Annotated in this window: 53 protein-coding genes (1 of these 53 running past the window's edge); 25 read left to right on the forward strand and 28 right to left on the reverse strand. The window is 72.2% G+C overall.

All coding sequences use genetic code 11. The features are described 5' to 3' along the window. Positions 1-546: 546 nt before the first annotated feature. Complete coding sequence (gene tyrS / locus AB0K03_RS26505) at positions 547-1,785, reverse strand: tyrosine--tRNA ligase (protein WP_364690018.1); 1,239 nt, start codon at positions 1,783-1,785, stop codon at positions 547-549. Positions 1,786-1,924: 139 nt separating this feature from the next. Here tyrS and AB0K03_RS26510 point away from each other — a divergent pair, with 139 nt between their 5' ends. Further along, positions 1,925-2,719, forward strand: a complete 795-nt coding sequence (locus AB0K03_RS26510; RefSeq protein ID WP_364689657.1) for a UDP-galactose-lipid carrier transferase — start codon at positions 1,925-1,927, stop codon at positions 2,717-2,719. 8 nt (positions 2,720-2,727) lie between these two features. Here AB0K03_RS26510 and AB0K03_RS26515 read toward each other — a convergent pair whose 3' ends face one another. The 6 genes from AB0K03_RS26515 to AB0K03_RS26540 form a co-directional block, all read right to left on the reverse strand. Continuing rightward, complete coding sequence (locus tag AB0K03_RS26515; protein WP_364689659.1) at positions 2,728-3,396, reverse strand: nucleoside monophosphate kinase; 669 nt, start codon at positions 3,394-3,396, stop codon at positions 2,728-2,730. 14 nt (positions 3,397-3,410) lie between these two features. Next, positions 3,411-4,139 carry a hypothetical protein gene (locus tag AB0K03_RS26520; RefSeq protein ID WP_364689661.1) on the reverse strand — a complete coding sequence of 243 codons (729 nt, stop codon included), beginning with the start codon at positions 4,137-4,139 and terminating at the stop codon, positions 3,411-3,413. Positions 4,140-4,335: 196 nt separating this feature from the next. Next, positions 4,336-4,935 carry a type II toxin-antitoxin system PemK/MazF family toxin gene (locus AB0K03_RS26525; RefSeq protein ID WP_364689663.1) on the reverse strand — a complete coding sequence of 200 codons (600 nt, stop codon included), beginning with the start codon at positions 4,933-4,935 and terminating at the stop codon, positions 4,336-4,338. Between the two features lie 321 nt (positions 4,936-5,256). After that, positions 5,257-6,450, reverse strand: a complete 1,194-nt coding sequence (locus tag AB0K03_RS26530) for a hypothetical protein (protein WP_364689665.1) — start codon at positions 6,448-6,450, stop codon at positions 5,257-5,259. A 9-nt stretch (positions 6,451-6,459) separates the two neighbouring features. Next, positions 6,460-6,651, reverse strand: a complete 192-nt coding sequence (locus AB0K03_RS26535; RefSeq protein ID WP_364689667.1) for a DUF397 domain-containing protein — start codon at positions 6,649-6,651, stop codon at positions 6,460-6,462. Further along, positions 6,644-7,522: a helix-turn-helix transcriptional regulator gene (locus tag AB0K03_RS26540; protein WP_364689669.1), complete on the reverse strand. Its 879-nt coding sequence runs from the start codon at positions 7,520-7,522 to the stop codon at positions 6,644-6,646. Before AB0K03_RS26540 ends, AB0K03_RS26535 begins: the two co-directional genes overlap by 8 nt. A gap of 529 nt (positions 7,523-8,051) precedes the next feature. On the opposite strand from AB0K03_RS26540, the gene AB0K03_RS26545 reads away from it, so the two are divergent. Then, positions 8,052-8,291 (forward strand): hypothetical protein, encoded by a 240-nt coding sequence (locus AB0K03_RS26545; RefSeq protein ID WP_364689670.1) that lies wholly within the window; start codon positions 8,052-8,054, stop codon positions 8,289-8,291. A gap of 4 nt (positions 8,292-8,295) precedes the next feature. Here the strand turns inward: AB0K03_RS26545 and AB0K03_RS26550 are convergent, their stop codons facing one another. The 3 genes from AB0K03_RS26550 to AB0K03_RS26560 are packed head-to-tail and all read right to left on the reverse strand — an operon-like array spanning position 8,296 to position 10,518. Continuing rightward, positions 8,296-8,724 (reverse strand): GNAT family N-acetyltransferase, encoded by a 429-nt coding sequence (locus AB0K03_RS26550; protein WP_364689672.1) that lies wholly within the window; start codon positions 8,722-8,724, stop codon positions 8,296-8,298. A gap of 1 nt (position 8,725) precedes the next feature. Next, entirely contained in the window at positions 8,726-9,397 is a 672-nt protein-coding gene (locus AB0K03_RS26555; protein WP_364689674.1) for a response regulator transcription factor, read from the reverse strand. Continuing rightward, on the reverse strand, positions 9,394-10,518 hold the full coding sequence (locus AB0K03_RS26560; RefSeq protein WP_364689676.1) for a histidine kinase: 1,125 nt from the start codon (positions 10,516-10,518) through the stop codon (positions 9,394-9,396). Before AB0K03_RS26560 ends, AB0K03_RS26555 begins: the two co-directional genes overlap by 4 nt. A gap of 239 nt (positions 10,519-10,757) precedes the next feature. Here AB0K03_RS26560 and AB0K03_RS26565 point away from each other — a divergent pair, with 239 nt between their 5' ends. The 4 genes from AB0K03_RS26565 (at position 10,758) to AB0K03_RS26580 (ending at position 16,123) form a co-directional block, all read left to right on the forward strand. Then, positions 10,758-11,573, forward strand: coding sequence for a CAP domain-containing protein (locus AB0K03_RS26565; RefSeq protein ID WP_364689678.1), 816 nt, complete (start codon positions 10,758-10,760; stop codon positions 11,571-11,573). Positions 11,574-11,809: 236 nt separating this feature from the next. After that, on the forward strand, positions 11,810-12,439 hold the full coding sequence (locus AB0K03_RS26570) for a DNA-3-methyladenine glycosylase (protein ID WP_364689679.1): 630 nt from the start codon (positions 11,810-11,812) through the stop codon (positions 12,437-12,439). A gap of 12 nt (positions 12,440-12,451) precedes the next feature. Next, positions 12,452-12,949 carry a hypothetical protein gene (locus AB0K03_RS26575; protein ID WP_364689681.1) on the forward strand — a complete coding sequence of 166 codons (498 nt, stop codon included), beginning with the start codon at positions 12,452-12,454 and terminating at the stop codon, positions 12,947-12,949. 75 nt (positions 12,950-13,024) lie between these two features. Then, positions 13,025-16,123 carry a GH92 family glycosyl hydrolase gene (locus tag AB0K03_RS26580; protein ID WP_364689683.1) on the forward strand — a complete coding sequence of 1,033 codons (3,099 nt, stop codon included), beginning with the start codon at positions 13,025-13,027 and terminating at the stop codon, positions 16,121-16,123. A 57-nt stretch (positions 16,124-16,180) separates the two neighbouring features. Here the strand turns inward: AB0K03_RS26580 and AB0K03_RS26585 are convergent, their stop codons facing one another. The 3 genes from AB0K03_RS26585 to AB0K03_RS26595 all read right to left on the reverse strand — a co-directional run bounded on the left by AB0K03_RS26585 (position 16,181) and on the right by AB0K03_RS26595 (position 19,503). Continuing rightward, entirely contained in the window at positions 16,181-17,824 is a 1,644-nt protein-coding gene (locus AB0K03_RS26585; protein ID WP_364689685.1) for an alkaline phosphatase D family protein, read from the reverse strand. 97 nt (positions 17,825-17,921) lie between these two features. After that, positions 17,922-18,791: an NAD(P)H-hydrate dehydratase gene (locus tag AB0K03_RS26590; RefSeq protein ID WP_364689687.1), complete on the reverse strand. Its 870-nt coding sequence runs from the start codon at positions 18,789-18,791 to the stop codon at positions 17,922-17,924. Further along, on the reverse strand, positions 18,775-19,503 hold the full coding sequence (locus AB0K03_RS26595) for a histidine phosphatase family protein (RefSeq protein ID WP_364689689.1): 729 nt from the start codon (positions 19,501-19,503) through the stop codon (positions 18,775-18,777). Before AB0K03_RS26595 ends, AB0K03_RS26590 begins: the two co-directional genes overlap by 17 nt. A 106-nt stretch (positions 19,504-19,609) precedes the next feature. Between AB0K03_RS26595 and AB0K03_RS26600 the strand changes: the two genes are divergently transcribed. The 5 genes from AB0K03_RS26600 (at position 19,610) to AB0K03_RS26620 (ending at position 26,561) form a co-directional block, all read left to right on the forward strand. Then, positions 19,610-21,904 carry a bifunctional diguanylate cyclase/phosphodiesterase gene (locus AB0K03_RS26600; protein ID WP_364689691.1) on the forward strand — a complete coding sequence of 765 codons (2,295 nt, stop codon included), beginning with the start codon at positions 19,610-19,612 and terminating at the stop codon, positions 21,902-21,904. Positions 21,905-21,989: 85 nt separating this feature from the next. After that, entirely contained in the window at positions 21,990-23,294 is a 1,305-nt protein-coding gene (locus AB0K03_RS26605; protein ID WP_364689694.1) for an extracellular solute-binding protein, read from the forward strand. A gap of 16 nt (positions 23,295-23,310) precedes the next feature. Further along, positions 23,311-24,246 carry a sugar ABC transporter permease gene (locus AB0K03_RS26610; RefSeq protein WP_364689697.1) on the forward strand — a complete coding sequence of 312 codons (936 nt, stop codon included), beginning with the start codon at positions 23,311-23,313 and terminating at the stop codon, positions 24,244-24,246. Between the two features lie 3 nt (positions 24,247-24,249). Further along, on the forward strand, positions 24,250-25,077 hold the full coding sequence (locus tag AB0K03_RS26615; protein WP_364689700.1) for a carbohydrate ABC transporter permease: 828 nt from the start codon (positions 24,250-24,252) through the stop codon (positions 25,075-25,077). A gap of 2 nt (positions 25,078-25,079) precedes the next feature. Then, positions 25,080-26,561, forward strand: a complete 1,482-nt coding sequence (locus AB0K03_RS26620) for an alpha-N-arabinofuranosidase (RefSeq protein WP_364689702.1) — start codon at positions 25,080-25,082, stop codon at positions 26,559-26,561. On the opposite strand, the gene AB0K03_RS26625 is transcribed toward AB0K03_RS26620, so the two are convergent. Continuing rightward, a complete protein-coding gene (locus tag AB0K03_RS26625) occupies positions 26,554-27,513 on the reverse strand; it encodes a LysR substrate-binding domain-containing protein (protein ID WP_364689705.1) in 960 nt (319 codons plus the stop codon). The two genes, AB0K03_RS26620 and AB0K03_RS26625, sit on opposite strands and share 8 nt — an antisense overlap. Before the next feature lie 233 nt (positions 27,514-27,746). Between AB0K03_RS26625 and AB0K03_RS26630 the strand changes: the two genes are divergently transcribed. Beyond that, positions 27,747-28,676, forward strand: a complete 930-nt coding sequence (locus AB0K03_RS26630; protein ID WP_364689708.1) for a sulfite exporter TauE/SafE family protein — start codon at positions 27,747-27,749, stop codon at positions 28,674-28,676. Positions 28,677-28,744: 68 nt separating this feature from the next. Continuing rightward, positions 28,745-30,160 (forward strand): ATP-binding protein, encoded by a 1,416-nt coding sequence (locus tag AB0K03_RS26635; protein ID WP_364689711.1) that lies wholly within the window; start codon positions 28,745-28,747, stop codon positions 30,158-30,160. A 198-nt stretch (positions 30,161-30,358) separates the two neighbouring features. Here AB0K03_RS26635 and AB0K03_RS26640 read toward each other — a convergent pair whose 3' ends face one another. After that, a complete protein-coding gene (locus AB0K03_RS26640; protein ID WP_364689714.1) occupies positions 30,359-30,847 on the reverse strand; it encodes a LuxR C-terminal-related transcriptional regulator in 489 nt (162 codons plus the stop codon). Between the two features lie 195 nt (positions 30,848-31,042). Next, positions 31,043-32,473, reverse strand: coding sequence for an argininosuccinate lyase (gene argH, locus AB0K03_RS26645; RefSeq protein ID WP_364689717.1), 1,431 nt, complete (start codon positions 32,471-32,473; stop codon positions 31,043-31,045). A gap of 50 nt (positions 32,474-32,523) precedes the next feature. Between argH and dapE the strand changes: the two genes are divergently transcribed. Next, positions 32,524-33,591, forward strand: a complete 1,068-nt coding sequence (gene dapE, locus AB0K03_RS26650; RefSeq protein WP_364689720.1) for a succinyl-diaminopimelate desuccinylase — start codon at positions 32,524-32,526, stop codon at positions 33,589-33,591. 156 nt (positions 33,592-33,747) lie between these two features. Here dapE and argG read toward each other — a convergent pair whose 3' ends face one another. Genes argG through argC form a run of 8 tightly spaced genes read right to left on the reverse strand, consistent with a single transcriptional unit; the run spans position 33,748 to position 41,495 of the window. Continuing rightward, entirely contained in the window at positions 33,748-34,980 is a 1,233-nt protein-coding gene (gene argG / locus AB0K03_RS26655) for an argininosuccinate synthase (protein ID WP_364689723.1), read from the reverse strand. Continuing rightward, positions 34,980-35,882, reverse strand: a complete 903-nt coding sequence (locus AB0K03_RS26660) for a hypothetical protein (RefSeq protein WP_364689726.1) — start codon at positions 35,880-35,882, stop codon at positions 34,980-34,982. The genes argG and AB0K03_RS26660 overlap by 1 nt, the downstream gene beginning before the upstream one ends. Then, a complete protein-coding gene (locus tag AB0K03_RS26665) occupies positions 35,879-36,382 on the reverse strand; it encodes an arginine repressor (protein WP_249612455.1) in 504 nt (167 codons plus the stop codon). Before AB0K03_RS26665 ends, AB0K03_RS26660 begins: the two co-directional genes overlap by 4 nt. Beyond that, positions 36,379-37,311 carry an ornithine carbamoyltransferase gene (gene argF, locus AB0K03_RS26670; RefSeq protein ID WP_364689729.1) on the reverse strand — a complete coding sequence of 311 codons (933 nt, stop codon included), beginning with the start codon at positions 37,309-37,311 and terminating at the stop codon, positions 36,379-36,381. The genes AB0K03_RS26665 and argF overlap by 4 nt, the downstream gene beginning before the upstream one ends. Next, the gene (locus AB0K03_RS26675; RefSeq protein ID WP_364689732.1) at positions 37,308-38,465 is read right to left on the reverse strand and encodes an acetylornithine transaminase; all 1,158 of its coding nucleotides are present in this window, start codon (positions 38,463-38,465) and stop codon (positions 37,308-37,310) included. The genes argF and AB0K03_RS26675 overlap by 4 nt, the downstream gene beginning before the upstream one ends. After that, positions 38,462-39,328, reverse strand: coding sequence for an acetylglutamate kinase (gene argB / locus AB0K03_RS26680; RefSeq protein WP_364689735.1), 867 nt, complete (start codon positions 39,326-39,328; stop codon positions 38,462-38,464). The genes AB0K03_RS26675 and argB overlap by 4 nt, the downstream gene beginning before the upstream one ends. Then, on the reverse strand, positions 39,325-40,497 hold the full coding sequence (gene argJ, locus AB0K03_RS26685; protein ID WP_364689738.1) for a bifunctional glutamate N-acetyltransferase/amino-acid acetyltransferase ArgJ: 1,173 nt from the start codon (positions 40,495-40,497) through the stop codon (positions 39,325-39,327). The genes argB and argJ overlap by 4 nt, the downstream gene beginning before the upstream one ends. After that, on the reverse strand, positions 40,494-41,495 hold the full coding sequence (gene argC, locus AB0K03_RS26690; protein WP_364689741.1) for an N-acetyl-gamma-glutamyl-phosphate reductase: 1,002 nt from the start codon (positions 41,493-41,495) through the stop codon (positions 40,494-40,496). The genes argJ and argC overlap by 4 nt, the downstream gene beginning before the upstream one ends. Positions 41,496-41,667: 172 nt before the next feature. On the opposite strand from argC, the gene AB0K03_RS26695 reads away from it, so the two are divergent. From AB0K03_RS26695 to AB0K03_RS26710, 4 genes are all read left to right on the forward strand, one after another. Further along, on the forward strand, positions 41,668-41,901 hold the full coding sequence (locus AB0K03_RS26695; RefSeq protein ID WP_364689744.1) for a hypothetical protein: 234 nt from the start codon (positions 41,668-41,670) through the stop codon (positions 41,899-41,901). Positions 41,902-42,134: 233 nt separating this feature from the next. Then, entirely contained in the window at positions 42,135-44,378 is a 2,244-nt protein-coding gene (locus AB0K03_RS26700; RefSeq protein WP_364689747.1) for a glycoside hydrolase family 3 N-terminal domain-containing protein, read from the forward strand. 12 nt (positions 44,379-44,390) lie between these two features. Further along, a complete protein-coding gene (locus AB0K03_RS26705) occupies positions 44,391-45,287 on the forward strand; it encodes an aminoglycoside phosphotransferase family protein (protein WP_364689750.1) in 897 nt (298 codons plus the stop codon). Next, a complete protein-coding gene (locus AB0K03_RS26710) occupies positions 45,284-46,120 on the forward strand; it encodes an NAD(P)-dependent oxidoreductase (protein WP_364689753.1) in 837 nt (278 codons plus the stop codon). The genes AB0K03_RS26705 and AB0K03_RS26710 overlap by 4 nt, the downstream gene beginning before the upstream one ends. Here the strand turns inward: AB0K03_RS26710 and AB0K03_RS26715 are convergent. Continuing rightward, entirely contained in the window at positions 46,090-46,851 is a 762-nt protein-coding gene (locus AB0K03_RS26715) for a GNAT family N-acetyltransferase (protein WP_364689756.1), read from the reverse strand. The two genes, AB0K03_RS26710 and AB0K03_RS26715, sit on opposite strands and share 31 nt — an antisense overlap. Before the next feature lie 90 nt (positions 46,852-46,941). Here AB0K03_RS26715 and AB0K03_RS26720 point away from each other — a divergent pair, with 90 nt between their 5' ends. From AB0K03_RS26720 to AB0K03_RS26745, 6 genes are all read left to right on the forward strand, one after another. Continuing rightward, positions 46,942-47,523, forward strand: a complete 582-nt coding sequence (locus tag AB0K03_RS26720; RefSeq protein WP_364690021.1) for an ElyC/SanA/YdcF family protein — start codon at positions 46,942-46,944, stop codon at positions 47,521-47,523. A gap of 155 nt (positions 47,524-47,678) precedes the next feature. Continuing rightward, complete coding sequence (locus AB0K03_RS26725) at positions 47,679-48,398, forward strand: ABC transporter ATP-binding protein (RefSeq protein ID WP_364689759.1); 720 nt, start codon at positions 47,679-47,681, stop codon at positions 48,396-48,398. Further along, positions 48,395-49,714, forward strand: a complete 1,320-nt coding sequence (locus tag AB0K03_RS26730) for an ABC transporter permease (protein ID WP_364689762.1) — start codon at positions 48,395-48,397, stop codon at positions 49,712-49,714. The genes AB0K03_RS26725 and AB0K03_RS26730 overlap by 4 nt, the downstream gene beginning before the upstream one ends. Further along, positions 49,711-50,931 carry a sensor domain-containing protein gene (locus AB0K03_RS26735; protein ID WP_364689765.1) on the forward strand — a complete coding sequence of 407 codons (1,221 nt, stop codon included), beginning with the start codon at positions 49,711-49,713 and terminating at the stop codon, positions 50,929-50,931. Before AB0K03_RS26730 ends, AB0K03_RS26735 begins: the two co-directional genes overlap by 4 nt. A 5-nt stretch (positions 50,932-50,936) precedes the next feature. Further along, on the forward strand, positions 50,937-51,581 hold the full coding sequence (locus AB0K03_RS26740; protein ID WP_364690024.1) for a response regulator transcription factor: 645 nt from the start codon (positions 50,937-50,939) through the stop codon (positions 51,579-51,581). An 88-nt stretch (positions 51,582-51,669) separates the two neighbouring features. Beyond that, complete coding sequence (locus AB0K03_RS26745; RefSeq protein ID WP_364689768.1) at positions 51,670-53,094, forward strand: M28 family metallopeptidase; 1,425 nt, start codon at positions 51,670-51,672, stop codon at positions 53,092-53,094. A 52-nt stretch (positions 53,095-53,146) separates the two neighbouring features. On the opposite strand, the gene AB0K03_RS26750 is transcribed toward AB0K03_RS26745, so the two are convergent. Together AB0K03_RS26750 and AB0K03_RS26755 are read right to left on the reverse strand one after the other, a co-directional pair. Further along, positions 53,147-53,554, reverse strand: coding sequence for a hypothetical protein (locus tag AB0K03_RS26750; RefSeq protein ID WP_364689771.1), 408 nt, complete (start codon positions 53,552-53,554; stop codon positions 53,147-53,149). Continuing rightward, on the reverse strand, positions 53,551-53,988 hold the full coding sequence (locus AB0K03_RS26755) for a hypothetical protein (RefSeq protein WP_364689774.1): 438 nt from the start codon (positions 53,986-53,988) through the stop codon (positions 53,551-53,553). The genes AB0K03_RS26750 and AB0K03_RS26755 overlap by 4 nt, the downstream gene beginning before the upstream one ends. 95 nt (positions 53,989-54,083) lie before the next feature. Here AB0K03_RS26755 and AB0K03_RS26760 point away from each other — a divergent pair, with 95 nt between their 5' ends. Further along, complete coding sequence (locus AB0K03_RS26760; protein WP_364689777.1) at positions 54,084-54,752, forward strand: transcriptional regulator; 669 nt, start codon at positions 54,084-54,086, stop codon at positions 54,750-54,752. Here AB0K03_RS26760 and AB0K03_RS26765 read toward each other — a convergent pair. Continuing rightward, positions 54,749-55,097, reverse strand: the final stretch of a protein-coding gene (locus tag AB0K03_RS26765; RefSeq protein ID WP_364689779.1) for a TerC/Alx family metal homeostasis membrane protein. 674 nt of this gene lie beyond the right edge of the window; only the last 349 of its 1,023 coding nucleotides appear in the window; its start codon lies beyond the right edge, outside the window; its stop codon occupies positions 54,749-54,751. The genes AB0K03_RS26760 and AB0K03_RS26765 overlap by 4 nt on opposite strands.

Below are 55,097 nucleotides of genomic sequence, written 5' to 3' on the forward strand. Positions count from 1 at the left end.
TCCAACCAGACAATCAAGCCCGGCCGGGGTAAATCATCAATTGGCACTGGCTTATCAAGCACCCTGTTGAGTTCTCAAAGAACAACCACACACCGTCTACCAACCGCAGTTCTTGCGGCCCGTTTCCGGGGCACTTGCTCAACTTTACTCGCGCTCTTTCCGGCCGTCAAATCCGGGGTTTTCCCGGTTTGGCGAAACGTATTTCGCGCAAGCTCCCCGTTCTTTCTCTTCAGATCGAGGCCGCACACGACCTTACCCGAAGCGATTTCCTGGGGTTTGGCAGGCCGTCCGCTTCTGCGTCCGTTTCCCTGCCGGCTCGAAGAACTTTACCCGGTCGGCCTCGCGGTTCCAAATCGGCCCCCCGGAAGGGGTCTGGCCCGCACCGCCCGGTCCAACCCCGCGGCGATCGTTCACCGTCAGAGCTGGGTTCTTCCCACCCGCGGAGGAGTCTCGAGCGATCCTCGATCGTCGTGATCCGTCCCGCGGGCAGGAAGAAAGTTACGTCGTAGGGCCGTGTGGCCGCAAATCCGCCGGAGTTGACCTGCGTCACACCCGTTCGATGCCGGCGAAAGTGCGCTTGCCCTTGCGGAGCACGAGGAACCGCCCCTGCAACAGCGCCGTCTCGGGGACGGTCGCCTCGGGGTCGGTGACGCGCTCGTTGTTCACGTACGCACCACCCTCGGCGATCGTCCGGCGGGCCTCTCCCCCGCTCTTCACCAGCCCTGCCTGCTGCAGCAGCGCGGTCACGGGCGGGAGCTCACCGCGTACCTCGATCAGGCCGGCCTCGGACAACGCGGCCCGCAGCGTGTCCGCCGAGAGCTCTGCCAGGGATCCTCGGCCGAACAACGCCTGGCTTGCCGTGACCGCCTGCTCGGCTTCTTCCTCGCCGTGCACGAGCGCGGTGATCTCGTAGGCGAGCTCGCGCTGGGCGAGCCGGGCCTGGGGCCGCTCCGCGGTGGCCTTCTCCAGCTCCTCGATCTCCTCGCGGGACTTGAAGCTGAAGTAGCGCAGGTAGTTGGAGACGTCACGGTCATCCGCGTTGACCCAGAACTGGTAGAACGCGTACGGCGAGGTCATGGTGGGGTCGAGCCAGGTGGCGCCGCCGGCGGTCTTGCCGAACTTCGTGCCGTCGGCCTTGAGGACCAGCGGAGTCGTGAAGGCGTGCACGGGGCCACCGCCGCGACGGCGCACGAAGTCGACACCGGCCGTGATGTTCCCCCATTGGTCGGATCCGCCGAACTGCAGTGAGCATGCGTGGCGCTGATGCAGCTCGTAGAAGTCGTTGGCCTGCAGCAGCTGGTAGCTGAACTCCGTGAAGCTGATGCCGCTCTCGAGACGGTTGCGCACGACGTCGCGGGCGAGCATCTTGTTGACCGGGAAGTGCTTGCCGACGTCTCGGAGGAAGTCGATCACGGACAGCTCGCCGGTCCAGTCGAGGTTGTTCACCAGGGTCGCACCGTTGGCGCCTTCGTAGTCGACGAACGGCGCGAGCTGGTCGCGGATGCGCAGCACCCAGCCCGCCGTCACCTCTCGGGGGTTGAGCTGCCGCTCGGACGACCGGCCGCCCGGGTCACCGATCTGCCCCGTGGCGCCACCCACCAGCAGCAACGGCTTGTGGCCGGCGAGCTGGAGGCGACGGGCGGTGACGACCTGCATCAGGTTGCCGACGTGCAGCGACGGCGCGGTCGGGTCGAAGCCCACGTAGAACGTGATCGAACCGCCGTCGAGATGCTTTCGCAGCTCATCGGGGTCGGTCGAGTCCTGGATCAGTCCGCGCCACTGCATGTCGTCAACGAGAGTCACGCACCGATTGTCCTGCATACCGAGGGCCGGGACACACCGGGATTCCGACGATCTGCTTACGGTCCGTCTCCGGGGCCAGGTTCGGGGTGCTTTCGTCGTACGCAAGTGCCAGGCTGGCCCCATGAGTCGCCTGGGATCCGCCGAACCCCCCGTCGAGCTGTCGAAGAAGAAGGCCGCCGCCAAGCTGGAAGAAGCCCAGCAACGGCTGCTCAGGCTACGTCTGCTCCTGGGTGGTCAGATCGGCGAGAAGAAGATCGGTCCGCCGTTGTGCGTGGTCTTCGAGGGCTGGGACGCCTCCGGCAAGGGCGGCGCGATCAAGCGCCTGGTCAGCCCGCTCGACCCCCGCCACGTGCGGGTCTCCCAGTTCGCCGCGCCCACCTATGACGAGAAGAGACACCACTTCCTGTGGCGCTTCTGGCCCAAGCTGCCGGGCTGGGGCGGCATGGCGGTCTTCGACCGGTCCTGGTACGGCCGGGTGCTGGTCGAGCGGGTGGAGGAGTTCGCGACCAAGGAGCAGTGGCGCCGGGCGTACGAGGAGATCGTGGAATTCGAACGCACCCTGACGGCCGAGGGCATGGTCATGGTCAAGTTCTGGATGCACGTCTCGCCGGAGGAGCAGTTGCGGCGCTTCGAGAGCCGTGCCAACGACCCGCTCCGGACGTGGAAGCTGACGGAGGAGGACTGGCGCAACCGGGAGAAGCGGCCGGCGTACGAGGCAGCGGTCGAGGAGATGCTCAAACGGACCAGCCATGAACGGGCGCCATGGCATGTCGTGCCGAGCGACAGCAAGCACTACGCGCGGCTCGCGGTCGTCGAGACCGTGTGCGACTCGATCGAGGCGGAGCTGCAACGGCGCGGCTGGGACCTGGACGCGCCGACGGAGACGGCCACCGGGCTGCAGACCGCCCACGAGTAGTCGGACGGTCAGCGGGAGGTCGAGTCGGCGCTGGGGACGTACGGCGGAAGGTTGAGGGCTTTGCGGATCTGTTGCTGGACCTCGTCCGGGCCCGGGCGGGCGTCGATGTCGTGGACGACCTCTTTGCGGCCGAAGAGCTCGAGCACCGGGCGGGTCTTCTCGTGATAGTCGCGCAGGCGTGCGGTGAGGGCCTCGGGTGTGTCGTCCTCGCGGACGACGAGTTCGGTGCCGCAGATCTCGCACCGGCCCTCGACCTCGGGACGGTCCGCGATGAGGTTGTAGTCCATGCCGCAGCCGGGGCAGAGCCGCCGGGCGAGCACGCGCCGGCGTACCTCGTCGTCGGGGAGTTCGAGGTGGATGACGCCGTCGATGTCGAAGCTCTCCATGAAGAACTCCGCCTGGCGGCCGTTGCGCGGGAAGCCGTCGATGATGAAGCCGAAGTTCCAGTCGTGATCATCGAGGCGGTTGCGGACCACGGATTCGACCAGGTCGTCGCTGATCAGCTCGCCGGCGCTCATGGCGCGGCGAACCTGGGCGCCGAGTTTGGTGTGGTTCTGCACGTGCGAGCGGAAGATGTCGCCGACGCTGATGTGGACGAGGTCGAGGTCGGCGGCGAGCAGCTGGCTCTGCGTACCCTTTCCGCTGCCCTGCACGCCCATGATCACGTACTTGCGCATGGTGTCGTCCCCTCTCAGGCCGCGGCGCCGATGCGCAGCGGGCCCGGCGCCTGGCGTCCGTCGAGCCTTGTCGGGTCGATGCTCCACCCTTGCGCCACGCGAAGCACGTCTTGTTCGGAGACGAGCACCGCGGGGGCATCCTCGCCGATGCCACCTTCCCCGCCGTCATCGAGGAGCCGGGTCAACTCGTCGTCGAGCGACGCGAGCATCGACTCGTCGAGAGGCGCCGCAAGATCGGCATTCTCCTCGTCGAGGGGTGCCCCGGCATCGGTGTCGTCATCGTCGATCCGGTACGTCGCCGGCAGGCCGGTGGCGAGCTCGACCTCGTCCGGGTCGCCGTACCAGGAGGTGACGTCGCCCGTCTGTCCTACGTATCCGAAGGCGCGGAGGAGGGTGCCGTCGGCGGCGCGTTGCCAGCGGTGCGTCTCGGTCACCCGGTGGGTGACGAAGAACTGGACCTCGGTCTGCAGCCGCTTCGACAGGTCGGTCAGGTCGACGCTCGTGTCCGGGCGCAGGAGGAAACGACCTACGGCGAGGACCCATGTCGAGCCGTTCGCCCCGGGGAGGGGCGGGGTGACAGCGACCCGGTCGTCGGTCAGATGCGCGAGGTCTATGCCGTCCCGCCAAGGCACGTCGCCGAGGTCGCGCAGGCCGAGTACGGCCAGGACCTCGGCGGGGTCACCGTCGCGTACGGCCAGCCATGCCTGCTTGCCGCCGAAACCGACCATTACGTCCCTGTCCATGGTGCCCACGGTAGTGCCCAACCTTTGCGCGGCGCTCGTTATGCCCTGCCGGTTGCGGGCCAGGGCTCGTCGGCTCGGCTTTCGAGGAGGTGAGCGACCGGGAGGTGAGCGACCGGGAGGTGAGCGACCGGGAGGTGAGCGACCGGGAGGTGAGTGACCGGCCGATACGCGCCGGGGACGTCGTCGAGCGAGCGCCTCATGCCCAGCCGTAGTCGCGGCGCAGCGCGTCCGCCACCTGGTCGAAGCGGCCGCGGTCCAGGACTGCTCCTTCGCGGCGGATGCCGTCCTCGTCGACCTCCAGGACGCGGTCGAGGCGGATCCAGCTGGGGCGGGACTCGCGGTCCCAGGCGCCCGGGCCGAGGGCCAGCCAGTTGCGTTGGCCGTCGCGTTCGCTCTGGCTGGAGAGCATCAGGCCGAGGAGCGTACGGCCGTCGCGGCCCACGACGAGCACGGGGCGGTCCTTGCCCTGGGTGGGGTCGTCCTCGTACTCGACCCAGGTCCAGACGACTTCGCCCGGGTCGGCGTCGCCGTCGAGGTTGGGGCTGTACTCCAGGCGGCGGCCGCGGCGGGCGGTGGGAACGTGGCGCGGGGCCGGGTGGGTGGTGGCGCCGCTCGGGCCCGAGCGGGTGGTGGTGCCGTGCGGGCCGGGGTGGGTGGTGGCGCCGCGCGAGGCCGTGCCGTCGGCGGCGGTCTCGCGCGAGGCGGTGCCGAGGGACGCTGTGCCCTGCGGAGTGCGGGTGCGGCCGCCGCCGAGGCGGCGGAGCGTGTCGGCGATGCCGTTGAGGAGTCTGCTCACGCCCGGCACTGTAACCAGTTCCGTTTCAGGCCGCGCGGGGCGCGGGGCGCGGCACCCGGGGCGCGGGCCGCGGGGCGCGGGCCGCGGGCCGCGGGCCGCGGGGCGCGGGAAGGGCGAGGCGGGTGCGGAGCGCACACGCGCCGGCGTCAGCAGCGCGAACGGCGCGAGCCGCAGGAGCGGGCGAGGAAAAGCGAGCCACAGGAGCGGGAGAAAAGCGAGCCACAGGAGCGGGCGAGGAAATGCGCGGCACGTGCAGGATGGACGCGGGCCGACGGCAGCGGCCGTGTTCTGTTCCAGCTGCTCGATCCCGGGCGGGATGCGTCACTCCACCGGGCGGTACGCGACCTCCGGCAGCAGCAGCTTCGCCCACGACGGCTGCCATTCCGCCGATCGCTCGTCGATCTCCGCCCTCAGGTTGGTCCGCCACGGGCCTGATCGTCCGTTGTCCTCCCACCACGGCGGCCAGGAGTCGTAGCGGCGTTCCACCTCCGCGCCCGTTGCCGTTGTTTCGACTCGGAGGAAGAGCCAGCGGCCGTGGGTGGTGTCTGCTTCTGCTTCTCTGAGCCGGCGGATCAGGGTGCTCAGGTGGCGGAAGGCTTCGAAGTTTCCTTCCTCCGGGTTCTCGGCCGGTGGGTGGTCGCCGTCGCGGGCGGACACGCTGGTGCCGTCGGCGTACGCCAGGAGGGAGCAGCGGCCGTCGCCTGCTGGGGAGCGGCCTCGGAGCCATGTGATGAGCGCGCCCAGTTCACCGGTGGGGATCGGGGTGGGGCGGTCGCGTTCGGGTTCGTCGTGCATCGCCGACCAGATGAGGCGGTCGTGTTCTGTTTCGCTGAGCTTGCGGACCGTACGGCGGGGTGGGCGGGTGCCTTGCGGTGCTTGCGGTGCGGTGGTGCCGGGGAGCAGGCCCGCGCGTTTCGCGACTGCGAGGCCGGCGTACGCGTCGAAGGTCGGTAGCGGTTCCAGAAGTTCGTTCAGGGCTTCGGGGGTGAAGTCGTGGAGGAGGCGCTCCGCGGCCGCCGCTACGCGGGTGCGTTCGGCGGGCGTGTCCACCGCGTGGTGGCCCCATTCGAAGACGATGTCGATGAGTTCGGCGTGGGCTGCCTGATCGGTCAGGACCGGGCCTGCCGTCTGGGTCAGGCCGTCGTCGACGCCTTCGGGGTACGCGGCTCGGGTCCAGCGGCCGTCGGCGTACCAGAGGGCGTAGCCGAGCTGGTCCTGAGCGGCGTGGTCGACGAGGGTTTCCCACGGCAGCCAGGCGGGCGCGTCGGCGAGCAGGTCGATCGGGGGCTCCGCCTCGAGGGTGGCGCTGTATTCGTGGTCGAAGCCGTACAGGACCGCTCGGCCGCCCTCGACGAGCGTGAGGTGCGCCCAGTTGCCGCCGCCGTCGTCGTGGTGGGCTCCCGGCTCACCCACCGTCCAGGTGTCGTCGACGCCGATGGCGGTGAGCGCGGCGGACAGGGTGGCCCAGCGTTGCCACATCCGGCCGGGTGGGGGTAGGTCTGGTGCGACAGTCACCCGGGCAGGCTATTGCCTCTTGAGGTCGGCGATGAACGCCTGCCACGTGTCGCGGGGGAAGATCAGGACCGGACCGCCCGGGTCCTTGCTGTCGCGGACCGCCACGATGCCGGGCAGGTTGTCGGCGACCTCGACGCAGTCGCCGCCGTTGCTGCCGCTGCGGGTGCTCTTGTGCCATCGGGCACCGGTCAGGTCAGCCATCGCTCTCCTTGATGATCGTGCCGATGAGGTCGTCGGAGGCCCGCCGGTCGAGGGCGGCTCGGTCGAGCTCTTGCCAGATGCCGCTGTAAGTCTCCACTTCACCGGGCTTGTCGAGGTAGAGGGCGCCGGTCAGATTCTCGCTGTAGATGGTCGTCGGTTCGGGCGCCGCCGTCCCGACTGTCGGGAAGTCGAGGATGGTGAACGAACCGGCGCTGGACGCGCTGTGCGGGCCCGCCGAGAACGGGAGGACCCGCACGCTGACGCCGGGGCGCTGCGAGATGTTGACCAGGTGCGCGAGCTGTTTCTGCATGCCGAGCGTGTCGGCGATCGTACGGCGCAGGACGCCCTCGTCGACGATGACGTCGAGGATCGGCGGCCGGGGGCTGTGCCGGCGGAGCAGTTCCTGGCGTTCCAGGCGTACGGTCACCGCGTTCTGCACGCCCGCCTCGTCGAGGTCGGTGCGTTTACGGAAGACCCATTCGGCGTACTCGCGGTTCTGCAGCAGGCCGGGAATGACGCTGGGGGCGTAGTGCCGCAGGCGCTGCGCCGCCGTCTCCATGCCGACGTACAGCTCGAACCAGCCGGGGACGACGTCGCCGTACGCGTGCCACCAGCCCTTGGACTTGGATTCGCGGGCGAGGCCGACGAGCACCTCGGTGATCTGGGCGTCGGCGCCGTACACCGAGCACATGGCCAGGACGTCGTGTTTGCGCAGCGACACCTCGCCGTTCTCGATGCGGTACATCCGCGCGCGGGAGAACTCGAGTTCCTCGGCGGCGGCCATCAGCGAGATGCCGGCGCGCTCGCGCAGTTGCCGCATGAGCCGGCCCACCTGCCGCCGTGGGACGGTGGAGCCTGTCTCCGTGGTCACGACCTGCGCCTCCAGGTGTCGGGAACATTGCAGTTGTGCCGAACGAGACAGTGAGATGCGTGAATCCGGGATTCTCGCTTCCAGCCATTGATGCCTGAGATTAGGTCAAGCACGCTCCTGTGTGTATCCCCTTCATTGCTGAACGTGATGACAAACCGGGGCGGAGAGGACGCGTGATGGCGGAGATCCCGCATGCGGACGAGCCGACGCCGATGGCGCCGGTGCATCAGCGGGTGCGGCGCGCCTTCTGGCGTACCCGATGCTCCTGCGGGTTGAGCTGGCCCTGCCCCGACCGGGAGTGGGACGAGCGGCCCATCCCCGACGGCGACGCCGTCCCCGCGCGGACCGCCGCAGGAAAGCCGGCCGGCCCCGCCGCAACGCAGGCCGGCCCCGCCGCAACGCAGGCCGGCCCCGCCGCAACGCCAGCCGGCCCAGCCCCAACGCCAGCCGGCCCAGCCGCAACGCCGGCCGCGCAGGCCGCAACGCCGGCGGGCGTCGCCGGGGTCCCGGCGCCCCGGGGCGGCCGCTGATGCTCGTTCCGCGGACCGACCATCTGCCGGCCCGCCCGTCCTGGGACTGCGTGGTGTGTGAGCGCTCGTGGCCGTGCGCGAACGCCAAGGAGGACCTGATGGCGCAGTACTGCCGCTTCCCCTCCGGCCTGGCCATCTACATGGCCTCGACGATGTACGACGCGGTGGAGGACCTCACCGCGCTGGGCGAATCCGCCCCGGCCGACCTGTACGAGCGATTCCTGGCGTGGGTGGAGTGAGCGGTCAGGGCAGGGTCAACGCCATGCCGGCCGAGGGCGGCGCGGTCTCGGTGAAGCCGTGGCGGGCGTACAGGGCGCTGCCGGGCCGGCCGGCGACGAGGTGCACCGACGCGCCCGGCGGGGCCTTGCGGCGGATGCGCTCCAGCAGCACCGTGAGGATCGCGTCGCCGAGGCCGCGGCGGCGGTGGTCCGCGAGCACGGCGAGATCCACGACGGCGAAGTACCAGCCGCCGTCGCCGACGACCCGGCCCATGCCCGCCGTGAGGCCGCTCGATTCGTGCAGGACGTGGCAGGCGTACCAGCTGCCGGCCAGGGCGGCGACCGCCTGCGCGCGCGACTTCGGCGCCAGGCCGGCCTCGCGGCGCAGCGCCAGGTACTCGTCGGCGGGCGGTGGCCCGTCGAGCAGGCGGTAACCCTCCGGCAGGTCGGCCACGTCAGCTCCTCGGTGAGATCAGCCCCGTCTCGTACGCGAGTATGACGAGTTGCGCCCGGTCGCGCGCCTGCAGTTTGCTCAGCAGCCGGCCGATGTGGGTCTTCACCGTCCCGGGGCTGACGTGCAGCTCGGCCGCGAGCTCGGCGTTGGAGCGGCCACGGGCGATGAGGGTGAGCACCTCGCGTTCGCGCTCCGTGAGGGCGGCCGGGAGTCCGCCGGGTGCGGTGGCCGGGGACCCGGGCCGCGCGACGAACTCGGTGATGAGGCGGCGGGTGACGGTCGGTGACAGCAGCGCCTCGCCGGCCGCCACGACGCGGATGGCGCCGAGCAGGTCGGCGGCGCTGGTGTCCTTGACGAGGAAGCCGCTGGCCCCGGCGCGCAGCGCGGCGTACACGTACTCGTCGAGGTCGAATGTGGTCAGGATGAGCACGCGGACGCCCGCCGTGGCGGGATCCCGGCAGATGCGGCGGGTCGCCTCGATGCCGTCGGTGTGCGGCATGCGGACGTCCATGAGCACCACGTCGGGGCGCTCGCGACGGCACAGGTCGACGGCGGCGGCGCCGGTCGCCGCCTCGCCCGCGACGGCGAAGCCCGGGCTGTTCTGCAGCAGCAGCCGGAAGCTGTCGCGCAACAGGGCGTGGTCGTCGGCCAGGGCGACGCGGATGACGCTCACGGGTACGGGATCCTCGCCTCGACCGCGAAGCCGCCGCCCGGGCGGGGACCGGCGAGCGTGCTGCCGCCGTACAGCTGGACCCGCTCGCGGATGCCCGCCAGGCCGAGCCCGCCGCCGGAGGGTGTGCCACCGCGCCCGTCGTCGGTGACGGCCACGCGCAGCTCACCGTCCGCGGCCTCGACCACCACCCGGCAGTGCCCGGCGCCGGAGTGCCGGAGCACGTTCGTCAGCGCCTCCTGCACGATGCGGTACACCCCCAGGCCCAGGGCCGGGGGCAGCTCGCCGACACCGTCGACGGTCAGGCTCGTCTCGACGCCGGCGGCCCGGGCCTCGGTCACGAGCTGCGGCACCTCTGCGAGGCCGGCCGCGGGCGCGAGTTCGGCCGGGACGTCCTCCGGGGTCCGCAGCGCCCCGAGGGAGCGCCGGATGTCGGCCATCGCCGTCCGGCTGGTCCGCTCGATGACCGTGAGCGCCTCGCGTGCCTCCTCCGGCCGCGAGCCGGCGAGGTGGTTGGCGACCGTGGCCTTGACCGAGATGACGCTCATGCTGTGGCCGATGATGTCGTGCAGCTCGCGCGCGATGCGCAGCCGCTCGTCGAGGACCGCCGCGCGGGCCAGGTCGGCGGAGATCCCCCGCCGCCACCGCACCAGCACGCCGGTCGTCCAGCAGGCGACCAGCACGATGAGGGCGGCGGCCAGCTCGCCGGGGAACCACAGCGGGACCTCCGCCGCCGTGACCGGCGGCGGCTCCGGCAGGCGTACGGCGTAGAAGAGCCGGATGGCGCCCGCCACCACGAGCAGCGTGAGCGCGAGGGCGGGGACCGACCGGGCCGGCCGTTCGCGGGAGCCGACCGTGTAGAGGGCGAGCGCCGCGGGGGTGAAGGTGGCCGCCAGCACGCCGGCGCCGGCGACGCCCAGCACCATCGCGCCCGCTCCGGCGGCCGCGACCCAGGCCAGCGCGGCGAGCGGCCACCGGCGGCGGACGATCACGGGTACGGCGACCAGCACCGCGGCCAGCCACACGGCCCACACCGGGCCCGGATAGGGCGGGCCGGGCGGGTCGCTCGTCGCGTACGCCACGAACAGCAGCAGCGCCACGGCCCACGCCGCATCGAGAAACACTCCTGCACGGTATCGGCGTACCGCGCCGCCGTCGTCGGACCAAGGTCGTACGCCGCGCCGCGAGAAGCGGCCCACGTGGAGGGTTGAACGGGCAACGGATCTTAGGTCTTCGTGTGTCGATCCTTAAGGGCTCCTGAGGTACGGCCCGCGGCGCCCGCCCGGCGGCCATAGTCGGTGGGCGCCGCACCCGCGGCCGCCGTGCCGTGCCTGTGCCGCGGCCGTCCGGCGAGTGTTCCGAGGTGACCGAGTCCGTGTCCAAGTCCGCTGCTAACCAGGTCCGGTACACGCTGGCGGCGGGAGCCACCGCCGTCGTGATCGGCATCGGGTTCACGGTCGTCGGGCTCGACCGGCACTCCTCCTCCGGCGCCCCGGCGAACCGGGCCGCCGCCGACGCGGCGCTGGTCACCCAGCCGCCCGCCGACCTCGGCGCCACGGGAACCGGGGCGGACCTGCTGCTCGACGACGCCGCCACCGCCTCCACGCCGCCGTCGGCCACACCCTCGGCGACGAGCCCTTCGCCGGCGGCCATCCCGTCGCCGAGCAGGACGACCTCGAAGCCCAAGCCGAAGCCGACGAAGCGCCGGACCACCGCGCCGGCGATCCCGACGAGGCCGAAGAACCCGCCCGCCACCAGTGGCTCGATCATCGACCAGGTGCTCGGCCACATCAACGCCGCCCGCGCGGACAAGGGGCTGGCGGCGTACTCGCTCGACTCCTCGCTGTCGAAGGCGTCGGCGCTGCACAACCAGCTGATGATCGGCGGCTGCGGGCTGTCGCACCAGTGCTCCGGTGAGGGCGGCATCGGCGACCGGTTCAGCGCGCAAGACGTGCGCTGGAGCTCGGCCGGCGAGAACATCGGCTACGGCTCGGCCGGCGGCAGCGACGCGGAGATCATCAAGGCCGCGAACGGCCTGACCGACAGCATGCTCGCCGAGGTGCCGCCGAACGACGGGCACCGCAAGAACCTGCTCAGCGACGGGTTCAAGCGCATCGGCCTGAGCGTGGTCCGCGACGGCAAGGGCATCGTGTGGATGACCCAGGACTTCGTCGGATGAGGCCCAGCGTGGGGACCGGCCGGTGACCGGGCCCAGCGGCCCCGCGCGGCGGCGACGGCGCAAGCGGCCGGAGTTCGGGCCGACCCGGCCCTTCGGCCCCAGCCGTCCGGGCGGCTGCTGCGGGCCGGTGAAGCGCCGGCGTCCGAGCGGCCCCACGCGGCCCACCAGCTGAGCCCGTCCAACCACCCCGCCACCACCCACAGAAGGACTGAAGGCCCTGTGCTTAGCTTGGTGCGGTGACGGAATCCTGGCTCGATCTGCCCGCCGACCGTGTCGACGAGGCCGCGCGGCAGCTCCTCGGGTGGCGGCTCAGCGCCAACGGCGTGACCGTACGGCTCACCGAGGTGGAGGCGTACAGCGGCCTCGGCAAGGACCCCGCCAGCCATGCGCACCGCGGGATGACCGGCCGCAACGAGGTCATGTTCGGCCCCGCCGGGAGGCTGTACGTCTACCAGATCTACGGCATGCACTTCTGCGCGAACGTCGTGTGCGGCGAGGCCGGCGTGGCCTCGGCGGTTCTGCTGCGCGCCGGTGAGGTCGTGGACGGCGTCGAGCTCGCGCGTACCCGCCGGCCCGCCGGCAAGGACCGCGACCTGGCTGCCGGACCGGCGAAGCTGATGCAGGTCCTGGCGATCGACCGCGGCGCCAACGGCACCTCGGTGATCGACGGTACGGGCCCCGCGACGCTGAGCGAGCCCGACGGCTCGGTCGGGCTGATCGAGGCGGGTCCCAGGGTGGGGGTCACCGCCGCGCACGACGTGCCGTGGCGGTTCTGGATCGCCGGGGACCCGACGGTGAGCGCGTACCGGCGGCACGTGCCGAGGAAAAAGGCGGAAGCGACCGTGCGGGGACGTACCGGCCGCTAGCGTCGGTGAGCGGTGATCTCACGACGGGTGCTCCTGCTGCTGGACGTGCTGTGCCTGGCCGGCGTCCTGTGGTGCGGCGTGCTCATCGCCGGGCTGCTGCGCGGGCAGACGCTCGTGCCGACCGGTACGGCCACCGCCGTCGCCGCCGCGCTCGTGCTGCCGGGCTTCACCGCGGGCATCGTCACGAACCGGCGGGCGCTGCGCGGTCGGCGGCCGCAGAGCTGGTTCATCCGCGAGGTGTGGGCGCCGCCGGTCGACCTGCCGCGGTGGGGCCTGGCCGCGGCCGCGGTGGTGTTCCTCGCGTTCTGGGTGGCGGGGCTCAGCGCGATCGCCGGCATCAGCCAGAACCTGCGGCCCGGCGATCCGGTCGCCCACGATCGTCAGGTACGCCACGAGCAGCGTTTCGCGCTCGGCGTGCTGGGCGGTGTGGGAACGGGCGGCACGGCGATGGCCGCGGCGACCCTGGTCCGCCGCCGTCGCACGGAAACCGTTCACCTTATTGACAAGTAGCAATATTGGCGTGCTTCTATTACTTCCATCTTGACAACGTTGTCACGTTGTCCTCATGGAAGGGACGGCACCCCCATGCTCCGTACCCTCGCCGCGTCGGTCGTCCTCGCCGCCGCAGCCTTGTCCGTACCCCAGGCGGCAGCTGCCGCCGCGGACCTGAACCTGACCCCGTACGTCAACCCGTTCATCGGCACCGACGACAGCAACTCCCCGAACCCCGTCGGCGGCGGCGCCGGCGGCAGCACCTTCCCCGGCGCCACCGTGCCGTTCGGCATGGTGCAGTTCAGCCCGGACACGCCCACCGCGTCCCCGTCGGGCTACCGCGACCGCGACCGCACCATCGAGTCGTTCAGCCTCACCCACTTCAACGGCGCCGGCTGCCCGAACAACGAGGACATCCCGATCCTGCCGGTGACCGGCGCGCTCGGCTCCTCCCCCGGCTCGGCGTGGACCAGCTACGCGTCGGCGTACACGAAGGCCAACGAGACCGCCTCCCCCGGCTACTACAAGAACCGGCTCGACAAGTACGGCGTGGACGCCGAACTGAGCGCCACCACGCGGACCGGCGCGCTGCGGCTGACGTACCCGGCGTCGACCACCGCGCGGGTGCTGATCAACGCCAGCCGCTCGGCCACCGGCGACCGCGACGGCACCGTCACGATCAGCGGCAACCGCGTCTCCGGCGAGCACACCGCCGGCGGCTTCTGCGGCGGCAGGACGTTCAAGATGTACTACTCGATCCTGTTCGACCGCACTCCCACCGGCGTCGGCACGTTCAAGGGCGGCACGGTCAGCGCCGGCTCGACGTCCACGAGCGGGACGCAGACCGGTGCGTACGTCACCTTCGACACCACGTCCAACGCGGTCGTGAACGCCACGATCGGCATCTCGTTCGTCAGCGTGGCCAACGCGCAGAACAACGCAACCGCCGAGGCCGCAGCCTTCTCGACCGTACGCACGAACGCGAACAGCGCCTGGAACACCGCGCTCAACCGGATCCAGGTCAGCGGTGGCAGCGCGACGGACCTGCAGAAGTTCTACACGGCGCTCTACCACGTGCTGCAGAACCCGAACATCGCCAGCGACACCAACGGCGAGTACCGCGGCTTCGACAACGCCGTGCACAGCGCCTCGCACCCGGTCTATCAGAACTACTCCGGCTGGGACATCTACCGTTCGTGGGCGTCGCTGGTGGCCCTGATCGCGCCGGATGTCATGAGCGACATCGTCAAGTCCATGGTGCTCGACGGCCAGCAGGGCGGGCTGCTGCCGAAGTGGTCGCACCAGAGCGTCGAGGACTTCGTGATGCCCGGTGACCCCGGCCCGATCATCGTGGGCAGCGCGTACGCGTTCGGCGTCCGCGGCTTCGACACCGCCGCCGCGCTGGCGCTGATGAAGAAGAGCGCGACCGGCGGCAGCACCCAGGGCGTCGTGCTGCGCGGCAACCAGGGCGTCTACGGCAGCAACCAGTTCATCCCCGGCAACCCGTCGGAGACCTTGGAGTACGCGTCATCCGACTTCGCCATCGCGCAGTTCGCCAAGGCGGTCGGCGACTCGGGCGCGTACGACACGTACAGCGCGCGGTCGCAGTACTGGCGCAGCCTGTTCAACGGCGAGTCGTCGTACATCCACACCCGCGACAGCGGCGGGGCGTTCAGGTGGCCGCTGAACCCGGCGCAGGAGAGCCCGTACGTCGAAGGCAACGCGGCCCAGTACACGTGGATGGTCCCGCACAACCTGGGGGCCCTGATCACGCTCATGGGCGGCCCGGAGACCGCGGTGCAGCGCCTCGACCACCACTTCACCGAGCTCAACGGCGGGCTCGTGCGGCCGTACTTCTACATCGGCAACGAGCCCGAGCACAACGTGCCGTGGACGTACAACGCGGCGCGCAAGCCGGCCGGGGCGAGCGACGCGGTCCGCCGGGTCATGGCGGAGTCCTTCACCACCGGCGCCGGCGGCCTGCCCGGCAACGACGACCTCGGCGCCACCTCCGCCTGGTACGTCTGGTCGGCGCTGGGCTTCTACCCGGTGACCCCGGGGGCGGACACCCTGGCGGTGCACGGCGGCATGTTCTCCAGCGCGCTGATCCAGCGGGGCCCGGGCGACATCACGATCACCGGCGGCAGCGCGACGAACCGCTACGTGCAGTCGCTGTCGGTCGGCGGGTCCACCACGAGCCGCAGCTGGCTCCGGTACGGCGACATCGCCGACGGCGGCACGGTGGCGTTCACGATGGGGTCGAGCCCGTCGTCCTGGGGCACCGGGGCCGGCGACGTACCGCCGAGCTTCGGTGACGGACGCGCCCAGCCGGCGCCGGAGCCCGGCCTCGGGGCGAACCTGGCCCTGGGCCGCACGGCGACCGGCTCGGCGGCCTGCAACAGCGCCGAGGCCCCGGCCAAGGCGGTGGACGCGACGATCGCGGGCAACAGCAAGTTCTGCTCGGGTACGGCCCCGCAGCAGCTGCAGGTCGATCTCGGCTCGGCGCGTACGGTCAGCTCGTTCGTCGTCAAGCACGCCGGGCTGGGCGGGGAGCAGACCGGCTGGAACACCGGCGCGTACACGATCTCGACCAGCACCGACGGCGGCAGCTGGAGCAACGCCGTCACGGTGACCGGCTCGCGGGCCAGCCGGACGTACACCCCGATCCCGGCGCGCAGCGCCCGCTACGTACGCCTGGACATCACCCAGCCGGCCAACGACGGCAACAACGCCGCCCGGATCTACGAGCTCGAGGTGTACGGCAGCAGCAGCGCCCCCACCGACCTCGCCCTGCGCCGGCCGGCCGCGGCCGACTCGTCGTGCGGGGCGGCCGAGGGCGCGGACAAGGCCTTCAACGGCAGCTGGCTCGCCGGCTGGACCGACAAGTGGTGCTCGCAGGGCGCCACGAAGTGGGTGCAGACCGACCTGGGCAGCAAGCAGCGGGTGTCCACCGTGGTGATCCGACACGCCGGCGCGGGTGGCGAATATCCGGCGTGGAACACGCGGGACTTCGACGTCCAGACCTCGGACGACGGGTCGTCCTGGACCACCCGCGCGCAGGTTCGCGGCAACACGGCGGACTCGACGTCCACGACGGTGAACGTCGATGCCCGCTATGTTCGTATAGCCGTACTGACGCCCGCTTCTGACGGCAACACGGCGGCGCGTATCTACGAGGTGCTCGTGAACTAGGGGGGCCATGGTCCCCGGGGTGGGGGTCGGGTCCCGCGACTCCCACCCCGGGCCGTTCTACGCCGGCGCCGGCTCCTTGCGGATGCGCGAGGAGCCGGTGCCGACGGACCAGCCGGTGACCCACCGGGCCGCGGTGTCCGGCTTCGTCCGGTCGGCCAGGAAGTACCAGTCCATGCGGCAGCGGTCGCGGGTCACGTCCAGCACGCCGAAGCCGTGCCCGTCCGTCTCCACCCACTTCACGTGCGGATTCGTCGCCCGGATGAGGTCGGCGGCGAGCCGGCTGAGCGGGCCACCGGGCGAGGTGTGCAGGAAGTCGTCGAGGTTGTCGCTGGTCACCGACGGCACGACGAACTCGGCCGCGGCCGGGTGGCGCGGCCCGGTGTCGCGGGTGGTCAGCTCGGTGGCCCACGAGGTGTGGATGTCGCCGGTCAGGAACACGACGTCCTTGGTCCCCGCCGCGCGCAGCGCGTCCACGAGCCGTTCCCGGTCGGCGTTGTAGCCGTCCCACTGGTCGGGGTTGACCACCACGCCGTTGTCCGGGAGCCCGAGCAGGTCACCGAGCGGCCCGAGCAGCCAGGCCGGCAGGGTGGCCAGGTCGACCCGCGAGATCATCACCGGGTTGCCGACCAGCTTCCACCGCGCGGTGCTCTCCACCAGCCCGTCGGTCAGCCACCGCAGCTGGTCGGCGCCGGCGATCGTCCGGTCCGGGTCGTCGACGTCGTCGCCGGTACGGCCCACCTGCTCCGAGCGGTACGAGCGCAGGTCCAGCATGGACAGCTCGATCAGGGTGCCGTAGCGCAGGCGGCGGTAGATGTGGCCGTCGGCGCCGAGGCGTACGGGCATCCACTCCGCGTACGCCTGCCGCGACGCCGCCACCCGCGCGCCGAAGTCGCCCTCCGTGCCCGGGGTGTGGTTCTCGGCCCCGCCGCTCCACATGTCGTTGGCGACCTCGTGGTCGTCCCAGGTGATGATCCACGGCACCGAGGCGTGCAGCGCCTGCAGATCCGGGTCGGTCTTGTAGAGCGCGTGGCGGATCCGGTAGTCCTGCAGCGTCAGGGTCTCGTGCTCGGGCTTCGTGGGGCGTACCACCACGTCCCCGGCCGCGAAGTCGCCGGTGGCGTACTCGTAGACGTAGTCGCCGAGGTGCACCACCAGGTTGAGGTCACCCCGCTCGGCCAGGTGCCGGTACGCGGCGAAGTAGCCGGCCTCCCAGTTGGCGCACGACACCACGCCCATCCGCAATCGCGAGATCGCGGCGTCCGCGGCGGGGGCGGTCATGGTCCGCCCGGCCGGCGACCACGCGCCGTCGTAGCCGAAGCGGAACCAGTACGTCGTCGCCGGGGTCAGCCCGGACACGTCGACCTTGACGGTGTGGTCGCGGGCCGGGCCGGTGCGGACCTCACCGGCCTGCACCACCGTGGTGAACCCGGCGTCGGCGGCGATCTGCCACGCGACGGTGACGTCCGGGCCGGCGCCCGAGCCGGGAACCGACTCCGCGGTGGGCGTGACGCGGGTCCAGAGCAGGATGCCGCCGGGCAGCGGATCGCCGGAGGCGACGCCGTGCCGGAACGGTCCGGCGGCGGCGTGGGCCTCGGCGGGCCGGGTCGCGGCGGCGACGAGGCCGGCGCCGGCGGAGATGCCGGCGAGACGCAGAAGGGTGCGGCGATCGACCGCACCCTTCGCGTAGGAATCGACAGTCATGAAGCTCTCTGTATCAGAGCCGCACGCCGTCAAGGCCCGTTTCTGACGGATGTTCGACGACGGTTCACCGCCGCTTACGTCGCAGACGGCCCGCCGCTCAGACCGTGGCAATCGTGTAGGCCACCTCGTCCACGAGCTCGCGGGCGAGGAAGCCCGTACGCCCGAACCGGGGCGCCAGCCGCTGGCCGCTGACCGCGTGGGCGAACGCGCCCCAGCACGCCGCCTGGGCCGGTTCGGCGCCGCGGCCGAGCAGCCCGGCGACGATGCCGGCGCGCACGTCGCCACTGCCCGAGGTGCCGAGGCCGGCGTCGCCGCTCTCCTCGCGCCAGGCCCGGCCGTCCGGGTCGGCGATGTGGCCGTACAGCGAGACCGTGGCTTCGTAGCGGTGGGCGAGCTCCATCGCCTCGGCGGCGAGGTCGTCCCCGGTCCTGCGGCCCAGCAGGTGCTCGGCCTCCGTGACGTTCGGGGTCAGCACCGCGGCCTGCGGGCGCCGGGAGAGCAGATCGGGCTCCTTGCTGAGGGCGCCCAGGGCGTACGCGTCCAGCACGACGGAAGCGTCCTTGCCGGCGGCGTCCAGCACCCTGTGCAGCAGCCGTTGCGTCTCCTCGATGTCGTCGAGCCCGCAGCCGATCGCCAGCACGTCCGCGGCGGCCGCCAGCTCCAGCAGCTGATCCGGCACGTCACCGGCGACCGACCCGGCGTCGGTCTCGGGCAGCCCGACGACCTTGGCCTCCGGCACGGCGATGCTCAGCGCGGCCGCGGTGGACCCGGTGACGGCCAGCTGCAGCCGGCCGGCCCCGGCGCGCAGGGCGGCCACCCCGGCGAGCAGAACGGCCCCCGGGGTGTACCGGGACCCGCCGATCACCAGCACCGTGCCGCGGGACTCCTTGTCGCCCTGCGGATCGGGCAGCGGCCAGCCCCGCAGCAGCTGCGGGGTGATGACCTGTTCCTCAGACCGGCTCGGCATCGACGTCCTCCTGCCGGGTGGGCGGCGTCCCCACGTCGTGCAGATGGGAGACGTCGTTGAACAGCTCCGGCTCCAGCTCGCCGCCGTGGCGCCGCCACGTGCTGATCGAGCAGTTGGCCATGGTGGTGGCGTGCGCTATCTCCATCAGCCGCGCCTCGCTGAGCTCCTCGGCGAGGTAGCGCACGAGGAAGACCGTGGCCTCGTGGCCGAAGCACAGCACCCTGCCGCCGGGGTGGTCCTCGCGCAGCTCGCGCAGGAGGGCTCTCAGGCGCAGCAGCACGTCGGCCCACGACTCGCCGCCGGGTGGCCGGTAGTAGAACTTGCCGAGGCGGGCGCGGCGGGCGTACTCCTCGGGTAGCCGGGCCTGCACGCCGCGGCCGGTCAGCAGGTCCAGGACGCCGAGCTCACGGTCGCGCAGCCGCTCGTCGACGACCATCGGCACGCCGCTGCCGGCCAGCGCCAGCTCCGCGGTCTGCCGGGTCCGCAGGTACGGCGACACCACCGCCAGCTGCGGCCGGACGTCCTCGCCGAGCCCCGCGAGCCACTTGCCGACCGCGCGGGCCTGCTCACGGCCCAGCTCCGACAGGGGTACGTCCGCGTCGCGCTCCGGGATGTCGATGGCCTCCAGCCCGCCGGTCTCCGCGTCCTGCGCGATGACGTTGCCGGTGCTCTGGCCGTGCCGGACCACTCCCAGCCACTGCAGTTGCTCCATGGCCGGCTCATTACCCCGCCGGGCCGCCCGTACGCAGCCTGTCTGTGCCCGGGATCTCCACGACAAATCTCTTCAGGTCCGTACGCGCCCCACCGATGGTCCGGCCATGCCCGTACGCGACCGCCTGCCCGTGATCACGGGTGCCGTGCTGCTCGCGTTCAGCCTCATCCGGTTCGTCGTCGGCTTCTTCGTCGAGTTCCGGCTGCCCGTGCTGGGCTGGGCGCCGCTGCCGGTGATGTCGCTGCTGGCCGGGTACGCCTGCTTGCGGGCCTCGCGCCGCACCGACCTGGACGTGGCGACGCGCCGGTTCTGGCGGCACGCGACGTACTGCTGCACCGTGCTCGCCGTGGCGGTCGTGATCAGCACGAACGACGCTCTCGGGCCCGGCGGCGGCAACCGGCGCGTCAGCACCCTCGCCGCCTGCCTGTACGTCGCCATCCTCGGCTTCGCGGTCCTGGCGCTGCTGCGCCTGCCCGCCTGGGAGCGGACCCGGTCCGAGTGGGTGCGCTTCGGCCTCGACACCGGCATCATCCTCATCACCACCGGCGTGCTGCTCTGGCACTTCTCGCTCAGCCGGACGGCGGCGTGGGCCTCGCAGACCGGGACGGCGCTGCCCGTGCTGGGCATCGCGATGGTCGCCTCGGTGTCGATGATCGCCTTCACCAAGGTCGCGTTCGCGGGCGCCGGCGAGCTGGACCGCCGGGCCATGCACCTGCTGTCGTTCGGCACGGGTGCGGCGGCCGCCTCGGCGTCGCTGATGCCGTTCCTGGAGTCCCGGCCGCAGCTCAATGCCGCCTTTCTCGCCGTGCCGATCGCCACGTTCTGCGCTCAGCTGTCCGCCCTGCGGCAGGCGCGGAGCCCGAGTGACGCGCCGGCGGCCCGGCCGGTGCCGCGGCGCTTCAGCGTGGTGCCGTACCTGGCCGTGGCCGGGATGGACGCGATGCTGCTCGGCACCGACATCGCGCGCTCCGCCGAGGGCCGGATCATCGCCGCCGCCACCGTCGCGATCACGGCGCTGGTGGTGGTCCGCCAGATCACCACGCTGCGGGAGAACACCCGCCTGCTGGAGACGGTCGACGCCAACCTGCGCCAGCTGCGCGACTACCAGGTTCAGCTGGCCCACCAGGTCCGGCACGACACGCTCACCGAGATCGCCAACCGGGCCAGCTTCGAGGAGCAGGTCACCCGGCAGCTCGCCGCCGGCGAGGAGTTCCTCGTCGCCCTGCTCGACCTGGACGACTTCAAGGTCGTCAACGACCGGCTCGGGCACGGCACCGGGGACGCGCTGCTCAAGGCGGTGAGCCGGCGGCTGCACGAGCGGCTGGGTGAGGCCGACACGGTCGCGCGCCTCGGCGGGGACGAGTTCACGCTGCTGTTGCCCGGGCTGACCGGCGACGAGGCCGCCACCATGCTGCGGCGGCTGGTCCACGCGGTGCAGGAACCGCTGATCATCGACGGGCACGAGATGGTGCCGCGGATCAGCATCGGCGTCACCGCCAGCGCGCCCGGCGACACCCCCGGCGAGCTGCTGCGCCGCGCCGACGTCGCCATGTACGCGGCCAAGAACGCCGGCGGCGCGCGCTGGGCCTGGTTCGACCCGGCGATGGACCGGCTCGCCGACCAGGACGCGCGGCTCGGCGCCGACCTGCGCCAGGCCCTGGCCCGCGGCGAGCTGCGGGTGCTCTACCAGCCGATCGTCGAACTGCCCGGCGGCGGCATCGTCGGCGTCGAGGCGCTGCTGCGCTGGCGGCACGACCAGCACGGCGACGTCTCCCCCGCGGTGTTCATCCCGCTGGCCGAACGCAACGGCGCGATCATCGAGCTGGGCCGCTGGGTCTTCGAGCAGGTCGTCGCGCAGGCGGCCGCCTGGCAGCGGGAGTACGGCCCGGCCGCACCCGGCCGGGTCAGCGTCAACGTGTCCGCCCGGCAGCTGCGCGAACCCGGCTTCGTCGAGGAGATCGCCGCGGCCGTCCGCAGCGCCGGCGTGGACCCGGGCGTGATCGTCGCCGAGGTCACCGAGACCGCGGTGCTGGGCACCGGCGTCGCGCTCGAGGCCGTCCGCGGGCTCAGCGCGCTGGGCATCCGGGTCGCGCTCGACGACTTCGGCACCGGCCAGTCGTCGCTGAGCCTGCTCGTGGACTGCCCGGTGCACGTGCTGAAGGTCGACAAGTCGTTCGTCGACGGGGTCACCACCAGCAGCCCGCAGGCCGTGATCGTGGACAACCTCATCGGCATCACCACCGGGCTGCGCATCCAGGCCGTCGCCGAGGGCGTGGAGACCGCCGACCAGGCCCGCCGCCTGCACCAGGCCGGCTACCGGTACGCCCAGGGCTTCCACTTCGCGCGCCCGATGAGCGGCGAGGACGTCGGACTGCTGCTCGACCGCGCCGTGGCGGGCTGATCGTTCTCGGTTCGCGTCCGGGCCTTCTCGTCTTGCGAAGGCCGATCCCTGGACCGCGCCCGCGCCGCGGCGGCAGGCTCCGTGCATGACATTGACCCGACGCGCACTGCTCAGCGGCGCCGCCGCCGGGGCGGCCCTCGGGCTGAGCGGGTGCAGTGGGCTCACCCCGGGACGCCGCAGCGGCGGCTCGCTGGACTACTGGAACCTCTTCGGCGGCGGCGACGGGGTCCGGATGACCCAGATGCTCGACGCGTTCCGCGCCGCGAACCCCGGCACCGACCTCAGCGCGGTCACGCTGGCCTGGGGCAACCCGTACTACACGAAGCTGTCGCTGGCCACGCTCGGGGAGAAGCCGCCGGACGTCGCGGTCGCGCACCTGACCCGGATGAAGACGATGGTGCAGGCCGGCCTCGTCGAGGAGCTGCACCCCGACGACCTCGCCCGGCACGGGCTGACCGCCGGCAAGTTCGCCCCGCGGCCGTGGCAGGCGGGGCTGGTCGACGGCCGGACGTACGCGATCCCGCTCGACACCCACCCGTTCGTGATGTTCTACAACACCGACGTCTGCGAGAAGGCCGGGCTGCTCGACTCCTCCGGCGCGCTGAGCCCGCTGGACAGCCCGGAGAAGTTCACCGACGCGCTGCGCAGGGCCAAGGAGGTCACCAAGGCGTACGGCGGCGTCGTCGCGGTCACCAACGAGACGGCCACCCCGTGGCGCATCTACCAGTCGCTCTACAGCCAGCTCGGCGGCGAGATGCTGGCCGGCCAGGGCCGCAAGGTGGTCATCGACGACGACCGCGCCGGCCGGGTGCTCGGGTTCCTGCAGGGGCTCACCCGCTCCGGCGTGGCGCCGTCGAGCATCGACTACCAGGGCGCGATCGCGACCTTCGCCAACGGCCAGGCCGGCTTCTACTTCCAGGGCGAGTGGGAGATCTCGACGTTCCAGACGGCGAAGACGCCGTTCTCGATGACGCTGTTCCCCGACGTCTTCGGCGGCGGCCAGTACGCGGTACAGGCCGACTCGCACACGCTGATCATCCCCCGCCAGCCCGGCCGGGACCCGGAGCGCGTCGACCGTGCGCTGCTGTTCATCCGCTCGATGCTGGACCAGAGCAAGACCTGGGCCGAGGGTGGCCACGTGCCGGCGTGGCTGCCGTTCCGCGACAGCGCCGAGTACAAGGCGATGACGCCGCAGTCGAACTACGCGACCGCCGCGGACGCCGCCGTCTACGACCCCGAGGGCTGGTACTCCGGCTCCGGCTCCAACTTCGAGATCGTCACCGGCTCGATCATCGCGTCGGTCATGGCCGGGCAGCAGGCGCCGGCCTCCGCGATCGCACAGATGCGCGACAAGCTCACGAACCTCGCCGAGACCGCGCCGCCGGTCTGAGAAAGGGGGTGCCCGGGTGACCGCAGAGACCGCCGTACGCCCTGACCGTTCGGCCGGCGAGGACGTCCGGCCCGAACGCGCCCGCGGGGCCGGCCTGCCCGCGGCCGGCTTCCTCACGCCGTTCCTGCTGCTCTACCTGCTCTTCATCATCGGCCCCGCGCTGTACGGCCTGCTGATGAGCTTCTTCGACACCAGCGCCGTGAAACCCGGGCTGTCGAGCTTCGCGGGCTTCGGCAACTACGCCGAGGCGCTGCGGAGCGGCGACTTCTGGTCGTCGCTGTGGCACACGATCTGGTTCACGATCCTCACCACGCCACCGTTGATCATCATCGCGTTCGTGCTGGCGCTGCTCGCCGACCGGGTGAAACGGGGGCGCTGGTTCTTCCGGCTGGCGTTCTTCGCGCCGTACATCCTGCCGTCGGCGGTCGTGGCGCTGATCTGGATCTGGCTCTACACCCCCGGGCTGGGCCTCATCGAGACCGCGCTCGGCAAGATCGGCATCACCGCGCCGGTCTGGCTCGGCGACCCGGACTGGGCGATGCCCTCGCTCGCGCTGACCACGCTGTGGTGGACGCTCGGCTTCAACTTCGTGCTCTACCTCGCCGGCCTGCAGGAGATCAACCGCGACCTGTACGAGGCCGCCGCGATGGACGGCGCGAGCCCGTGGCAGCAGATCCGCTCGATCACCATCCCGATGCTGGGCCGCACCACCACGCTGGTGGCCGTGCTGCAGGTGATCGCCTCGCTCAAGGTCTTCGACCAGATGTACCTCATGACCTCCGGCGGCCCGAACTTCGCCACCCGCTCGATCCTGCAGTACGTCTACGACGAGGGCTTCACGAACTTCCGCATCGGCTACGCCTCGGCCGTGTCGATGCTCTTCTTCCTCGTCGTGCTCGGGGTCTCCGCCGTGTGGTTCGCATTGATCCGCCGCCAGGAGAAGGAGGTCTGAGCCGTGAGCGTCGAGACTCGCGTGAAGCTCTTCAACCGCATCTGCGCCGGCGTGCTGATCGCCTTCGCGCTGCTGTGGCTCGTACCGCTGCTCTGGGCCCTGGACACCGCGCTCAAGCCGAACGCCGAGACCACCCGGACCACCTGGCTCATCGACGACCCGACGCTGGGCGCGTTCAGCCGGACGATCCGCGACACCGACATCCTCAAGTGGTTCGGCTCGAGCCTGTTCATCGCGACGCTGACCGCGGTCGGCGCGGTGCTGACCGGCAGCCTGGCCGCGTACGCCCTGTCCCGGATGCGGTTCCGCCACCGCAATTTGGTGTTCTGGTTCGTGCTGGCCGGCATCATGATCCCCAGCCAGGTGCTGATCGTGCCGCAGTTCCGGGAGATGGACTCGTTCGGCCTGCTCAACACGTTCTGGGCGGTCAGCCTCCCGCAGATCCCCACCGCGATCGCCGTGTTCATCTTCAAGCAGTTCTTCGACGGCCTGCCCCGCGAGCTGGAGGAGGTCGCCCGGATGGACGGCGCCGGCTTCCTGCGCATCTACCGGCGCATCATCATGCCGCTGGCCCGTCCGGCGGTCGCCGCGGTCGCGATCTTCACGTTCGTCGGGTCGTGGAACGACCTGCTGTGGCCGCTGCTCGTGCTCAGCAACCCGGACATCATGACGGTCCCGGTCGGCCTCGCCACGGTGCAGGGTTCGTTCGGCATCCGGTACGCGGACACGATGGCGTCCGCGATCCTCGGCGCGATCCCCCTCGTCGCCGTCTTCCTGCTGTTCCAGCGTCATATCGTCGAAGGCATCGCCGGCACCGGCCTGAAAGGGTGACCATGCACGTCGCTTCCCTGACCGTGGATCCCGCCTACCGGATCGGCGAGGTGGACCCGCGGCTCTACGGCTCGTTCGTCGAGCACATGGGCCGCTGCGTCTACACCGGCATCTACGAGCCGGGCCACCCGCACGCCGACGAGCACGGGTTCCGGCGCGACACGGCCGAGTTGGTCCGCGAGCTCGGCGTGCCGATCGTGCGCTATCCCGGCGGCAACTTCGTCTCCGGCTACCGCTGGGAGGACGGCATCGGCCCGGTCTCGGAGCGGCCGACCCGGCTCGACCTGGCCTGGCGGTCGCTGGAGACCAACCAGGTCGGCGTGAACGAGTTCGTGGCCTGGGCCCGGACGGTCGGCGTCGAGCCGCTGATGGCCGTCAACCTGGGCACGCGGGGCATCGACGCGGCCCGTTCCCTCGTCGAGTACTGCAACCTGCCGGGCGGCACGTACTGGTCGGATCTGCGCGGCGGGGCGCCGTACGGGATCAAGACCTGGTGTCTGGGCAACGAGATGGACGGCCCCTGGCAGATCGGGCACAAGACCGCCCAGGAGTACGCCCGCCTGGCGCTGGAGACCGCGAAGGCGATGCGCCAGGTCGATCCCACGATCGAGCTGGTAGCGTGCGGCAGCTCCGGCCGGCAGATGCCCACGTTCGGCAGCTGGGAGGCGACGGTGCTCGGCGAGGCGTACGACGCGGTCGACTACGTCTCGGCGCACGCGTACTACCAGCAGCACGGCGACGACCGGGACAGCTTCCTGGCGTCCGCCACCGACATGGACGCCTTCATCGACGAGCTGGTGGCCACCGCCGACCACGTCCGCGCCGTGGGCCGGCACAAGAAGCGGATCAACGTCTCCTTCGACGAGTGGAACGTCTGGTACCTGAGCCGCTTCGCGGGCGAGACCAACCTGGAGATCCAGCAGGCGCCGCGGCTCATCGAGGACGTCTACTCGGTCACCGACGCGGTGGTGGTCGGCAACCTGCTGATCAGCCTGCTACGGCACGCCGACCGGGTCCGGATCGGCTGCCTCGCCCAGCTCGTCAACGTGATCGCCCCGATCATGACCGAGCCGGGCGGCGCGGCGTGGCGGCAGGCGTCGTTCCACCCGTTCGCGCTGACCGCGGCGCACGGGCAGGGCACGTCGCTGCAGCTCGCCCTGGAGTCGCCGGTGCACGAGACCGCCCGGCACGGCGAGGTGCCGCTGCTCGACGCCGCGGCCGTCCGCTCCGGCGACGGGGTCGTGATCTTCGCGGTGAACCGGTCGCAGACGGAGCCGATGAGCGTGGATGTGGACGTACGCTCGCTGCCGTCGCTGTCGGCGGCCACCCACACGGCGCTCTTCGACGACGACCCGGACGCGGTGAACACCGCCGCCGAGCCCGACCGGGTGAAGCCGCGGGCCCTGGACGACCCGAAGCTCGACGGAGGCCGCCTGCAGGCGGTGCTTCCGCCGCTGTCCTGGAACATGCTCCGGCTCAGCTAGCTTTCTCCGTGGCGGTCTGCCGCCGCCAGCCGTGTTCCGCGGCCAGGCGGCGGGCCGTCGCGACCACGGCGAGCGCCTGGCGCGACGGCTCGTGCGCGCGCCAGAGGATCGACCACGGGTAGCGGGGCACCGACGGCCCGAGCGGCCGCCAGACCACCTCCGGCGACCACGCCACGGTCGACGCGGGGGTGCACAGCACGCACCGGCCCTGCGCGACCAGGTCCACCGCCGCGCGCAGCGTCTGGACGCTGCCCGGGAACAGCGACGGGAAGAAGCCGGCCGACCGGCACACCTCCGCCACGAACGCGTTGAACTCCGGCGCCAGCTCCTCGTCGGCCAGCAGCAGCGGCTCGCCGCCGAGCCGGGTGACCGGGACGTGCGGGAGATCCGCGTACGGATGCTGCGCCGCGACCAGCACCCCGAGCGGCTCCAGCCGGAACATCTCCGCGGCGATCCCGGGCGAGCCGCCGGGCAGCCGCCCGACGCCGATGTCCAGCCGCCCGTCGGCCAGCAGCCGGCACTGCTCCGGCACCCCGGCCTGCACCTGGTGGATCTCCAGCTCGGGGTGGCGGGCCTGCACCGCGCGCAGCACCGGGCGTACGGCGTCGTACCCCTCGTCCAGCACCCCGACCCGCAGCGTCGGCGCGGCGGGCACCATGCCCTGGGCCAGGACGGCGGCGCGGTCGACGTGCTCGAGGATCTGCCGGGCCTCGACGACCAGCCGCGTGCCCGCCTCGGTGAGTGCCACGGCACGGCTCGTACGGTCCACCAGCAGCACCCCCACCGCCCGCTCGAGCCGCTGCACCTGGGCGCTGAGCGCCGAGGGCGCGATGTGCTCGCGCGCGGCGGCGCGGCCGAAGTGCAGTTCCTCGGCGAGCGTCACGAGGTAGCGGAGCTGGCGCAGCTCGATGCGGCCCCGGTGGGCGGGATCGGGCACGGGCCGGACCGCCATGGACCCTCCCGAGGATCATCGCCGATCGATGCGTCCCTGCAGTGTTATCGCTAACATTTCTGTCGTCAAGGCGTCACGCAGCCGTAACCCGGAGTCTGCGGAGGGCGACACGGCCGGGGCATTTCACCCCGACGCGCCGCGCCGCGTTTCACAGCCTGAGACGACACCGTTAAAACTCCATAAACTCGACCCAGTTAGTAGACAAGGAAGGGATTCTCGCCGAGACTCGACCGATGGATCTCACCCTGGCGCTCGCCGGACTCGGCGTCGGCATCGTGGTCGGCCTCACCGGCATGGGCGGGGGCGCGCTGATGACCCCCATCCTCGTCCTCGTCTTCGGCGTGCCGCCGGTGGCCGCGGTCTCCAGCGACCTCGCCGCCAGCGCGGTCATGAAGCCGTTCGGCGGCTTCGTGCACGCCCGCCGCGGCACGGTGAACTGGCGGCTCGTCGCCTGGCTCTGCGCCGGCAGCGTGCCCAGCGCGTTCCTCGGGGTGCTCCTGCTGCGCCTGCTCGGCGACGACGAAGCCGTCCAGCACACGATCAAGGTCTCGCTCGGCGTGGCGCTCCTGCTCGCCGCGGGCGGCCTGCTCCTCAAGGCCTGGGTGAGCCGCCGCAAGCGCGGCGACGGGCCACCCGCCGCGATCACGGTACGCCCGGTGCCGACCCTGCTGCTCGGTGCGGGCGGCGGGCTGATCGTGGGCCTGACCAGCGTCGGCTCCGGCTCTCTGATCATCGTCGCGCTGCTCGCCCTGTACCCCAAGCTGCGCGTCAACGACCTGGTCGGCACGGACCTCGTCCAGGCCATCCCGCTGGTCATGTCGGCGGCGGTGGGCCACGCCCTCTTCGGCGACCTCCAGCTCGACCTGGCCGGGGCCGTCCTGCTGGGCTCGATCCCCGGCGTCCTCATCGGCGCCCGCATCTCGTCCCGCGCCCCGGGCGGCATCATCCGCACGGCCCTGGTGATCGTCCTGCTGGCGAGCGCGCTCAAGCTGCTCGACGTGCCTACCGCCACGGTCGGCGTCGTGACGGGGGCGGCGGTCCTGGCGGCGATCGCCCTGCCGGCGATCCGGCGCTTTCGCACCCCTTCGGCAGAGGTGGTCGCAGTGCCGGACCAGCGCGAAACCAAGCAGGACGCCCCGGCCACACTGATCAGCCCTCGATAGTTACATCATAGATACTATCTCTTGCGATAGTATCTCTGATGTAACCATTCAGCCGGGAGCGGGTACCGATGGTCGAATTCGTCGGCAGGCAGCGGGAGCTGGCATCGCTGGGAAATCTGCTCGCCAAGGTGCGCCGGGCCACCGACGGCGAGCGCCCCGGTCGGTGCCTGCTGATGCGCGGCCGGCGGCGGATCGGGAAGTCGAGCCTGGTCGAAGCGTTCGTGGATCAGGCTGCCGGCCCGGCGATGTTCTTCACCGCGTCCGGCGCCTCGACGGACATCGAGCTGGAGTCGTTCACCGAGGCGGTGTCCGCCTCGACGCTGCCGGACCGGGACGTGTTCGCGGAGGCGCAGCCCGGAAACTGGAGCGCTGCGCTTCGTCAGCTCGCCGGCATCCTGCCCGACGACCGGCCGAGCATCGTCGTCATCGACGAGGTGCCGTATCTCGCCGAGCGGGTGGACGCCTTCGAGGGCATCCTGCAACGCGCGTGGGACCGCGAACTGAGCCGCAAGCCGGTGCTGCTCATCCTGATCGGTTCGGACCTGTCGATGATGGAGGCGTTGAGCAGCTACGGGCGGCCGTTCCATCAACGCGGCACGGAGATGGTCCTCGGGCCGCTCACCCCCGCCGAAGTCGGCCTGATGCTCGGCCTCGAACCGGCAGCGGCGTTCGACGCCGCCCTGGTCACCGGCGGCCTGCCGCTGATCTGCGCAGCCTGGGAGCCGGGCAGCGACGTCGACACGTTCCTGGAACGGGAGCTCGCCGATCCGGTGTCCCCGCTGCTGGTCTCGGCCGAGCGTTCCCTGGCCGCCGAGTTCCCCGAGTCCGCGATGGCGGCCGCGGTGCTGTCCGCCATCGGCAGCGGGGAGCGGACGTTCACCAACATCGCCAGGGCCGCCGGCGGCATCTCCCACACGACGCTGACCCGAGCGCTCGACGTCCTCATCGAGAAACGGCTCGTGGCCGCGGAGCTGCCACTGTCCACCACGCCCTCGAAGGAGCGGCGGTACCGGGTCACCGATCCCTACCTGCGCTTCTGGCTGACGTTCGTGAAGCCGTACCTGCCCGAGATCGAACGCCTCCGCGGCGACATCACCGTCGGCCGGGTCAAGGCCGGCTGGACCAGCTGGCGCGGCCGGACGATCGAGCCGCTGCTGCGTGACTCCCTCGCACGGCTGCTGCCCGACGACACGCTCCCCTCCGCACCGGTCGTGGGCTCCTACTGGACCCGCTCCAACAGCATCGAGATCGATGTGGTCGGCGCCGACCGCGCACCCGTGGCACGAGAACTGTTCTTCCTCGGTTCCATCAAATGGCTGGAACGGTCCCCGTTCGACGACCACGACATGCTGGCGCTCCAACGGCACCGCGCCGCTGTCACCCAGGAGCCGCTCCCGCTGCTGGCCCTCAGCCGCAGCGGCGTGACCGCCAAGGGCCTGGCTGCGGCGTACGGGCCGGACGACCTCATCCGGGCATGGAGCTGACGAGCTCAGCGGTCCGACCGAAGACCCGGTATCGCCCGGGGCACGGCCGGCGGTGCCGGCCGCGCCCCTCCCCCGCCCATGGGGTGACCCGCTCCGCCGGACACATGGCTGTCCCCGCTCCCGGGGGTGGCCCGAACCGGGCCGGTGCTCCGCTCCGGCGGAATGCTGGGGCATGCGGCGCGCGATGTCCCGTCGTTCTCAGGGAACCGTGCCGGGCAGCGGTGCGGCAGTCGCGTCTTCGCGGGAGACCGGAATGTGCGTCGCTCGAACGCGCGTCGGCTCTTCGGCGGGGGCGGGCCGCCGATCGTCCGGCGGCGCCTCGCCGCCGGCGTTCAGGATGCGGGCGACCATCGCCGCGCGGGAGTTGACGCCGAGTTTGCCGAAGATGCGGCGCAGGTGGGTGGAGACCGTCCAGGCGCTGATGCCGAGGAGGTCGGCGATGGCCTGGTTGGTATGCCCGCCGGCGACCATGCGGGCGACCTCGCGTTCCCGCGGGCTCAGCGCGACGCAGGTGTCTCCCTCGGACGCCGCCGCGTCCACCAGCGTGCAGCGGCAGCGGACGCCGTCTACTTCGATGTCGAGCAGCTGGGCGCCGCCGGGCAGCGCGGCGGCCGCGCGGCGCGGATCCGTCAGGGCCGCCGCGAGCCGGCGCACCAGGGCGCGGATCTCGGCGTCGTCGTGGAGCATCGTCGGCCTCCCGGACGCAGGGGTCGTCAGCCGCACGGCCGGGCCGGGTGGGCGGCACCGATCCCGCGGCCACGCTGCCGCCGGTCCTCAGCCGGCCTACAAGGTAGACCGGCCCACGTCGTCACGGAAGGTATATGACGTCATCACGTCGCGGCGGGGGCGGTTCGGTACACGCCCCCCGCCGCGGGGCGCGGATCAGCGCGGGACGACCCGTTCGATCGCCCACTCGCGCCAGCCGTCGAGCTTGTCCGACGCGGTCTGCAGCTGGTCGGCGACCGGGCCCGGGCCGGTCGATCCCGGCGTCGTGCGACCGGCGAGCGCGCTGCGGACCGAGAGGACCTGGCGTACGGACGGGTCGAGGTGCTCGCTGACCGTCTTCAGGTCGCCGTCGGTGACGTCCTCGAGCTCGCATTCGCGGGCGGCGCACAGGGCGACGAGGCGGCCGGTGATCTCGTGCGCGTCACGGAACGGCACGCCCTTGCGGACCAGCCAGTCGGCGACCTCCGTGGCCAGGGAGAAGCCGACCGGCGCCGCCGCCGCGAGCTTGTCGACCCGTACGGTCATCGTGGAGATCATGCCGGCCAGCGCGGGCAGCAGCAGTTGCAGCGTGTCCACCGCGTCGAAGACCGGCTCCTTGTCCTCCTGCATGTCGCGGTCGTACGTCAGCGGCAGCCCCTTGAGCATGGTCAGCACCGCGACCAGGCCGCCGATCAGCCGGCCCGCCTTGCCCCGGGCCAGCTCGGCGATGTCGGCGTTCTTCTTCTGCGGCATGATCGACGACCCGGTGGCGAAGGCGTCGTCGAGGATCACCCAGCCGAACTCGGTGGAGGTCCAGAGCACGACCTCCTCGCCGAGGCGGGACAGGTGCACGCCGATCAGGCTGGTGATGAAGAGGAACTCGGCGACGAAGTCACGGTCGGCGACCCCGTCCATGGAATTCTGCACCGGCGCCTTGAAGCCGAGCTCCTTGGCGACCGCGGCCGGGTCGAGCGGCAGCGACGAGCCGGCCAGCGCGCCCGAGCCGAGCGGGGAGATCGCCGTACGCTCGTCCCAGTCGCGCAGCCGCTCGAGGTCGCGCAGCAGCGGCTGGACGTGCGCGAGCAGCCAGTGCCCGAAGCTGACCGGCTGGGCGTGCTGCACGTGGGTCAGCCCCGGCGCCGGCGTGTCGACGTGCCGGCCGGCCTGCTCCATCAGCGCGTCGGCCAGCTCGACCACCGCCGCGGCCACCCCGCGGGCGTGGTCGCGCAGGTACAGCCGCAGATCCGTGGCGACCTGGTCGTTGCGGGAACGGCCGGCGCGCAGCTTGCCGCCGAGCGCGCCGAGGCGCTCGAGCAGGCCCCGCTCCAGGGCGGTGTGCACGTCCTCGTCCTCGATGGTGGGGCGGAACTCCCCCGCCGCGCACGCCGACTCGAGGTCGTCCAGCGCCGCCAGCATCTGCCCCAGCTCGTCGGCGTCGAGCAGCCCCGCGCCGGCCAGCACCCGGGCGTGGGCCCGGGACGCGGCGATGTCGTACGGCGCCAGCCGCCAGTCGAAGTGCACGCTGACGCTCAGCCGCGCCAGCGCGTCGGCCGGTCCACCGGCGAACCGGCCACCCCACAGCCTGGTCGGACCTTCGGTCTCCGGCACTGCCTCACTCCTCACATTCCGACGGGAACCCTCGACGATAGGGTCGTCCCATGACGCTCGACCTGCACGATGATGTTGTCTCATTGACCCGCGCGCTCTGCGACATCCCCTCGGTCTCCGGCACGGAGGCCGCGATCGCCGACGCGGTCGAGGCCGCGCTGCGCAAGCTGGGTCATCTCGAGGTGCTGCGCGACGGCGACGCCGTGGTGGCGCGCACGAACCTCGGACGGGACCGCCGCATCGTCCTCGCCGGGCACCTGGACACCGTGCCGATCAAGGACAACCTGCCCACCCGGACCACCGGCGAGGGCGACGCCGAGCTGCTGTACGGGCGCGGCACCTGCGACATGAAGGCCGGCCTGGCCACCCAGCTGCGCATCGCCGCGACCGTCACCGAGCCCAAGCACGACCTCACGTTCGTCTGCTACGACAACGAGGAGGTCGCCTCGGTCAAGAACGGGCTCGGCCGCCTGGTGCGCAACCACCCCGACTGGCTGGCCGGCGACTTCGCGATCCTCGGCGAGCCCTCGAACGCGTCCGTCGAGGGCGGCTGCCAGGGCACGATGCGCGTCCGCATCACGCTCGAGGGCCGGGCCGCGCACACCGCCCGCTCGTGGCGCGGCGTCAACGCGATCCACGCCGCGGCGCCGATCCTGGCGATCCTCACCGCGTACGAGCCGCGCCGCCCCGTCGTCGACGGCCTGCAGTACCACGAGGGCCTCAACGCCGTGCACATCCAGGGCGGGCTCGCCGGCAACGTGATCCCCGACGAGTGCGTCATCGACATCAACCACCGGTTCGCGCCCGACCGCACCGTCGAGGAGGCGTACGCCTACCTGCAGGAGCTCTTCGCCGGCTACGACCTGGAGATCCGCGACAAGGCGCCGGGCGCGCGCCCGGGCCTGGACCAGCCGGCCGCCGCGGAGTTCCTGGCCGTGGTGGGCAAGGAGCCCGCGGCGAAGTACGGCTGGACCGACGTCTCCCGCTTCGCCGAGCTGGGCATCCCGGCCGTCAACTACGCGCCGGGCGACCCGCTGCTCGCCCACACCGACGACGAGCACGTCCCGGTCGCCGAGATCCGCGAGTGCGAACGCGTCCTGGCCACCTGGTTGAGCTAATGAGCTCGCTCTGCGCTCACCGCAACCAGCGACGCACTGCGCCCGTCGTTGTCGGGGGCGCCGTTTTCTGGACGGGCGCTCTTTCCCGGCCGGAAAACGGTGACGCCGACAACGACCTTCCCGGGGCGCAGTGCCCGCCGAGCGGAGCGAGGCCATCTACACAGCATTCTTCTGAATGGCGCCGGGGATGGCGTACATGTGGGCGAAGGCGCGGGCCTGCTCGCCGGTCCACAGTGACGAGCCGTAGCCGTAGACGACGCCCTGCCGGGTGGCCGCGTCCAGCAGGCTGTGCGGGCTGCGGCTGCCCAGCGGGATCACGTTGCCCTTGATCAGCTTGACGCGAACCTCGCCGGTGACGCGCTGCTGGCTGCTGTCCAGGAACGCGCGGAAGTCGTCGAGGATCGGGTCGTAGTAGACGGCCTCGTGCAGCAGGTCGCCGTACGTGTTGCCGAGCTGGGCCTTGGTGGCCTGCTGCCGGTTGCTGAGCACGAGGCGCTCGAGCTCGCGGTGCGCGGCGATCAGCGTGAGCATGCCGGGAGCCTCGAACCCGACGCGGGCGAGGTTGCCGACCATCGTCGAGCCCATGTGGATGCCGCGGCCCACGCCGTGCTCGGCCGCCAGCACGTTGAGCGCGCGCAGGATCGCGTAGTTGGGCGCGTCCGGCCCGGTGCCCTCGATCGGCGTGCCGTCGGCCGTGGTGGCGGAGACGACCTCACCCTTGTCGAAGCCGAGGATCAGCTCCACGCCGCCGGCCGGCGCGTCGGCGATGGACTTCGTGTACGTCCACGCGTCCTCGGGGAGGTAGTCCCAGGAGCCGTACGTCTCCTTGCCGCCGATGGACGTGCCGATCAGGCCCTCGTTGATCGAGTAGGTGGTGACCTTCTCGGGTGTTTCGAAGCCGCGCTCGCGCAGGTAGTCGCGCTCGTACTCGCGGGTCAGCCGCTCGTCGCGGATCGGCGTGATGATCTCCATCTGCGGGGCGAGCGCGCGGATCACCGAGTCGTAGCGCACGTGGTCGGCGCCGGCGCCGGTGGAGCCGTGGGCGACCGCGTCCGCGCCGTTGTCGATCGCCGCCTGCACGACCTTCTCGGCCTGCACCAGCCGCTCCGCGCCCACGCACGACGGGTAGCCGCCGTTCCGCAGGTAGTTGGCCTTGATCGCGTACGTGATGACGCGGGCGTACAGCTCCTCGCGCGCGTCGATCACGAAGTGCTGCGCCGCGCCCAGCTCCTCGGCGCGCTTGCGGACCACGTCGGCCTCGCCGCTGTGCAGCCCGCCGGTGTCGATGTTGGCGGTCAGCACCTCCCAGCCCTGCTCACGCAGGGACACCAGGGCGTACGAGGTGTCGAGGCCGCCGGAGAACGCGAGGACGATCTTGCGCTTGGACATCAGTTTCCTTCGGGCGAGTACGGGAGTTCGAGGATCGGCACGTACGACGTCCCGTCCTTCGTGAGGTGGCCGGGGGCGAGCACGTAGTACGCGGACTGCCGGGCCTCGATGGCCTTCTGCATGGCGCGCTGGCGCTCGTAGTCGAACGGGTCGAGCAGGAACGTGGGCTCGGGCTCGCGCTCGGCCACGGGCACCGTGAAGTCGTTCTCGTAGACGAACGAGCCGGGCGAGGTGTGGAACGGCACGGTCGCCACCAGGATGTGCAGCCGGCCGAAGCGGGTGTGCACGCGCAGCGCGGTGTTGTCGTACTGGGTGACGCCGTCGAGCTTGCGGGCCTGGTACACCGAGAGCGCCAGCGCCTTGAGCGCGCGGCCCAGCCCGACGTTGGTCATCACCGACCACAACGACCAGCCGACCCAGGTGCCGGGGGCCGCGCTGGGCGCCGCGCAGTAGCCGCCGATCGGGATGGGGCCGTTGTAGTCGCTCTGCTTGACCTTCTCGAACACCGCGCGCAGGTGCCGCTTGGCGTCCTCGTCGAACGCGCTGGTCTCCAGCGTCTCGGTGAACTGCGCCTGGGGCAGCGCGGCGATCACCGCGGCCGACGGCATGAGGATGAGGTCGACCATCACCCACTGCGGCATGGGGATCCCGCGGTCGCCGAACGCGATGCCGTTGATGACGTTGAACAGGTTGAGGAACTCGCCGGTGTCCCAGCCCTTGTCGCCGGTGGTCTCGGTGAAGTCGAGCCAGGTCAGCTTGTGGCCGTACGGCGCCTCGTTGAGGAACGGGCGCAGCGTGTCGTTGGAGGCCAGGTAGAACTCGAGCCCGCGGGCCTGGAGCTTCTGCATGTTGTCGGCGAAGCCCGGGAAGAAGGCCTCGACGGCGGGCTGCTGCGCGATCACGGCAGGGTCCCTTCGTTGTCCGTACGGCTCCAGGCCGTCAGCTTCTCGGCGAGCCGGGCCCCGGACCCGGTGTCGGTGGACGGCTCGCGGGCCACCACCAGGATCGTGTCGTCGCCGGCGATCGTGCCCACGACGTCGGGCAGCCCGGAACGGTCCAGCGCGCTGGCCAGGAACTGCGCCGCGCCCGGCGGCACCCGCAGCACCACGAGGTTGCCGCTGACGTCCACCGAGTTCAGCAGCTCGCGCAGCAGCCGGACCAGGCGGGCCGGGGCCTGCTCGACCGGGCGCAGCGGCGGCAGACCGTCCTCGGGGATCACGTAGACGCCGCCTGCTTTAACGGCGCGCAGCTCCTCGAGGTCGCGCGACAGCGTCGCCTGGGTGACCTGCACGCCGTCGAGCGCCAGCAGCTCGGCCAGCTCGGTCTGGGACCGGACGGCCTTGTCCCGGACGAGGTCGACGATGCGCGCGTGCCGCGCCGCGCGGGTGCCCGGCCCGGTCATGAGGTGGAGGCCGCCAGGAGCCAGGCCAGCAGCGCCTTCTGCGCGTGCAGGCGGTTCTCGGCCTGGTCGAACACCGCGCTCTGCGGGCCGTCCATCACCTCGTCGGTGATCTCCTCACCCCGGTGGGCCGGCAGGCAGTGCAGCACGATCGCGCCGGGTGCGGCCGCGGCCAGCAGGTCCTGGTTGATCTGGTACGGCCGGAACGGCGTGCGCCGGTCGATCCCGTCGTCCTCCTGCCCCATCGACGTCCACGCGTCGGTGGCCAGCACGTCCGCGCCCTTCGCGGCCTCGTACGGGTCCCGCAGCACGCTGACCGATCCCCCGGTGCCCGCCGCGATCTCCTGCGCCCGGGCCACCACCGCTGGATCGGGGTCGAACCCGGCCGGCCCGGCGACCCGCACGTGCATGCCCGCGGTGGCGCCGGCCAGCAGGTACGAGTGCGCCATGTTGTTCGCGGCGTCCCCGACGTACGTGAGGCAGCGGCCGGTGGTGCCGCCGAGCCGCTCGCGGATCGTCTGCAGGTCCGCGAGGAGCTGGCAGGGGTGGAAGCCGTCGGTGAGCGCGTTCACCACCGGCACGTGCACGTCGGACGCCAGCTCCGCCAGCCGCTCGTCGCCGGAGGTGCGGAACACGATCGCCGTGGCGTACCGGGAGACGACCCGGCCCGCGTCGGCCAGCGACTCGCCGCGGCCGAAGTGGGTGGCCTGGGTGTCCACGATGATCGCATTGCCGCCGAGCTCGCCGATGCCGGTCTCGAAGGACAGCCGGGTGCGGAGGCTGACCTTGTCGAAGAACACCGCGACCGACTTCGGGCCCGCGAGCGGCCGGTGGCCGAACCGGTCGGCCTTCATCGCCGCCGCCAGCTCCAGCACCTCCGCCTGCTCGGCGGGGCTCAGGTCGTCGTCGCGCAGGAAATGGCGCAGGGTCATGGGAGCACCTCCCGGAAGGCGGCGACGAAGGACTCGGCCTGCTCGCCGGTGAGGATCAGCGGCGGGGCGAGCCGGATCGCGTCCGGCTGCACCGCGTTGACGAGGAAACCGTTGTCGCGCAGCTTGCCGGCCAGCTCGGCGGCGGCCGGTTCGGCGAGCACGATGCCCAGCAGCAGCCCGGCGCCGCGGACGCCGGAGACCAGCGGGTGGCCCAGCCCCTCGATGCCGCGGCGGATCAGCTCGCCGACCCGCTTGACGTTGTCGAGCAGCCCCTCGCCGGCGATCGTGCGGATCACCGCGAGGCCCGCCGCGCAGCTGACCGGGTTGCCGCCGAACGTGGTGCCGTGCGAGCCCGGGCCGAACAGCTCGGCCGCCGCGCCGAAGGCCAGGCAGGCACCGATCGGCAGCCCACCGCCGAGGCCCTTGGCCAGCGTGACCACATCCGGCTCGATGCCCTCGCTCTGGTGGTGGAACCAGTGCCCGGTACGCCCGATGCCGGTCTGCACCTCGTCCAGCACCAGCAGCGCCCCGGTACGCGTGCAGACGTCCCGGGCGGCGGCGAGGTAACCGGGCGGCGGGACGACGACACCCATCTCGCCCTGGATCGGCTCGAGGATCACCATCGCGGTCGCGTCGGTCACCGCCGACCTCAGCGCTTCGCTGTCGCCGTACGGAACATGGGTGACGTCTCCCGGCAGCGGCCGGAACGGGTCCGCCTTGGCCGGCTGGCCGGTCAGCGCGAGCGCACCCATGGTGCGGCCGTGGAAGCCGCCGTGCGTGGCCACGACGTGGGTCCGCCCGGTGAGGCGGGACAGCTTGAACGCGGCCTCGTTGGCCTCCGCGCCGGAGTTGCCGAACACCACCCGGCCGGGCCGGCCGGCGAGCGCCAGCAGCAGCTCGGCGAGGGCGACCGGCGGCTCGGCGACGTAGAAGTTGGAGACGTGGCCCAGCGTGGCGATCTGCTGGGTGACGGCCTGCACGACGGCGGGGTGGGCGTGCCCGAGCGCGTTGACCGCGATGCCGCCCAGCAGGTCGACGTACTGCTTGCCGTCCTCGGCGGTGAGTACGGCACCGGAGCCGCTGACCAGGCCGAGCGACGGGGTGCCGTAGTTGTTCATCAAACTCTGCTGCCAGCGTTCGACGAGGGCACTCATGAGGGGACCACCATCGTTCCGAATCCTTCCGAGGTGAAAACTTCGAGCAGCGTCGAGTGCGGGACCCGGCCGTCGACGACGTGCGCGGCGGGCACGCCGCCCTGCACGGCGCGCAGGCACGCCTCCATCTTGGGCGCCATCCCGGACTCGAGGCTCGGCAGCAGCTTCGCCAGCGTGTCCGCGTCGATCTCCGAGGTGAGCGACGACGTGTCAGGCCAGTTCGTGTAGAGGCCGGGCACGTCGGTGAGCACGACCAGCTTGCGGGCGCCGAGCGCGACGGCCAGCGCGGCCGCGGCGGTGTCGGCGTTGACGTTGTGCACCACGCCGTCGGCGTCGGGCGCGACCGTGGCGACGACCGGGATGCGCCCGGCGGCGATCAGGTCGTCGACGGCCGAGGTGTCCACATGTGCCACGTCGCCGACCTGCCCGATGTCGACCGGCTCACCGTCGATCACGGCGGAGCGGCGCACGGCGGTGAACAGCCGGGCGTCCTCACCGGACAGCCCGACGGCGAACGGGCCGTGCTCGTTGATCAGCCCGACGAGCTCGCGCCCGACCTGGCCGACGAGCACCATGCGCACGACGTCCATCGCCTCCGGCGTGGTGACCCGCAGGCCGCCGCGGAACTCGCTCTCGATGCCGAGCCTGCCGAGCATCGACGAGATCTGCGGGCCGCCGCCGTGCACCACGACCGGCTTGATGCCGGCGTACCGCAGGAAGACCATGTCGGCCGCGAACGCGCGCTGCAGCTCGGGCTTGATCATCGCGTTGCCGCCGTACTTGATGACGACGGTCGAGCCGTGGAACCGCTCCAGCCACGGCAGCGACTCGATGAGCACTGCCGCCTTCTCCTGCGGCGTCATGTGCTGTACGCCGAGTTCTCGTGCACGTACGCGTGGCTCAGGTCCGTGGTCCAGATCGTCGCGTCCATCTCCCCCTCGTGCAGGTGCACCTGGATGGTGACGTCCCGGCCGCGCAGGTCCACCTTGGACCGGTCTTCCGCGGCGGCGCCGCCCCGGCACACCCACACGCCGTTCACGCCCACGTCGACCCGGTCCGGGGTGAACGCCGCACTTGTCGTGCCGACTGCGGCGAGGATGCGGCCCCAGTTGGGGTCGTTGCCGAACAGCGCGGTCTTGACCAGGTTGTTGCGGGCCACGGTCCGGCCGACCTCGACCGCGTCGGCCTCGCTGGCGGCCCCGAGCACCTCGATGGTGATGTGCTTGGTCGCGCCTTCGGCGTCGGCGATGAGCTGTTGCGCGAGGTCGTGGCAGGCGGCGGTGACCGCGGCGGTCAGCTCCTCCTGGTCGGGCTGGACGTCCGAGGCGCCACTGGCCAGCAGCAGCACGGTGTCGTTGGTGGACATGCACCCGTCGGCGTCGATGCGGTCGAACGTCACCCGGGTCGCCTCGCGCAGCGCGGTGTCCAGCGCCTCCGAGCCGGCGACGGCGTCGGTGGTGAGCACGACGAGCATGGTGGCCAGGGCGGGCGCGAGCATCCCGGCGCCCTTGGCGATCCCGCCGACGGACCAGCCCTCCCGCTCGACGTGCACGTTCTTCGCCACCGTGTCGGTGGTCATGATCGCCTCGGCGGCCTTCCCGCCCCCGTTCGGGGCGAGCTGCTTGACCGCCGCGGTCACGCCGGGCAGCAGCTTGTCCATCGGCAGCAGCTCGCCGATCAGGCCGGTGGAGCAGACCGCGACGTCGCCGGCGCCGATGAGCAGCGGCTTCGGCCCGCCGCGCAGCACCGAGGCGACGTGCTCGGCGGTGGCGTGGGTGTCCCGGAAGCCCTGCGTGCCGGTGCACGCGTTGGCGCCGCCGGAGTTCAGCACGACGGCGCGGATCACGCCGCCCTTGAGCACCTGCTGGCTCCAGAGCACCGGCGCGGCCTTCACCCGGTTGCCCGTGAAGACGCCGGCGACGGTCGCGTCGGGCCCGTCGTTGACGACGAGCGCCACGTCCGGCCCGCCGCTCGCCTTGAGCCCGGCGGCGACACCGGAGGCACGGAAACCCTTCGGGGCGGTGACGGTCACGGCGCCACCCCGAACACCGACAGGCCGGCCGTCTCGGGCAGGCCGAGCATCAGGTTGGCGCACTGTACGGCCTGCGCCGCGGCGCCCTTGCCGAGGTTGTCGAGCGCGCTGACCACGACGATGCGCCCCGAGTCGGCGTCGAGCGCCGCCTGCAGGTGGCACGAGTTCGAGCCGAGCGTCGCGGCCGTGTGCGGCCAGGCGCCCTCGGGCAGCACGTGCACGAACGGCTCGTCCGCGTACGCGGCGGCCAGCACGTCGCGCGGGTGCGTGCGCCCGATCGGCTTCGCGGTCACGGTCGCCAGGATCCCCCGCGGCATCGGGGCGAGCACCGGCGTCATGGACAGCGAGTCGGCGCCGCTGGCCTGCTTGATCTCCGGCACGTGCTGGTGCGCCCCCACCTTGTACGGCGACAGATCCCCCATCACCTCGCTGCCCAGCAGGTTCACCTTCGCCGCCCGGCCGGCCCCGGACGTGCCCGAGGCGGCGACGACCACCACGTCGGCGGGATCGGCGACCCCGGCGGCGATCAGCGGGGCGAGCGCGAGCGTGATCGTGGCGGCGTAACAGCCGGTGTTCGCCACCCGGTCGCTCGCGGCGATCGCCTCCCGCTGCCCGGGCAGCTCGGGGAGGCCGTACGTCCACGTGCCGGCGTGCCCGCCGCCGTAGTAGCGCTCCCAGGCCGCGGCGTCCTTCAGCCGGAAGTCCGCGCCCAGGTCCACGATCTTCACCCCGCCGGGCAGCTGCGCGGCCAGGGCCGCCGACTGCCCGTGCGGGAGCGCGAGGAAGACGAGGTCGGCGTCGCTCAAGGTGACCGCGTCGGTCGCCCCGAACGTGAGCGCCAACCCCGCGAGCTGCGGATGGACGGCCGCGACGGGCGTACCCGCCTGCGTGTGCGCCGTGGCGGCCACGAGGTCGAGCTCGGGATGCCCGGCGATCAGGCGCAGCAGCTCACCCCCCGCGTACCCACTGGCCCCGGCCACAGCGACCCGGATTCCCATACCCACCTCCGCATGACTATGCAGAGAACCGTATAACGGAGGACATGCGGGAGCAAGTTCATGTCACCCGCCTCCCGCTCAGCGGGACGGCGGTCGACTCCATGCACGATCGGGAACCAGATCGACCTTTCGACCCGGCGGCGGCGCGCCGGTCGGGGGTAGAACTGATCGCATGGCTGACAAGGATCTGCAGCGCATCCGCGAGACCGCCGCCGCGTACGCCGAGGCCGTCCGGGAGACCCAGCGCTTCTTCGACCGCACCGGGGACCTGGACGATCCGTCCGTGCAGGCGGAGTACGCGAACCTCGTCGAGGCCGAGAAACGGGCTGCGGGCGACCGGCTGGACGCGCTGACCGCCGCGGGCATCGAGGTGCCGAGCATCGACGACAGCGAGGCAGTCGGCTGATCCGGCACGCACGCCGACACCGCCGTCGGTTGATCCGGCACGCGCGCCGGCACCGGGCCGGCGCCTGAGGCGTCCCGATAGCTCCGGTTCCCGCCGGTTCCGGTACTCATTGACCAAAGATCCGACCCCCGTAGTCGCCGGTACCGGTTCCGGGCTGTGCGACACTTCCGACGCTCACCGATGTGGTGCGGCTCGGAGACCGTGTGTTGCCGCGGTCGGACCGGAGGAGTGTCGTGGCCCCTGACGACCCGTACCGTGACCCCTCGCTCAGCGTCGACCAGCGGGTCGAAGACCTGCTGGCGCGGATGACGCTGCCCGAGAAGGTCGGGCAGATGCTCCAGCTCGACGCGCGGCGGGACCTCAAGGACGCCGTCAGCACGCGGCTGGCCGGGTCGATCCTGCACGCCTCGCCGCAGCGCATGCTCGAGGCCATCGACCTGGCCGCGAACACCCGGCTCGGCATCCCGCTGATCACCGCCGAGGACTGCATCCACGGGCACGGCTTCTGGCCCGGCGCGACCGTCTTCCCCACCCAGCTGGCCATGGCCGCCACCTGGGACGCGGAGCTGGTCGAGCGGGTCGCCCGGGTGACGGCCGTCGAGGTCTCCGCGACCGGCATCCACTGGACCTTCTCCCCCGTGCTGTGCATCACCCGCGACCTGCGCTGGGGCCGGGTCGACGAGACGTTCGGCGAGGACCCGTACCTGATCGGCGAGCTCGGCTCCGCGATGGTGCGCGGCTACCAGGGGAACGGCCTGAGCGACCCGACCGCCGTGCTCGCGACGGCCAAGCACTTCGCCGGCTACTCGGAGACCCAGGGCGGCCGGGACGCCAGCGAGGCCGACCTGAGCCCGCGCAAGTTGCGCGCCTGGTTCCTGCCGCCGTTCGAGCGGGTGGCCAAGGAGGGCTGCAGCATCTTCATGCTGGGCTACCAGTCCATCGACGGCGTGCCCATCACGGCGAACAAGTGGCTGCTCAACGACGTGCTCAAGCAGGAGTGGGGCTTCACCGGCACGCTGGTCACCGACTGGGACAACGTCGGGCGCATGGTGTGGGAGCAGAAGGTCTGCGCGGACGCTGTCGAGGCCGCGGCCGTCGCCGTCCGCGCCGGCAACGACCTGGTCATGACCACCCCCGCGTTCTTCGAGGGTGCGCAGGGCGCGGTGGAACGCGGCCTGCTGGCCGAGGAGGAGATCGACGCCGCCGTACGCCGGATCCTGCGGCTGAAGTTCCGGCTCGGGCTCTTCGAGAACCCGCGGGCCCCCGACGCGCAGCGGCAGGCGGCGGTCATCGGGCACCCGGACCACGCCGCGCTCAACCTCGAGGTGGCCCGCCGCTCGCTGGTGCTGCTGGCCAACGACGGCACCCTCCCGCTGCCCGCGGGTGAGCCGCGTACGGTCGCGGTCATCGGCCCCAACGCCGACGACCCGCAGTCCCAGCTCGGCGACTGGGCCGGCGCCTCCGGCCAGGTCGACTGGATGCCCGGCGGCCAGCCGCGCGAACTGATCGAGACCGTGCTCGACGGCTTCCGGGCCGTCGCGCCGGCGGACTGGACGATCACCACCGCGCGCGGCGCCGACATCGAGAAGCTGGTTCCCGACCCGCAGGGCGAGTTCTACCGCGACGGGCAGCCCCGGCCGCCGATCTCGCGTCCCGCGGAGGCCGACCCCGCGATGATCGCCGAGGCGGTCGCCGCGGCCCGGGCCGCCGACTACGCGGTCGTCGTGGTCGGCGACACCGTCGCCCTGACCGGCGAGAGCAAGTCCACCGCGACGCTGGAGCTGCAGGGCGGCCAGATCGCGCTGCTCGACGCGCTCGCCGAGACGGGTACGCCGACCGTCGTCGTCCTCATGAACTCCAAGCCCGCCTCGCTGCCGCCCTCGGCGCTGCGCGCGTCGGCGATCGTGCAGGCGTTCAACCCCGGCATGCGGGGCGGCCGGGCCCTCGCCGAGCTCCTGCTGGGCCACATCGAGCCGACCGGGCGCATGCCGCTGTCCGCCGCGCGGCACGTCGGCCAGCAGCCCGTCTACTACAACCAGATCCGCGGACAGCACGGCAACCGTTACGCCGACCTCACCCAGGACCCGCTGTTCGCCTTCGGCGAGGGCCTGAGCTACACCACGGTCGAGTACGCCGACCTGGAGATCGCCGAGCCGGACGTGGCCGCGGACGGCACGGTCCGGGCCACCGTACGGCTGACCAACACCGGCGACCGCCCGGCGCTGGAGACCGTGCAGGCGTACGTCAGCGACCTCGTGACCAGCGTGACCTGGGCGACGAAGGAGCTGAAGGCGTACCGGCAGGTGCTCGTGGCGCCGGGCGAGAGCGTCACCGTTGACATCGCTGTCGCCGCCGCCGACTGCACGCTGGTGACCGCGGACGGCCGGCGCGTGGTCGAGCCCGGCGACTTCGACCTGCTCGTGGGCCCGAACTCGCGGACGAAGAACCTGCTGCGCGCCCGGTTCCGGATCTCCTGAGAGCCGCCCGCCGTGCTGACGCCTCCCGACGACCTGCCCGAGGGCGTGCTGCGGGAGGCGTTCGCGCTGGCCGAGGTGGAGTACGCGCCCGTCGGCTGGGGCAGCCATCACTGGGTTGCCACCGGCGTGGACGGCGGGCGCTGGTTCCTGACCGTGGACGAGGTCGGCGCCTCTTTCGAACGGCTGCGGCGGGCGCTCGACGCCGCTTCGGCGTTGCGCCTGCCGTTCGTGGTGGCCCCGGTGCGACCCGTGCAGCGTCTCGGCGAGAAATATGCGGGGGCGCTGTACCCGTACATATGGGGTGAAAGCTTTTCGTGGGGCGACTGGCCGGCGGCGAGTCACCGGGAGGCCGTGCGCGACATGCTGATCGCGGTGCACGCCGCGCCGGCGCAGGTGCGCCGCAGAGCGGGCACCGATGATTTCGCGATCCCGCACCGCGACGGGCTGGAGGCCGCCCTGGCCGGCGAGCCGCCCGCGGACCACGGCCCGTACGCCGAGCCCGCCGCCCGGCTGATCGCCGCGCACGCGGCATCGATCCGCGCGGAGCTGGACCGCTACGACGAGCTCGTGGCGACGGCCGACCGGTCCCGATCGGTGCTGACCCACGGCGAGCCGCACCCGGGCAACACGATGCGCGCGGCCGACGGCTGGAAGCTGATCGACTGGGAGACCGCGCTGGTCGCACCCCCGGAGCGCGACCTGTGGCTGCTCGGCGACGACCACACCGGCTACACCGCCGCCACCGGCATCCGGGTCGTGCCGGGGATGCTCGAGCTGTACCGCCGCCGCTGGCTGCTCAACGACCTCTGCGTCGACCTGCGCCGGTTCCGCCGCCCGCACAGCGGGAACCCCGAGGACGAGGAAAGCTGGCAGCTGTTGCAGGCGAACGTCGAAAGAGGGCTGACATGACGCGGGTCGCGGTCACCGGAGGGAACGGCAAGCTGGGCCGGGCGGTGGTCGCCCACCTGGGCGAGCACGGGTACGAGGTGGTGAACCTCGACATCACCGGGCGGCCGCCGCAGACGCGCGTCGACCTGACCGACTACGGCCAGACGGCGGAGGCGCTCACCGGCATCGACGACCGGTACGGATCCGTCGACGCGGTCGTGCACCTCGCGGCGATCCCGGCGCCGGGCCTGCTCCCCAACGCCGCGACGTTCCACAACAACATGGTCGCCACCTTCAACGTGTTCCAGGCGGCGAAGCTCGCGGGGATCACCAACGTCGTGTGGGCCTCCAGCGAGACGGTGCTCGGCCTGCCGTTCACCACGCCGCCGCCGTACATCCCCGTCGACGAGGAGTACCCGGCCCGGCCGGAGTCGACGTACTCGCTGGTCAAGCATCTGGAAGAGCAGATGGCCGCGCAGTTCTGCCGGTGGAACCCCGAGCTGAAGATGATCGGCCTGCGGTTCTCCAACGTCATGGACCCCGAGGACTACGCCGAGTTCCCGTCGTTCGACGCCGATCCGCGCAGCCGCAGCTGGAACCTGTGGGGCTACATCGACGCCCGCGACGGCGCGCAGGCGGTCCGCAAGGCCCTGGAATTCGAGGGTACGGGCACAGAGGTGTTCGTCATCGCCAACGCCGACACAGTGATGGGCCGCACGAGCGCGTCGCTGGCGGCCGAGGTGTTCCCCGGCGTGCCGGTGACCAAGGAGCTCGGCGAGCACGAGACGCTGCTCTCGATCGACAAGGCGCGGCGGGTCCTCGGCTACGAGCCCGAGCACTCCTGGCGGTCCTGAAACGTCGCCGCGGCGATCCGGCGCATCGTGTAGCCGAGCTTCTCGTACGTGCCGACCGCCGCGGCGTTGTCGTGGTCGACCATCAGCGCCACCCGCTCCCGGCCGGCGATCAGCTCGTCGGTGAGGAACGCGCACAGGTCCCGGCCGAGACCCCGGCCGCGCGCGTCGGAGCGGGTGGCCACGCCGGCGAGGAACCCGATCTCCGCCATGGACCACGCGTCGGCGCCCACGGCCAGCAGCTCGCCGGTGTCCGCGCGGATGCCGGCCCATCTCGTCACGCCGGAGCCGCCGGGGTACGCGTACGAGCCGGGATGGTGCTCGTCGAGGAACGCGGCGACCTCCTCGTCGTCCCCGTCCAGCCAGCGCGGCTCGTGGCGGCGGGCGAGGCCGGTGGGCTCGGTGGTGTCCATCCAGCCGAACCGGCCCTCGATGACCAGCCCCGGGATCGCCGCCACGAGCTTCTCGTCGCCGACCGCGTGGAAGCCCTCGACCTCGGGGCGGATGCGGTCCACGAGCGCGACCACGTCGGGCACGCCGCCGCGCAGCGCGAGGCGGTCACGGCGGGACACGTCGGGGCAGGCCACCGCGGCCGCATCACCGAGCGCCCAGGCGCGTACCCCGGCTCGCATGTCCTGCGCCGCCCAGCGCAGCAAGGGATCCTCGTCGGCGGGAAGGCGGTCCAGGGAGATCATCATCACGTCCATGATGCCCCGGTTGCGGGGGTCTGGCATCCTCGCCCCGTGCGCGCCTACCTGCAGAAGATCGTCGTCGCCGGAGCTCTGGCCCTGGCCGCGTCCGTGCTCGCCATGGCCGCCGGTGACATGTGGGTGCGCGCGGCCGCGCACGGGCACGTCAGCTCGGTGGACGACGCGCCGGCCGCACCCGTCGCCCTCGTGCTCGGCGCGCAGGTGTACGCCGACGGCAGCCCGTCGCCGTTCCTCGCCGCCCGCCTGGAGCTGGCCCGTCAGCTGCTCGCCGCGGGCAAGGTGAAGGCGATCCTGGTCTCCGGGGACCACCGCGAGTGGGGCTACAACGAGCCCGGCGCGATGTTCCGGTGGCTGGTCGACCGCGGCGTGCCCAGCGCACGCATCGTGCTGGACCACGCCGGCTTCGACACGTACGACTCGTGCGCCCGGGCCAAGCGGATCTTCGGGGTGGACAAGGCGATCGTGGTGACGCAGACGTACCACATCGACCGGGCGGTGACGCTGTGCCGCCGTCTCGGTATCGACGCCTCCGGCGTGGCCGACGACAGCGTCCGGGTGTACGAGGAACCGTGGCGCAACAGCGTGATCCGCGAGCGGGGCGCGGTGGTGAAGGCGCTGCTGGACGTGGTCTCGGGCCGGGACCCGGTGTTCCTCGGCCCGCACGAGGCCGGCGTGGAGGTCGCGGTCAGCTCCTGAGCCGGGCAGCGCCGCGATCGGGCGGCCAGAACGGGACGGGTGGCCGGCGACGGCCCGGCGAGCGAGCGGCCCGGCGAGCGGGGTGCGGGTAACCGCACCTGCGGCGGCGGGCTGGCCCGGCTGTGCGCGCGGGCCGCGGACGCGAGGGTGGACGCATGGAATCCGTGGTGTCCCTGACGTCCGTGTCCCGGCGCTACCCGCGCGGCGTGCTCGCCCTGCGCGACGTGTCCCTCGAGGTGCCAGCCGGCCAGTTCGTCGCCGTCATGGGCGCGACCGGCTCCGGCAAGAGCACGCTGCTGCACTGCGCCGCCGGCCTTGACCGCCCCACCTCCGGGCGGGTGCGCCTCGCCGGCCGTGACGTCACCCGGCTGCGCGAGGCGGCGCTCACCCGGCTGAGGCGCGACCGGGTCGGCTTCGTCTTCCAGTCCTACAACCTGCTCTCCGAGCTGACCGTACGCCAGAACGTCGCGCTGCCCGCCCGCCTCGGCGGCCCGCGGGGCCGGCCCGTCGACGAGGTGCTCGAGTCGGTGGGGCTGGGCGGGCTGGGCCGGCGGCCGGTGGGCGAGCTCTCCGGTGGGCAGCGGCAGCGGGTGGCCGTGGCCCGCGCGCTCGTCACCCGCCCGGTGGTGATCTTCGCCGACGAGCCCACCGGCGCGCTCGACCCGGCCACCGGCGCGCAGATCCTCGGGCTGCTGCGGACCGCCGCGGACCTCGACGGGGTCGCCGTGCTCATGGTCACCCACGATCCGGTCGCCGCCGCGTGGAGCGACCGGCTGGTGCTGCTGCGCGAGGGAGCCGTCGTCGCGGACGGGGCCACCCCGCAGGCGGAGGCCATCGCCGAGCGGCTGCGTGGCGTCTCGCGGGTGGCGGCATGATCCGGCAGGCGCGGCGGCGCAACCCCTGGTCCTTCCTCGGCCCGGCGGCCACCCAGTGCCTGGCCGCCGCGCTGGTCACCGCCGGGCTCTGCCTGATCGCCTCGTTCGACGGCGCGCCGCTGCGGCCCGGACAGCGGCGCGCCCTGATCGACAGCGGGGTGGCCGACATCGGTCTGCTGTTCCTGCTGAGCTCGATCTACCTGTCGATCCTCATCGTCGGCGTCACCATGAGCTCGGCGATCCGGGACCAGGCCCGGGACATCGCGCTGGTCCGGGCGATCGGCGCCACCCCCGCCCGGGTCCGCCGGGCGGTGGCCGCCCAGGCCGCGCTGGTCGCCGTGCCGGCCACGCTCGCCGGCGTGCCGGTGGGCCTGCTCGGCGGCCGCGCCTGGGTCGCCGGTTTCGTCAGCCACGGTCTGGTCCCCGCCGAGGTCACGTTCCGGGTGCACGGCGGCGTCCTGCCCATCGCGCTCGCCGTCACGACGGGCACCTCCCTGCTCGGCGCGATGATCGCGGCGATCCGGCCGTCCCGCGTACGGCCCGCCGTCGCGCTCGCCGACAGCGCGGCGCCCCGCCTGCGCGTCGGCGTGGCCCGCACCGCCGCCGGCCTCGTCCTGGTCACCGGCGGCGTGGTGCTGTCGGTGCTGATCGCCGGTCTCGACGCCGAGACCGCGGACCAGGCCGGGCTCTTCGTCATGCTGGCCATGTGCACGGGCGCCGGCCTGCTCGGCCCGGCACTGCTGCGGGTGGCCGCGTCCGTCGCCCGGCTGCTCGGCGACACCGGCAGGCTCGCCGGGGACACGCTCGCGGTGCACGCCCGGGCCCTGTCCGGAGCCCTGGTGCCGCTCACCCTGGCGGTGGCGTTCGCCGCGGTCTCCGTCATCCGCGGCGCGACGACGACCCACGTCACCGGGGTCGCCGCGCCTGCCGCCGAGCGCTGGCTGGAGTTCTCGGGAACCGGCGCGTACACCGCCTTCGCCGCGATCGCCGCGCTGAACACCCTGGTCACCGCGATCATGGCGCGGCGGCGGGACCTGGCCGTCGTACGGCTCGCCGGCGGGACCCGGGGGCGTACGCTCGCCGTCGTCGTCTGCGAGGCTCTGGTGGTGACCGGCACAGCGCTCGTGGTCGCCGCGGCGGTGGCGGCGGTGACCCTGCTGCCGCTGCTGCACACCGCCCTGGGCACGTGGCGGCCCTGGCTGCCCGCGAGCTGGGCGACGGCGGGCGTCGCGGGCACGGCTGCCCTGGTCTTCGCCGGCACGGTGCTGCCGGCGGCGGTGGCGGTGCGCCGCCCACCCATCGAGGTGGCCGGGTGATCGTGCTGCGCGCCTGGCTGAGCTCCCGCACCTGGCGGGAGCTGGCCTTCGTGCTCACCGGGGCCGTCCTCAGCCTGCCCACGTTCGCGCTGGCGGTGCTCGGGCTGGTCGCGTCCGCGCTGTCCGTCGTGATCTTCGGCCTGGCCCTGCTGATCGGCGTGCTGGCCCTGGCCCGGCTCACTCCGCGCTACTTCCGGGGACCCGCACGCCGCCTCGTCGGCTGGGACTGGCCGTCGCCTCCCCCGCTCCCGGGCTCCACGCGGTGGCGGCGCATCGTGACGCTGCTCGGCGACCCGACGGCCTGGCGAGCGCTCGCGTACTGCTTCCTGCGGTTCCCGCTGGTCTACACCGGCGCGTACGGCGCGGTCGCCGGCCTGTTCACCGGTCTGGTCGCGGTGACGTACCCCGTCTGGTGGTTCGTCGTGCCGGACGCGTTCTCCTTCGGGGCCGTCACGTGGCCGGGCACCTGGTGGCGAGCCGTGCAGGGCGCCGCACTCCTGCTCGTGCTGCCGTGGCTGCTGCGGCTCGTCGTGTCCCTCGACGGGGTCCTGGTCCGCGCGCTGCTGCGGCCGACCGCCGCCGCCCGGCGCATCGCCCAGCTCGAGGCCGGCCGGGCGGCGCTGCAGGAGGACGCGGCGGCGTTGCTGCGCCGCGTCGAACGCGACCTGCACGACGGCACCCAGGCCCGGCTCGTCTCGCTCGGCGTGACGCTGGCCCGCATCGAGAAGCGCAGCACCGAGGAGCAGGTACGCACCCTCGCCACCGACGCCCGCGGCACGGTGACGGAGGCGCTCACCGAGCTGCGCGACATCGTCCGCGGCCTGCACCCGCCCGCCCTGGACGACGGCCTCGAGGTGGCCCTGTCGACGCTGGCGGCGCGCAGCGCCGTCCCGGCCTCGGTCACGGTGGACCTGCGGCACCGCCCTCCGGACGCCACGGCGTCGGCGCTGTACTTCGCGGTGGCCGAGCTGCTCACCAACGTCGCCCGGCACGCCTCGGCGACGCGGGCGGCGATCACCGTCCGCGAGGAAGGGCCGTGGCTCACGCTGACGGTCACCGACGACGGGCGCGGCGGGGCCGGTCCGGGGCGCGCCTCGGGCACCGGCTTGAGCGGTCTCGCGCGCCGGGCCCGCGCGCTCGACGGCAGCCTGCACCTGCAGTCGCCCGAGGGCGGGCCCACCACCGTCACCATGAAGCTGCCCCGGGAGGGAGGATGACCGGCATGCGGGTCGTGATCGCCGAGGACAACGCGCTGCTGCGCCACGGCGTCACGCTGCTGCTCGGCGAGCACGGCATCGAGGTGGTCGCGGCCGTCACCGACGCCGATGAGCTGCTGCGGGTGGTCGCGGCCGAGCGGCCCGACGCGGCCGTGGTGGACGTACGCATGCCGCCCACGCACACCGACGAGGGGCTGCGGGCGGCGCTCACGATCCGGTCGGCGTACCCGGAGATCGCGGTCCTGGTCTTCTCCCAGTGGGTCGAGACGAGCTACGCGCGGCGGCTGCTGTCGGAGCGCACCGGGCGGGTCGGCTACCTCCTCAAGGACCGGATCGTCAGCACGGACGAGTTCGTCGGCGCGCTGCACCGCGTCGCCGGCGGGGGCACCGCGCTCGACCCCGAGGTCGTCCGGCAGCTGCTGGCCGCGCCCGCCGTCGACCCGGGCCTGTCCCGGCTGTCGTCGCGGGAACGGGAGATCCTCGGCCTGCTCGCCGAGGGCCGGTCCAACGTGGCCATCGCGGAGACGCTGCATCTGGCCGAGCGCAGCGTCGAGAAACACGTCACGGCGATCTTCACCAAACTGGACCTGCCGCAGGCCCGTACGGATCACCGCCGAGTACTCGCTGTGCTGCGATACCTACGCTCCTGAACCCCTTTCATGAAGGTGTGAGCGAAGCAAAAGATCTGACATCGATGAGCATGGACATCCGGTCTTTAGTGGACAACTATGCACAGGTATGACGGATCAACGCGAACGGTCTCTGTTCTCGGAGTCACGGTCGCCGGGGTCACTGTCCTCGCGGCGCGCGTTCCTGTCGGCCTCCGCCGCCGTCGCCGCCACCCCGGTCCTCGGGCGGGCCGCGCGCGCCGCCGGGCTCGAGCGCCAGGATCCCGGCCCCGAGCTCCGGTCGCTGCTGCGCGAGATCGATCCGCACCGCATCGGGGCCACCGTCACCCGCCTCGCCGCGTTCGGCACCCGGCACACCCTGTCCAGCCAGGACGACCCCGACCGCGGGATCGGCGCGGCGCGCGACTGGATCTACGAGCAGTTCCGGGCGTACGCGGCCGAGTCCGGCGGGCGGATGACCGTCGAGCTGCAGTCGTTCGTGCAGCCCCCGGCGTCGCGGATCCCGGAGCCGACCCGGATCACCAACGTCGTGGCCACGCTGCGCGGCGACCGCGACCCCGGCCGGGTGTACGTGGTGACCGGCCACTACGACTCCCGGGCGTCCGACGTCATGGACGCCACGAGCGACGCGCCCGGCGCCGACGACGACGCGTCCGGGGTCGCCGCGATCATGGAGGTCGCGCGGGTCATGGCCACCCGGCGCACCGAGGCCACGATCGTGTTCGCCGCCGTCGCCGGCGAGGAGCAGGGCCTGTACGGCTCCGACTACCTCGCGCGGCAGTTCAAGGACAAGGGCGCCGACGTCCAGGCCATGTTCAGCAACGACATCGTCGGCACCGGCGACGCGCACGACGGGACGGCCGCGGACCCGCGTACGGTGCGGCTCTTCGTCGAAGGCGTGCCCACCAGCGAGACCCCCGCGCAGACCGCGACCCGGCAATCGGTCGGCGGCGAGAACGACGGCCCGTCGCGGCAGCTCGGCCGCTTCGTCCGCGACGTCGCGGAGAACCCCCAGACCGGCATGAAGATCCGGGTCGTCTGGCGCCGCGACCGCTACCTGCGCGGCAGCGACCACATCTCGTTCCTGCTCCGTGGCTACCCGGCGGCCCGCTTCACCGAGCCGCGCGAGAACTTCGCCCACGAGCACCAGGACGTCCGCACCGAGAACGGCGTCCAGTACGGCGACCTCGTCGAATTCTGCGACTTCTGGTACATCGCCCGCGTGGCCCGGGTCAACGCGGCGGCGTTGTGGTCGCTGGCCCAGGCCCCGGGCACCCCCAAGGGCGTGGTCATCGACACCACCCGCCTGACCAACGACACCACCCTGCGCTGGCAGCCCTCCACCGCGACGGACCTCGCGGAGTACGAGGTGGTGTGGCGCGAGACCACGGCCCCGGACTGGCAGCACGTCCTGCCGGTGGGCAACGTGACCACGGTGACGATCGACCTGTCCAAGGACAACGTCTTCTTCGGCGTACGAGCCGTCGACCGCGCGGGGCATCGCAGCCCGGTGGCCGCGCCCACCCCGGGGTAGCGGGGCGGCGCGGCCCACCGGCCGGATCGGTTCTACTGCGGGGGGTCGATCCTCAGCATGCGTACGCCGTGACGACGTTGGCGTTGCTGGGTGCCGACCTGTTGCCGGCGGCGTCGACCGCTCGGGCCGTGACCGTCTGCGGTCCGGGCCGGGTGAAGCGCAGGACGCCCCACACGGCCGCGTTGGCGCCGTTGTCGGTGAGTGCGCCGAGGCGGACACCGTCGGCGAACACCTCGTAGACCAGCGCCGGCTGCGGGGTCACATTGTCGGTGGAGCGCTGGATCCCGATGGTGAGCGGCAGGCAGCCACCGGTCCATCGCAGGCCGTCGGCGTACAGAACGTAGGGCGCGGTGGGCGGCGTCCGGTCCGCGAGCCGGGCCTGGGCGGGAGCGCCCGCGGCCACGAGAGTCAGGGCTGCGGCCGCAGCGACGGTGGCTGTCCGGGCGGGGTGCCGGGTCATCGGGCTTCTCCTTCGGCGGCGAGCCGGCGCGGGGCGGCCAGGCGGGAGAGGGCGAGCGCTCCGACGAGGAGGCCGAAGTCGCGAAGCGCGACGTCGAAGTAGTCGCCGAGGATCAAGAGGTTGACGATGATCCCGGCCAGCCAGGCCGCGACCACCAGGGCGCCCCAGCGGGGCCGGGCCGCGACCAGCAGCCCGGCGATGATCTCGATGACGCCGACCGCGTACATCGCCTGCTGCGCGGTTCCGGGGACGAGGCCGTCGATCCACGGCGCGAGGTAGCCGGGCCAATCGGTCAGCAGGTTGAGGAACTTGTCCAGGCCGAACGCGATGGGTGCGACGGTGAATACGGTGCGGAGCAGCAGAAACGCCTGCTGGGCCGGGTCGCCCGAGCGGGCCCGGGCGAACACTGTCGATGTCACGGCTGCGGTGGGCATCTGACCATCCTTCTAAAAGACGGGGATGAGCTTTTTAGAGACCGTAGGCTCGCCGCGCCTCTAAAGTCAACGCACCCGTCATTTACAGTGAAGGGATGGCACACCGCAGCCGGGCCGAGCGCGTCACCTCCGTAGCGGCCCTCGACGACCCGACCAGCCGGGCGGTGTACGACTACGTCTCGCTCGCATCCGCTGCGGTCTCTCGAGATGCCGCTGCGGAAGCGCTGGGCGTGAGCCGCCGCATCGCCGCCGCGCACCTCGACAAGCTCGCCGACAAGGGATTGCTGACGGTGGAGTTCCGCCGGCTGCACGAACGGGCCGGCCCCGGCGCCGGCCGCCCGGCGAAGCTGTACCGCCGCGCGGCCGACGAGGTCACGGTGTCGGTGCCCGATCGCCGCTACGACCTGGTCGCGAGCCTGCTGGCGGCCGCCGTGACGGAGGCGGTCGGCACCGGCGCCGAGGTCGGGGAGACAGTGAACCGGAACGCGTATGACGCCGGACGGGCGATCGCCGCGGCCACCCCCGACCTGCTCGAGGCGCTGCTCGAGACCGGCTACGAGCCGCACCGATCCGACGGCGGCCTGCTCCTGTCGAACTGCCCGTTCCACCGCCTGGCCCGCCAGTACACGGACCTGGTGTGCGGACTCAATCTGCACCTGCTGCGCGGCATGACCGACGATTCGCCGGCCGCGTTCCGGCCGGTCCTCGACCCGGCACCGGGGCGCTGCTGTGTGCGCCTGGAAGGACCCGGCCCGGTGGGCTAGTTCCCAGCGCCGACCTTCTCCGGCTGCTCCGGCGCCGCCGTCGCGGCCGCCTCGCGCCGGTTCGCCGCCACGCTGGTCGCGGTCACCGTGCCCAGCACGCCGAGGATGACCAGCAGCGACAGCGGTGTCGGCACGTCCGGGACCCAGGACCACACCGTGTGCGCCCAGTGCAGCACCAGCTTCACGCCGATGAAGCCGAGGATCACGGCCAGGCCGTGGTTGAGGTGGCGCAGCTTGCTCAGCGCGTTGCGCAGCACGAAGTACAGCGCGCGCAGGCCGAGCAGGGCGAACGCGTTGGTGGCGAAGACGATGTACGGGTCGTCGGTGACGCCGTACACGGCCGGG

Origin of the sequence: Actinoplanes sp. NPDC049316 (genome assembly GCF_040677315.1) — a bacterium.
GTDB lineage: Bacteria > Actinomycetota > Actinomycetes > Mycobacteriales > Micromonosporaceae > Actinoplanes.

What these genes read in the sequence shown, in the direction of transcription:
- tyrS (WP_364690018.1), bottom strand. Translation starts at nt 1,785, where the DNA reads ATGCAGTGGCGCGGACTGATCCAGGACTCGACCGACCCCGATGAGCTG.
- AB0K03_RS26510 (WP_364689657.1), top strand. Translation starts at nt 1,925, where the DNA reads ATGAGTCGCCTGGGATCCGCCGAACCCCCCGTCGAGCTGTCGAAGAAG.
- AB0K03_RS26515 (WP_364689659.1), bottom strand. Translation starts at nt 3,396, where the DNA reads ATGCGCAAGTACGTGATCATGGGCGTGCAGGGCAGCGGAAAGGGTACG.
- AB0K03_RS26520 (WP_364689661.1), bottom strand. Translation starts at nt 4,139, where the DNA reads ATGGACAGGGACGTAATGGTCGGTTTCGGCGGCAAGCAGGCATGGCTG.
- AB0K03_RS26535 (WP_364689667.1), bottom strand. Translation starts at nt 6,651, where the DNA reads ATGGCTGACCTGACCGGTGCCCGATGGCACAAGAGCACCCGCAGCGGC.
- AB0K03_RS26545 (WP_364689670.1), top strand. Translation starts at nt 8,052, where the DNA reads ATGCTCGTTCCGCGGACCGACCATCTGCCGGCCCGCCCGTCCTGGGAC.
- AB0K03_RS26580 (WP_364689683.1), top strand. Translation starts at nt 13,025, where the DNA reads ATGCTCCGTACCCTCGCCGCGTCGGTCGTCCTCGCCGCCGCAGCCTTG.
- AB0K03_RS26585 (WP_364689685.1), bottom strand. Translation starts at nt 17,824, where the DNA reads ATGACTGTCGATTCCTACGCGAAGGGTGCGGTCGATCGCCGCACCCTT.
- AB0K03_RS26590 (WP_364689687.1), bottom strand. Translation starts at nt 18,791, where the DNA reads ATGCCGAGCCGGTCTGAGGAACAGGTCATCACCCCGCAGCTGCTGCGG.
- AB0K03_RS26595 (WP_364689689.1), bottom strand. Translation starts at nt 19,503, where the DNA reads ATGGAGCAACTGCAGTGGCTGGGAGTGGTCCGGCACGGCCAGAGCACC.
- AB0K03_RS26600 (WP_364689691.1), top strand. Translation starts at nt 19,610, where the DNA reads ATGCCCGTACGCGACCGCCTGCCCGTGATCACGGGTGCCGTGCTGCTC.
- AB0K03_RS26605 (WP_364689694.1), top strand. Translation starts at nt 21,990, where the DNA reads ATGACATTGACCCGACGCGCACTGCTCAGCGGCGCCGCCGCCGGGGCG.
- AB0K03_RS26620 (WP_364689702.1), top strand. Translation starts at nt 25,080, where the DNA reads ATGCACGTCGCTTCCCTGACCGTGGATCCCGCCTACCGGATCGGCGAG.
- AB0K03_RS26625 (WP_364689705.1), bottom strand. Translation starts at nt 27,513, where the DNA reads ATGGCGGTCCGGCCCGTGCCCGATCCCGCCCACCGGGGCCGCATCGAG.
- AB0K03_RS26630 (WP_364689708.1), top strand. Translation starts at nt 27,747, where the DNA reads ATGGATCTCACCCTGGCGCTCGCCGGACTCGGCGTCGGCATCGTGGTC.
- AB0K03_RS26635 (WP_364689711.1), top strand. Translation starts at nt 28,745, where the DNA reads ATGGTCGAATTCGTCGGCAGGCAGCGGGAGCTGGCATCGCTGGGAAAT.
- AB0K03_RS26640 (WP_364689714.1), bottom strand. Translation starts at nt 30,847, where the DNA reads ATGCTCCACGACGACGCCGAGATCCGCGCCCTGGTGCGCCGGCTCGCG.
- dapE (WP_364689720.1), top strand. Translation starts at nt 32,524, where the DNA reads ATGACGCTCGACCTGCACGATGATGTTGTCTCATTGACCCGCGCGCTC.
- argG (WP_364689723.1), bottom strand. Translation starts at nt 34,980, where the DNA reads ATGTCCAAGCGCAAGATCGTCCTCGCGTTCTCCGGCGGCCTCGACACC.
- AB0K03_RS26665 (WP_249612455.1), bottom strand. Translation starts at nt 36,382, where the DNA reads ATGACCGGGCCGGGCACCCGCGCGGCGCGGCACGCGCGCATCGTCGAC.
- argF (WP_364689729.1), bottom strand. Translation starts at nt 37,311, where the DNA reads ATGACCCTGCGCCATTTCCTGCGCGACGACGACCTGAGCCCCGCCGAG.
- AB0K03_RS26675 (WP_364689732.1), bottom strand. Translation starts at nt 38,465, where the DNA reads ATGAGTGCCCTCGTCGAACGCTGGCAGCAGAGTTTGATGAACAACTAC.
- argB (WP_364689735.1), bottom strand. Translation starts at nt 39,328, where the DNA reads ATGACGCCGCAGGAGAAGGCGGCAGTGCTCATCGAGTCGCTGCCGTGG.
- argC (WP_364689741.1), bottom strand. Translation starts at nt 41,495, where the DNA reads ATGGGAATCCGGGTCGCTGTGGCCGGGGCCAGTGGGTACGCGGGGGGT.
- AB0K03_RS26695 (WP_364689744.1), top strand. Translation starts at nt 41,668, where the DNA reads ATGGCTGACAAGGATCTGCAGCGCATCCGCGAGACCGCCGCCGCGTAC.
- AB0K03_RS26710 (WP_364689753.1), top strand. Translation starts at nt 45,284, where the DNA reads ATGACGCGGGTCGCGGTCACCGGAGGGAACGGCAAGCTGGGCCGGGCG.
- AB0K03_RS26715 (WP_364689756.1), bottom strand. Translation starts at nt 46,851, where the DNA reads ATGCCAGACCCCCGCAACCGGGGCATCATGGACGTGATGATGATCTCC.
- AB0K03_RS26720 (WP_364690021.1), top strand. Translation starts at nt 46,942, where the DNA reads ATGTGGGTGCGCGCGGCCGCGCACGGGCACGTCAGCTCGGTGGACGAC.
- AB0K03_RS26725 (WP_364689759.1), top strand. Translation starts at nt 47,679, where the DNA reads ATGGAATCCGTGGTGTCCCTGACGTCCGTGTCCCGGCGCTACCCGCGC.
- AB0K03_RS26730 (WP_364689762.1), top strand. Translation starts at nt 48,395, where the DNA reads ATGATCCGGCAGGCGCGGCGGCGCAACCCCTGGTCCTTCCTCGGCCCG.
- AB0K03_RS26740 (WP_364690024.1), top strand. Translation starts at nt 50,937, where the DNA reads ATGCGGGTCGTGATCGCCGAGGACAACGCGCTGCTGCGCCACGGCGTC.
- AB0K03_RS26745 (WP_364689768.1), top strand. Translation starts at nt 51,670, where the DNA reads ATGACGGATCAACGCGAACGGTCTCTGTTCTCGGAGTCACGGTCGCCG.
- AB0K03_RS26750 (WP_364689771.1), bottom strand. Translation starts at nt 53,554, where the DNA reads ATGACCCGGCACCCCGCCCGGACAGCCACCGTCGCTGCGGCCGCAGCC.
- AB0K03_RS26755 (WP_364689774.1), bottom strand. Translation starts at nt 53,988, where the DNA reads ATGCCCACCGCAGCCGTGACATCGACAGTGTTCGCCCGGGCCCGCTCG.
- AB0K03_RS26760 (WP_364689777.1), top strand. Translation starts at nt 54,084, where the DNA reads ATGGCACACCGCAGCCGGGCCGAGCGCGTCACCTCCGTAGCGGCCCTC.